This is a genomic window from Citrobacter sp. Cpo074 (assembly GCF_030332745.1).
In the GTDB taxonomy this organism is placed as follows: Bacteria; Pseudomonadota; Gammaproteobacteria; order Enterobacterales; family Enterobacteriaceae; genus Citrobacter; species Citrobacter portucalensis.
Map to the genome: position 1 here is coordinate 56,045 of NZ_JAOWHG010000011.1, position 57,671 is coordinate 113,715.

Here is a 57,671-nt window from a genome sequence, read left to right on the forward strand (position 1 = left end):
TTGATTTTAGGCGGCGGCACGATATTCAAGCTTTCAAGTATGAAAGATGTTTTCTATGTGCCAATGCAGAATGACTGGGGTTTAACTAATACGCAAATTGGGTTGAGCTTTACGGTTTATACGATTGTTCAGACAACCGGACTTTTTCTTTCTCTCTATATCGCAGATCGTTACTCCAAGAAAATATTATTACCGTTCGGTCTGATTGGCGTTGGGTTATGTGGCTTATATCTGGCAACGCTACCGTCATTTACTGGTTATCTCATTTGCTTTGCCGCGATGGCTTTCTTTGCCGATGTGGTTTATTGGCCGGTATTGCTGAAAGCCGTTCGTTTGCTGGGAACGAAAGAAGAACAAGGACGCATGTTCGGCTTTTTAGAAGCCGGACGTGGCGTGGTGGATGTTATCGTTGCATCTGGCGCTCTGTTTGTCTTCGTCCAGTTTGGTGAAGGTAAAGCGGGGATGCAGGCGGGCCTGTTGTTCTATACGGTAATTACGCTTGTGGCAGGTATTGTGACGTACTTTATTGTCGATGATGACAAAGTGAAAGGTGGCGAGAAAACCAGTGCCAACATGGAAGTGTTAAAGGGTATCAAACATGTTTTGTCCTGCCCTAATGTTTGGCTGGCTTCTTTAGGTATTTTCTTCGTTTATGCCGCGTACTGTGGACTGACTTACTTTATTCCGTTCTTAAAAGATATCTATATGCTGCCGGTAGCTCTCGTCGGTGCGTACGGCATCATCAACCAGTATGCGTTAAAAATGGTAGGTGGGCCGATTGGTGGAATGTTGGCAGATAAAGTTGCTAAATCACCGACAGTGTATCTGAAGTGGACGTTCCTGATCTCTGCTGTGGCGATGCTTGTGTTCATGCAGTTACCGCATCAAACAATGAACGTGTATATCGGTATGGCGGCGACATTAGGGTTCGGAGCGATTATCTTCTCACAGCGCGCCATTTTCTTCGCGCCGATGGATGAGATCGGTACCCCACGTGAGTATGCGGGCTCGGCAATGGCATTTGGTTGCATCATCGGTTATATGCCAGCGATGTTTGCGTACACGTTGTACGGCTATTTGCTGGATACCAATAGCGGCATCACTGGCTACAACTATGTCTTTAGCGTGATGATTGCGTTCAGCTTAATGGGCTTTATCTGCTCGACCATTCTGGTGAAGCGAATTAAAAAGCAAAAGCTAGCGGCGGCGGCTGCGGCGGCATAACGTGAATGCTTCCCCGGTAATCATGTCGTACCGGGGAAGCCTGTTAAGCGCGTTTATACAGCGGTAACCAAATCACCAGCCGTAAACCACCCAGCGGGCTGTCTTCGGCCTTCACCCAGCCACGATGCTGCTGAATTGCGGTTTCAACAATCGCCAGACCCAGACCTGTTCCACCAGACTCGCGATCGCGCGCCTCATCGGTACGATAGAACGGACGGAAAATCTGTTCTCTGTCTTCAGGGCTAACGCCTGGGCCATCGTCGTCCACGGTGATGGTAATCCCGTCGATATCCACCGCGAAGCCAACTTCAATCTTCGTATGTGAATAGCGCAGGGCATTGCGCACAATGTTTTCCAGCGCACTTTCCAACGCATTTGGGTTACCGTACAGCGGCCACGGACCCGGCGGGAAATTCACCGTGAGCGATTTACCCATCTGCTCAGCTTCGAAGGCGGCGTTATCCAGCACTTCGCCCCAAAGCTGATTAGCTTTCACTGTTTCACTGACCAGCGCGTTTTTCTGCTGATTACGTGACATCACCAGCAGGTCGTTGATCATGCTGTCCAGTCGGTGTGCTTCTGTTTCAATGCGCTCCAGCTCTTTGCTCTCACCGCTACGACGGCGCAGCAGAGCGGTGCCCAGTTGCAGACGCGTTAGCGGTGTTCTCAGCTCGTGAGAGATGTCCGACAGCAGGCGTTGCTGTGTGGTCATCATCCGTTCCAGCGCCGTAACCATCTGGTTAAAGCTCGCGCCTGCCGCCAGGAACTCCTGCGGACCGGCTTCCAGCTCAGGATGTTGACGCAGGTTACCCTGAGCTACTTCATCCGCCGCGTTTTTCAACTTACGCGCTGGTTTCGCCAGACTCCAGGCAAGCCAGAGCAATAGCGGTGAGCTGACTAACATGGTGACGATCAGCAACAGCAGCGGTCGGTCGAACAGCAGGTTGATAAAGTCAGATTGTGAGCTGCTGGCAGGTCGTATGAGATACAGCTGGTAGTTATCTTCACCGTCTCTGACGGAGAAAGGCCCGACCATCTCAACGCGACCGTATTTTTTCTTTTGCGGATGGTCGGCGTTATCGGCCTGACCAATAAAGTTACGAATGATCTGCATTTCGTTACGTTCTGCGCCGATCACGCGTCCTTCCGTCGTAACAAGTAATAACCGCTGTCCTGGCGGCGCCCACTTGTCTATCGCCCGAAACAAGCGACGCCACCACATCAAATCGTTGGGTGGATCGTTCGCCAGTTCAGCTTCAACGTGTTGCTCAATCATTAACCCCTGGCGCTGCTCGCTGTCCAGTAGCTCGGTCATCTGGCGTGAGTCGAGCTTGGGTAACATCAGTACCAACATCAACACCAGTGCCAGCGTCAACCAGAAGATGGCAAAGATGCGTGCGGTTAAGCTCCCTATCATGAAGCGGAGACCATCAGGTAGCCGCGACCACGCAGGGTTTTAAACCACGGGTGTCCGTCTTTACGCTCTGGCAGCTTACGACGCAGGTTCGAGATATGCATGTCGATCGCGCGATCGAAAGGCGTCAGGCGTTTGCCCAGCACTTCCTGGCTCAGGTGCTCACGCGAAACCACCTGACCGAGATGCTGAGCCAGCAAATAGAGCAGGGTGAATTCGGTGCCGGTTAGCTCCAGAATTTGCCCGTCAAAGCTGGCTTCCTGGCGACCCGGATTAAGGCTTAACGCATCAACTTCCAGCGTCGGCGAACCGTTATCGCTGTTCTGCTGCTGTTCGCTCCAGTGTGAGCGACGCAGAATAGCGCGGATGCGTGCGACCAGTTCACGGTCGTTAAACGGTTTAGGTAAATAGTCGTCCGCGCCCAGCTCAAGGCCAAGTACGCGATCCAATTCGCTGCCGCGAGCGGTCAGCATGATTACGGGTGTCTGGTGTGTCTGACGAAGTGCTTTCAGCGTATCAATGCCGTTTTTCTTCGGCATCATGACGTCGAGCAAAAGTAAATCGATGCTGTCATCCAGAAGCTCAAGCGCCTGTTCCCCATCATAGGCAACCAGCACATCGAAACCTTCCATTTCGAGCAACTCCTTTAACAGGGAAGTCAGCTCTCGGTCATCATCAACTAACAGGATTTTATTCATTGTTTACGTACCTCCGAGGCAGAAATTACGTCATCAGGCGTCGCTAATCTATGACTTTACGTTGTTTTACACCCCCTGACGCATGTTTGCAGCCCGAATCGTAAACTGTCTCTCGTTGAATCGCGACAGAAAAGATTTTGGGAGCAAGTGATGGGCAAAGTTACCGCTGCCGTCATGGCCTCAACGCTGGCACTCAGTACATTTAGCCATGCAGCTGAAGTCGTCACAGGCGATCACTGGCACCTGGGTGAAGGCTCATCGCAACGCAGCGTTCAGAGCCACATGTTTGACGGTATCAGTTTAACCGAACATCAACGTCAACAGATGCGAGATTTAATGCAGCAGGCAAGACACGAACAGCCTCCTGTTAATGTTAGCGAAATGGAGACAATGCATCGCCTTGTCACCGCAGAGAAATTTGATGAAAGCGCAGTGCGCGCTCAGGCAGAAAGAATGGCGCAAGAACAGGTTGCCCGCCAGGTTGAAATAGCCAGGATCCGCAACCAGATGTATCGCCTGTTAACGCCAGAGCAGCAAGCGGTTTTAAATGAGAAACATGAACAACGAATGGAGCAACTGCGCGATGTAGCGCACTGGAAAAAAAGCTCATCGTTGAATTTATTGAGTAGTAGCAACTCACGTTCCCAGTAGTAACCCTGTTTTCCTTGCCATAGACACCATCCCTGTCTTCCCCCACATGATGTGGGGGTTTTTTTTGCCCAAAATTTGTCCCTCGGTTATTGCCTGACTGTTTTACTTCATCCGTTATACTAGCGGCATATCCTGGCAGGAGTGTTTATGAATCAAACCTATGGGCGGCTAGTGAGCCGGGCGGCAATCGCGGCAACCGTGATGGCATCGCTGTTACTTTTGATCAAAATTTTTGCGTGGTGGTACACCGGATCGGTCAGTATTCTGGCTGCACTGGTGGATTCTCTGGTGGACATCGCGGCGTCGTTAACCAACCTGTTGGTGGTGCGCTATTCGCTGCAGCCCGCAGATGATGAACATACGTTCGGACACGGAAAAGCGGAATCGCTGGCGGCGCTGGCGCAAAGCATGTTTATTTCTGGTTCGGCGCTGTTTTTATTCCTGACCGGGATTCAGCATCTCATCCAACCCACGCCGATGAAAGATCCGGGCGTTGGGGTGGTTGTCACCATCATTGCGTTAGTGTGTACAATCATTCTGGTCTCGTTTCAGCGCTGGGTAGTGAAGCGTACGCAAAGTCAGGCCGTTCGGGCAGATATGCTTCATTATCAGTCTGATGTTATGATGAACGGTGCGATTCTCATTGCGCTCGGGCTGGCATGGTATGGCTGGCATCGTGCAGATGCCTTGTTTGCGCTCGGGATTGGTATCTATATTTTATATAGCGCATTACGCATGGGGTATGAGGCAGTGCAATCTTTGCTGGATCGCGCTTTACCCGATGAGGAACGTCAGGAAATTATTGATATAGTGACGTCATGGCCTGGAGTCAGCGGCGCTCACGATCTTCGCACGCGGCAGTCAGGGCCGACCCGCTTTATTCAGATTCATTTGGAAATGGAAGATAATCTGCCGCTCGTTCAGGCGCATTTAGTGGCTGAACAGGTTGAGCAGGCAATTTTACGGCGTTTCCCGGGATCGGATGTCATCATTCATCAGGATCCCTGTTCAGTCGTACCCAAGGAAGGCAAGATGTTTGAGCTTTCATAATTCGTTGTAAAAAAAGTGAACCGGGCCAGCATTTTGTGTATAAATTACCACCATTTGGCCTGACCTGAATCAATTCAGCAGGAAGTGATTGTTATACTATCTGCATATTCGTTGGATCGTTTCGATATGCGGAATCGACTTCCGGCAGCAGATTTCATTTTGCATTCCAAAGTTCAGAGGTAGTCATGATTAAGAAAATCGGTGTGTTGACAAGCGGCGGTGATGCGCCGGGCATGAACGCAGCAATCCGTGGTGTTGTACGTGCAGCGTTGACGGAAGGGCTGGAAGTCATGGGGATCCATGATGGCTACCTGGGTTTGTATGAAGACCGTATGGTCCAGCTTGACCGCTACAGCGTGTCCGACATGATCAACCGTGGCGGTACTTTCCTCGGTTCTGCTCGCTTCCCGGAATTCCGTGATGAAAACGTACGTGCGGTGGCGATCGAAAACCTGAAGAAGCGTGGCATCGACGCCCTGGTTGTTATCGGGGGTGACGGTTCTTACATGGGTGCAAAACGCCTGACCGAAATGGGCTTCCCATGCATCGGTCTGCCGGGCACTATCGATAACGATATCAAAGGTACCGACTACACCATCGGTTACTTCACCGCTCTGGGTACCGTTGTCGAAGCGATTGACCGCCTGCGTGATACATCTTCTTCTCACCAGCGCATTTCCATCGTCGAAGTGATGGGCCGCTACTGTGGTGACCTGACCCTGGCGGCTGCAATTGCCGGTGGCTGTGAGTTCGTGGTGGTTCCGGAAGTGGAATTCAGCCGTGACGATTTGGTTACTGAAATCAAAGCGGGCATCGCGAAAGGTAAAAAACACGCAATCGTAGCGATCACTGAACACATGTGTGACGTTGACGAACTGGCGCATTACATTGAGAAAGAAACGGGTCGTGAAACGCGTGCAACCGTACTGGGTCACATCCAGCGTGGTGGTTCCCCGGTTCCTTACGACCGTATCCTGGCATCCCGTATGGGCGCCTATGCCATTGAACTTCTGCTGGAAGGTCACGGCGGTCGCTGCGTAGGTATTCAGAACGAGCAGCTGGTTCACCACGACATCATCGACGCTATCGAAAACATGAAGCGTCCGTTCAAAGGTGATTGGCTGGACTGCGCGAAAAAACTGTACTAAATGCAATTGCCTGATGGCGGCTTGCACCTTATCCGGCCTACATGATGCAAATCGTAGGCCTGATAAGCGTAGCGCCATCAGGCAAAAATTCGACGCCATATATTCCCCCAAGTTATAGCAAATCTTTTTTTATTCTTTAATGTTTGGATGCCTTTCTGGCACGCTTTGCTCATCACAACACTACCTAAGAGAGCTGGGCGATGAACAAATGGGGCGTAGGGTTAACATTATTGCTGGCATCGACCAGCGTTCTGGCAAAGGATATTCAGTTACTTAACGTATCGTACGATCCAACGCGTGAACTGTACGAGCAGTACAATAAGGCCTTCAGCGCGCACTGGAAGCAGGAAACGGGCGACAACGTTGTGATCCGCCAGTCGCACGGCGGTTCGGGTAAACAGGCGACTTCCGTCATCAACGGCATTGAAGCCGATGTTGTGACGCTGGCACTGGCTTACGACGTGGATGCCATTGCTGAACGTGGCCGTATCGATAAAAACTGGATTAAACGCCTGCCGGATAACTCCGCGCCTTACACCTCCACCATCGTGTTCCTGGTCCGCAAAGGCAATCCCAAACAAATTCATGACTGGAACGATTTAATCAAACCGGGCGTGTCGGTCATTACGCCAAACCCGAAAAGCTCCGGCGGAGCTCGCTGGAACTATCTGGCGGCATGGGGCTATGCCCTGCACCACAACAACAACGATCAGGCCAAGGCACAAGACTTTGTGAAGGCCCTGTATAAAAACGTTGAGGTACTCGATTCTGGTGCACGTGGCTCAACCAATACCTTCGTTGAACGTGGTATCGGTGATGTACTGATTGCCTGGGAAAACGAAGCGCTGTTGGCAACGAACGAGCTGGGCAAAGATAAATTCGAGATAGTGACCCCGAGTGAATCTATCCTCGCGGAGCCGACCGTGTCCGTGGTTGATAAAGTGGTGGAAAAGAAAGACACCAAAGCGGTGGCGGAAGCTTACCTGAAGTATCTCTACTCTCCGGAAGGCCAGGAAATTGCGGCGAAAAACTACTATCGTCCACGTGATGCAGAAGTCGCGAAGAAATACGAAAACGCATTTCCGAAGCTGAAGCTGTTCACTATCGACGAAGAGTTTGGCGGCTGGACGAAAGCGCAGAAAGAGCACTTCTCTAACGGCGGTACGTTCGACCAAATCAGTAAACGATAAATAAGTCTCTGATTTACCGACCCGGTGGCCTAGCGCGACCGGGTTTTTTATTTGTCATGGTTTTGCGTTACTCTTGCCCTTCAATGGGATACAGGAAACGCGTAATGAAAAAAGCAGGCTATCTTTTACTGGCGGTGATTGTGGTCGCCGCCGCTGCAGGTATCGGGTACTGGAAATTCACCGGCAACCCGGACGCATTACGCCAGATCGTTCTTCAGCAATGCCTGCCGCACCAGTTGCAGCAGCAGGACCCCGCACCATGCGCTGAAGTAAAGCCGGATGCCGGATATGTGGTGTTCAAAGACCGTAACGGCCCACTGCAATATCTGTTGATGCCTACCTGGCGGATCAACGGTACGGAAAGTCCGCTGTTGTTGAAATCAGGCACACCGAACTTTTTCTGGCTGGCCTGGCAGGCACGTAGCTTTATGAGCCAAAAATACGGCCAGGAAATCCCTGACAAAGCAGTCTCTCTGACCATTAACTCTCGTAGCGGGCGTACGCAAAATCACCTGCATATTCATATCTCCTGCCTGCGAACCGATGTCAGAAAGCAGCTGGATGACAACCTGGCGAAAATCAGCACCCGCTGGCTACCATTACCGGGTGGACTGCGCGGTCATGAATATCTGGCACGTCGCGTCACGGAAAATGAACTGGCACAACGCAGCCCGTTTATAATGCTGGCGGAAGAGGTGCCGGATGCGCGTGAGCATATGGGCAGCTATGCGTTGGCGATGGTGCGCCAGAGCGACGAATCCTTTGTCCTGCTGGCTACTCAGCGCAATCTGCTGGCACTGAATCTCGCCTCCGCTGAGGAAATTCAGGATCATCAATGTGATATTCTGCGTTAACCCCACCTAATCTGGCGTTTACTCCGCATGCCTGTCCCCGTATTCTTGTTGAAAAAAACAACAGGAGACAGGCATGTCGCTCTGGCTTACACACCCTCTGTTTATCCCCTCTCTGGTGGTTGGTATCACCATTCTGCTCTGGGCTACGTCGCTGCTGCCGGAGTTTATAACGGCGCTGCTGTTCTTTGCCGTGGCGATGGTGGCCAAAATCGCGCCACCGGATGTGATTTTTGGCGGTTTTGCGTCCTCCGCGTTCTGGCTGGTGTTTAGCGGCTTTGTACTGGGTATCGCGATTCGTAAAACGGGGCTGGCGGACAGGGCGGCGAGGGCGCTGTCATCGAGGTTGACTGATTCCTGGCCGTTAATGGTGGCGAGCGTAGTGCTGCTGAGTTACGCGCTGGCATTTGTAATGCCATCCAACATGGGCCGCATTGCGCTGCTGATGCCGATCGTCGCGGCGATGGCGAAACGGGCTGGAATTAACGACGGCACGCGCGCCTGGTATGGTCTGGCACTGGCCGTCGGGTTTGGGACGTTCCAGCTTTCTGCGACGATTTTACCCGCTAACGTACCGAATCTGGTGATGAGCGGCGCGGCGGAAGGCTCTTACGGTATCCACCTCAATTATCTTCCCTATTTGCTGCTGCATACGCCGGTTCTGGGTTGGCTTAAAGGCGCGGTGCTCATTGTGCTTATCTGCTGGTTGTTCCCTGGCAAGCCGCATGCGCCGCGCGATCTCACTCCGCCGGAGCCGATGAGCCGGAATGAAAAACGTCTGGCCTGGATGTTAGCGGTGGTGCTGTTCTTGTGGGTAAGCGAAAGCTGGCACGGCATTGGCCCTGCGTGGACCGGGCTGGCTGCGGCAGTTATCACATTGCTACCACGGGTTGGCTTTATCAATGGCGACGAGTTTTCCACTGGGGTCAACATTCGTACCTGTATTTATGTGGCGGGTATTCTGGGGCTGGCGATCACCGTCACGCAAACCGGTATTGGTAGCGCTGTTGGCGAAGCGCTGTTACAGGTGATGCCGCTGGATGCGGAAAAGCCGTTTACCAGTTTCCTCGCGCTGACCGGTATTACCACAGCGCTTAATTTTATTATGACGGCGAACGGTGTTCCGGCGCTGTATACCACGTTGGCGCAAAGTTTTGCCGATGCGACGGGATTCCCGCTGCTGTCGGTGATTATGATCCAGGTGCTGGGTTATTCCACGCCACTGTTGCCGTATCAGGCTTCACCGATCGTAGTGGCGATGGCGCTCGGGAAAGTACCTGCAAGGGCGGGGATGCTGCTGTGTATCGCACTGGCGGCGGCAACGTATTTGATTCTTCTGCCGCTGGATTACGCCTGGTTTACGGTGTTAGGAAAACTGTAGATGTATCAAAATGTTAATTTTATGTTTTGTGAGTGAGTGAATTGTATTATGTGCGGCAATATCGGTTAATGCCCGAGCGCAGATTTGCGCACTGGAAATTCAAGGATTGATTCATGGACAGTTTGACCCCCATCCGCTGTTGGCCTGCCATCATCTCGCTCGTGATTACGCTGACCATCTGGTTTGTTATCCCGTGTCCTCCTGACGTAACCCCGCAAGCGTGGCACCTGCTGGCACTGTTTATTGGTACGATCGCCGCAATTATCGGTAAAGCTATGCCCATTGGCGCAATTGCGATTGTGGCGATTATGCTGGTGGCGATGACTGGCGTTACTAACCCCGGCAAACCCTCCGCGGCGTTGAACGATGCGTTGAGTGGCTTTTCTAACCAGTTAATCTGGCTGATTGGTTTATCCATTATGCTGTCGCAAAGTCTGTTAAAGACTGGCCTGGGAGCGCGTATTGGCTACGGGTTTATTGCGCTATTTGGTAAAAGAACGCTGGGTATTGCGTGGGCATTAACCCTTGCGGAAACGCTAATTGCACCCGTAACGCCAAGCAATACCGCACGTGGCGGCGGCATTATCCACCCGGTAATGCGGGCGATTGCGGAAAGCCTCGGCTCGCAGCCCGGCCATGCCGAGAATGGCTCAACGGGCCGTTATCTCGCGCTGGTGAACTACAACATTAACCCGATCAGCTCGGCAATGTTCATCACCGCGACCGCACCTAACCCGTTAATCGTCAGCTTTTTGACGAAGGGGACGGATGGAGTGCTGAACATGACCTGGGGAATGTGGGCTATTGCGGCGCTTCTTCCTGCTCTGGTATCACTGGTTGTCATGCCGATTGTAATCTGGTGGCTCTATCCGCCAGCTATCACGCGCACGCCAAATGCGCCGCAGTTCGCGCGGCAAAAACTGGATGCGCTGGGTCCACTATCACTGGCAGAAAAAATCACCCTGGCAGTGTTCATTTTGCTGCTCTGCCTGTGGGCGGGTGTTCCAGCGATGCTGATGGGCAGTGCCTGGAGCGTAAACCCCACTAGCGCCGCGTTAATTGGTTTGTCGATTCTATTGATGGCGGGCGTATTGAGCTGGGATGACATTCTTAAATGCCGCGGGGCATGGGATACGATAGTTTGGTTTGCCGCGTTGGTGATGATGGCGGATTTTCTCAGCAAACTGGGGTTGGTGGGATGGCTGGCAACCAGCGTTGGTAGCGCAATCGACCATCTTGGCGTGCACTGGAGTGTTGCAACGCTGCTGTTGATTCTGCTTTATGTCTACTCGCACTACTTTTTCGCCAGCACTACTGCGCATATTACGGCTATGTTCGCTGCGTTTTTCGCCGCAGGATTAGGCCTCGGCGCGCCGCCAGCATTGCTTGGTTTAATGCTCGGTTTCTCCTCCTCCCTGATGATGTCGCTCACGCACTATGGCACGGGTACTGCGCCGATCATCTTTGGTTCGGGCTATGTCACGCTGGCAGAGTGGTGGAAAACGGGGCTGGTGATGAGTGTGGTCAACCTGACCATTTGGGGTGTGACCGGCGCCTTCTGGTGGCACTGGTTGGGATACTGGTAGTTAATACAGCGGGAGGAGTGCTCCTCCCGCCTTAACAACTTAAGCCTGTTTAGCGGCTTCTGCTGCTTTAACGATGACGGCGAAGGCGTCTGCTTTCAGAGAAGCACCACCTACCAGCGCACCGTCGATGTCCGGCTGAGCAAACAGTTCTGCCGCGTTAGCTGCGTTTACAGAACCGCCGTACTGGATGATTACTTGCTCAGCGATTTTCGCGTCAGCTTTAGCAATGTGGTCACGAATAAATTTGTGAACAGCCTGAGCCTGAGCAGGAGTTGCAGATTTACCGGTACCGATAGCCCATACTGGTTCGTAAGCGATAACGACGCCTTCGAATGCTGCCGCGCCCTGAGTTTTCAGAACCGCGTCGATCTGACGTGCACAAACTTCTTCAGTTTTGCCCGCTTCGTTTTCTGCTTCGGTTTCACCGATGCACAGAACTGGAGTCAGACCCTGCTCTTTCAGTACGGCGAATTTTTTAGCGATCAGCTCGTCAGATTCTTTGTGGTAAGTACGACGCTCAGAGTGACCGATAATGATGTACTGCGCGCCGATGTCTTTCAGCATTTCAGCACTTGTTTCACCAGTGAATGCGCCAGACAGGTTCAGGTCAACGTTCTGCGCGCCCAGAATGATGTGGCTACCGGCAGCGGCGTGTTTCGCCAGGTCGATATACATTTCCGGCGGAGCAATCGCTACTGCACAGCCAGCAACGCCAGCCAGTTCTTTACGCAGATTAGCAACCAGTTCGTTTACCATGTGGCGGCTGCCGTTCAGTTTCCAGTTACCCATCACTAAAGGATGTCGCATTTCATTTCTCCACGCTTGTCAGCGAATTAAGGAATATGGCCGCCCGTCAGGGCAGCATGGTCTGTGAAACAGTATAGAGATTCATCCCCCGAAAGGCTTTGCTTTTTGTCATTTCCCCGTCATTCTCCACGTTGCAGGTGCGTTGGCTGTACTCTCTCCCCCCAGTCACTTACTGATGTAAGCTCCTGGGGATTCGTTGCGTCGCCGCCTTCCTGAAACGTGAATAATTTAGGGGGAATTCGACCCTTCGAGGTTTTCAGATAGAGCCAGCTTAATCGGTTCAACAGCGAAGGTCAGCCCCTTTTCACCGTTATCTGCCACGACATAGCGAATTGCGCCTTCTGTTTCGGCGTAATAGTGCTTACCTTTGCCTGCGGCGAGCAGTTTTTGCAGTTTTTTCTGGCTCTGTTCCTTCGTCAGTAGCGGTGCGACGGTGCGGATGACGGCAGTCATGTATTCCAGCGCTTTCGCTTTAGCTGCCTTTTGCTCTGGTCCCTGAATTGGTAACCAGGTTATCTGCATGCTTTTGATTTTCAGGGTGCCGCGCTCAAGGGCGGAAGACGCATACAGGTTTTCATTGATTTTACTGGCCGCGCGGGTGAGATTTGCCCGATCGCGACTGCTGTCGATGGCGCGGAACTCATTCAGGATCAGCTTCGGATTCTGTGTATTAAAGTTTTCGCGAAACTGGCTAATCGACAGGTCAAAGGTCGGCGCGCCCGCCAGTAAATAGGGGGCTGTGGTTGCCGTCGATGGCGCTTCCGCCAATGCCGCAGTGCTCGCGGTTAAGGCTGAAAACAATAATAAAAACAGTGTAAATCCGTGCTTCATCAATCGTACCTTTCATTCTCACTGCTCACGATTAAAACGGTAACCGTCGAGCTTGTCAAAAGGGTAAACTGTTCTGGAAGGTAATAATAAAGGAACTTACATGACCATACAGCAGTGGTTATTCTCATTTAAAGGGCGCATCGGGCGCCGTGATTTCTGGATTTGGATTGGCCTATGGATCGTCGGCATGCTGGTTTTGTTTTCGCTGGCGAGCAAACAATTACTCGATATTCAGACCGCGGCTTTTTGTCTGGTGTGTCTGCTATGGCCAACGGCGGCAGTGACGGTAAAACGTCTGCATGACCGGGGGCGTTCCGGAGCGTGGGCGCTGTTGATGATTCTGGCGTGGATGCTGCTGGCCGGAAATTGGGCGATGTTACCCGGCGTCTGGCAATGGGCGGTAGGCCGCTTTGTTCCAACGTTGATTCTGGTCGGTATGCTTATCGATCTGGGGGCGTTCATTGGCACCCAGGACGCAAATAAATATGGTAAGGATACGCAGGACGTAAAGTACAGAGCTGACTCGTAGGCCGGATAAGTGTAAGCGCCATCCGGCAAAATGCCCGGGTGTTTACCGGGCATTGAAACGTTCTTACCAGTAGTGCTCTGCGGTCATATGGCCCGGTCGGCGGCGCAGGTGTTTGGTCATCTGCCGGGTGTCCTTCAGCAACTGCTGGGTATCGCGCACCATCTGCGGGTTTCCGCACAGCATCACATGACAGGTTTCTTTATCCATTGGCAGCCCGACCGCTTTTTCCAGTTCACCGCTTTCAATTAGTGCCGGTACACGCCCGGTCAGCGAATCTGCCACGGTTTCACGACTGACCACCGTCTGGATGCGTAATTTACCTTCGTAGCGCTTTTCCAGGGCCTGCATCAACGGTAGATAGCTCAAATCGGCGGCATAGCGCGCGGCGTGGACCAGCACCAGATTTTTGAAGCGATCCAGGTCTTTGCCTAATTGCAGAATCGACAAATATGGGCCGATAGCCGTGCCGGTTGCCAGCATCCACAGCGTGTCGCAATCGGGGACTTCATCCAGCACGAAGAAACCAGCAGCTTCACTCACCACCTGGACTTCATCGCCAGGCTTCAGTGCTGCCAGACGAGGACTGAGTTTGCCGTCGGGAACCGTCACCAGATAAAACTCTAAATCGGGGTTATCAGGGGCATTGACGTAAGAATAAGCACGCTGGACGCGCTCGCCCTCGATCTCAAGGCCAAGCTTGGTGAATTGACCTGCAGTGAAAGGAAGAACCGGAGCTCGCACGGTCAAACTAAACAGGGCATCGGTCCAGTTCTGTACCTTCGTGACTTTGCCTGTTACCCAATCTGCCATGGTTTTCTCCTGTCTGCTTTGATTGCCTTATCTTCGTTCGTTGGACGAAAGATTTCCAGCCCATATGGGCTGGAAGGCTCTATTGATCAAATCAATTACAGGATGTGCGCCTGCACATCGGGATCTTTACGATCGAGGTAGTGAATCGACTGAATGCGACGGATTGTACGTGATTTGCCGCGGATCAGCAGCGTTTCGGTGGTCGCGATATTACCTTTGCGGCTAATCCCTTCCAGCAAATCGCCTTTGGTGATGCCGGTGGCAGAGAAAATGACGTTGTCGCTACGCGCCATTTCATCGAGACGCAGCGCTTTGCCCGCTTCAATACCCATGGCGGCGCAACGAGCGAGTTCCTGTTCGCCAATGCGACGGTTCTCTTCGCTGTCGCCTTTGACGTCATGACGCGCCAGCAAACGGCCTTGCATGTCGCCGTCCAGCGCGCGGATAACGGCGGCAGAAACGACACCTTCCGGTGCGCCGCCAATGCCGTACAGCACGTCAACTTCACTGTCTGGCATGCAGGTCAGAATGGAGGCCGCAACGTCACCGTCTGGAATAGCAAAGACACGCACGCCCAGTTTTTGCATTTCGGCGATCGTTTCATCATGGCGTGGCTTGGCCAGAATGGTGACGGTCAGTTCGCTCAGCGGCTTATTGAGTGCAGCGGCAACGTTATGCAGGTTGGCTTCCAGCGGCAGGTTCAGGTCGATAGACCCTTTTGCGCCTGGGCCGACAATCAGCTTTTCCATGTACATGTCTGGCGCGTTCAGGAAGCAACCTTTATCGCCAACAGCCAGTACGGCCAGCGCGTTTGCCTGACCCATTGCCGTCATGCGTGTGCCTTCGATAGGATCGACGGCGATGTCGACCGCATCACCAAGACCGGTCCCGACTTTCTCACCGATAAACAGCATCGGTGCTTCATCGATCTCACCCTCGCCAATCACGATGGTGCCGTCGATATTGACCTGGTTGAGCATAATACGCATGGCGTTTACCGCCGCGCTGTCAGCGGTATTTTTGTCGCCGCGGCCCAGCCATTTATAGCCAGCCAGCGCGGCCGCTTCGGTCACGCGTGAAAATTCAATGGCAAGTTCTCGTCTCATTGCAAACTCGTAGCTAAAAGGAATGGCGCGAAGTGTAGCACAGGGGAGGGGGCGAGATTATTGATGTGTGTGCGGGGTTGCCCCCGCACGAAGATATTGCCGGATAAGGCACAGTTGCCATCCGGCTATGACGTATTACTCGTCGTGATCTTCCCACGCCATGGCGCGTTTGACCGCTTTTTTCCAGCCGCTGTAACGGAAGTTACGTTCGGTGGTTTCGATGCCTGGGCGGAATTCACGCTCGATGACCGCTTTTTCCTGCAGCTCATCCAGATTCTGCCAGAAGCCTACTGCCAGACCAGCCAGGTATGCCGCACCCAATGCGGTGACTTCGCGGACTTCCGGGCGCTCAACGCGCGTGCCGAGAATGTCGGACTGGAACTGCATCAGGAAGTTGTTGGCGACCGCACCGCCATCGACGCGCAGGGCGTGCAAGCGAATACCGGAGTCAGCCTGCATTGCTTCCAGAACATCACGGGTCTGGTATGCAATAGATTCAAGCGTGGCGCGGATGATGTGGTTGGAGTTTACCCCACGGGTCAGACCAAAGATGGCGCCGCGAGCATACGGGTCCCAGTACGGTGCGCCCAGGCCAGTAAATGCCGGAACGACGTACACGCCGTTGGTGTCTTTCACTTTGGTGGCGAAATATTCGGAGTCGAACGCATCGCTGATGAGTTTCATTTCATCACGTAGCCACTGGATAGATGCGCCAGCCATAAATACCGCACCTTCCAGCGCGTAGTTCACTTCCCCGGTCGGTCCGCAGGCGATGGTGGTCAGCAGTCCGTTTTCGGACTTAACGGCTTTCTCGCCGGTGTTCATCAGCATGAAGCAGCCGGTACCGTAAGTGTTTTTCGCCATCCCTTCCTTCACGCACAGCTGGCCAAACAGCGCTGCCTGCTGGTCACCGGCGATACCGGAGATAGGAATACGAATACCGCCTTTACCACCGATGTTGGTCTGGCCGTACACTTCAGAAGAGCGACGAACTTCAGGCAGCATTGCACGCGGAATATCCAGCGCATCCAGCATCGTGTCATCCCAGTCCAGGGAGTGGATGTTGAACAGCATGGTACGTGAGGCGTTGGTGTAATCCGTGACGTGTACACGTCCCTGCGTCATTTTCCAGATAAGCCAGGTATCTACGGTACCGAACAGCAGTTCGCCGCGACGAGCGCGCTCACGCGAGCCTTCTACGTGGTCGAGGATCCACTTCACTTTGGTGCCGGAGAAGTACGGGTCAATGACCAAACCTGTATTATTACGGATGTACTCTTCCATACCGTCGCGCTTGAGCTTTTCGCAGATATCCGCGGTACGACGACACTGCCACACAATCGCGTTATAGATAGGTTTACCGGTTTCGCGTTCCCAGACAATGGTGGTTTCACGCTGGTTGGTAATACCGATCGCTGCAATTTCATCGGAACTGATATCGGCTTTCGCCAGAACTTCTACCAGCGTGGAGCTTTGGGTCGCCCAAATTTCCATCGGGTCATGTTCTACCCAACCTGCTTTCGGGTAAATTTGTTCGAATTCGCGCTGTGAAACGGCAACGATATTCGCATCGTGGTCCATTACGACCGCGCGGGAGCTGGTGGTGCCCTGGTCGAGCGCAACGATATATTTTTTTTCAGTCATAATTTTTTGTCCCGTAGTCACATTACTGCGAAGCTTTTTGTTGAGTGTTGGCCGCAACGTCTTTTTCTTCAATCGCGCAGACATCGCACGGTAAATGACGACCAATCAGTTTGCGATATGCCCATGCGCCCAAAATCGCGCCGGTAATCGGGCCAAACACCGGAACCAGGAAGTAAGGGATATCGCGACCACCCGTGAAGGCAATCTCACCCCATCCGGCCATCCAGGCGAAGAGTTTCGGTCCGAAGTCACGTGCCGGGTTCATCGCAAAACCTGTCAGCGGACCCATGGAAGCACCAATAACGGCAATCAACAAGCCGATCAGCAGTGGTGCCAGCGGACCACGAGGTACACCGTTACCATCGTCGGTCAGAGCCAGAATCAGCCCCATTAGAATAGCGGTAATGACCATTTCAACCGCGAAGGCCTGCACAAAATTGATATGCGGGTTCGGATAGGTGGAGAAAGTACCTGCCAGACCCAGGCTCTCGGTACTGCCGCGTACGATATGGTTAGTTTGTTCGAAATCGAGGAAAAGATTGTAATAAAGCCCGTAAACCAGTGCCGCTGCGCAAAAGGCGCCGGCAATTTGAGAAATAATAAAAGGAACAACTTTGCGTTTATCAAAACAGGCGAACAGCCAGAGTGCGATGGTTACCGCGGGATTTAGGTGTGCACCAGAAACGCCTGCGGTCAGATAGATAGCCATCGCTACCCCCAGACCCCAGATGACACTGATTTCCCACTGACCGAAAGTAGCCCCAGCCACTTTAAGTGCAGCGACACAGCCCACACCGAAGAAAATCAACAACCCGGTACCGAGGAATTCAGCAATGCACTGGCCTTTTAAGGTTGATGTTTGACTCATAATCGGATCCTGAAGAGAGTTTAATGTTTATTGTGTGCGAGAAGGTCACTGACATCCCCGGAGCCGGTAGGCACACTGTTAATTTATCGTTAACGCGCAAAAACGAGAAATATCGAAATTAAAATGTGTGTACTGCATCAACAAAATGAGCGTTTTCGCGCCATTGTGAGGTATTTGTTATACAAAAATAGTGTGAGCTGAATCATTTCACTGATCAACCTGTTAACACTTAAGAGTTATGACAGTAATGTCACCAGGAGAAAGACTAAAAGTGTTGCAAACCGCAATCTGCGCGGGATGCCGCTGGACAGGGATGACGCGGCTTCATACAATCGGTGTTAAGTAGAGTGCGCTCGTTTTTATTAAGGCGTCGCCGGTTATCGGGACGAGGATTTTTATCCATCAACGCCTTGCAATTCAGGAGAGGTATGACGATGTCATTAGAAGTGTTTGAGAAACTGGAAGCAAAAGTACAGCAGGCGATTGATACCATCACGCTGTTGCAGATGGAAATCGAAGAGCTGAAAGAAAAGAACAACTCACTGTCGCAGGAAGTTCAGACTGCACAGCAGCAGCGTGAAGAACTGGAGCGTGAGAACAATAGCCTGAAAGAACAGCAGAGCGGCTGGCAGGATCGTCTGCATGCCCTGCTGGGTCGTATGGAAGAAGTCTAATTACGCTTTATCTTTCGCGCCGTAGCTGCGTTGGCCGCGCTCAGTTACCCCAGTCACGTAGTTTACTACGCTCCTGGGGATACCTTCGTTTGCCGCCTTGCTACAACACGAAATCTTTCGCGTAACCGCCCCTGATTGTAGGCCGGATAAGGCGTAAGCCGCCATCCGGCAATCAGCGGCACGCATAAAAAAGGCACCTTCCGGTGCCTTTTTCGCTTACTCGATATCGAGCGGGTCTTCGGAGAGGATTATCCCGGTGTTATCGGCGTACAGGTGGTCGCCGGAGAAGAACGTTACGCCACCGAAGTTGACGCGTACATCGCTTTCTCCAATGCCTTCACCTGAGGCACCTACCGGAATAGCGGCAATCGCCTGAATGCCGATATCCAGTTCTTCCAGATCGTCTACCTGGCGTACTGAGCCGTAGATGACCAGACCTTCCCATTCATTCTGTACGGCCAGCCGCGCCAGTTCGGCATCGACCAGCGCACGACGAACAGAACCGCCGCCATCGACCAGCAGAATGCGACCACGGCCGTTTTGTTCGAGCAGATCGTACAGCAACCCGTTGTCCTCGAAACATTTTACCGTGATGATTTGTCCGCCAAACGACGACCGTCCTCCAAAGTTAGAGAACAGCGGTTCCACGACGTTGACATCTTCCTGATAGATGTCACAAAGCTCGGATGTATCGTATTTCATAGGCTTAACGTTCAGTTGCTGCGAGAATTTTTAGTATATCGCGCTATGTGTACTGTTGGCAAAATCATCAATTGTTAATTGATATTTGTCAGTTAAAGAGACCACTGACTTAAGAAAATTCCAACGACAAACAGCAGGTTAGTTAACAATGCCGCTTTTACGGTGCGTTCCAGCATCGGACGCATTGCTGCCGGGTCCATCTCGCGCATTACATAGCGAGCCTGTTTGATCAGCAGCGGAGCGGCGAGGATAAACAGCCATCCCCACAGGCTTTGCAGTGAGAACAGGTTGAACAGTGCCAGACAGACCAGCGTGCCCATCAGCAGACAGGCGTGGTAGCGGCGGGCATTGACAGCGCCTAAACGCACGACCAGCGTGTTCTTGCCATTCTCTCTGTCGCTGTTGATATCGCGCAGGTTGTTGACGTTGAGCACGGCGGTTGCCAGCAGGCCGCAGGCGGTGGCAGGCAGAATCAGCGCTGGAATCAATGTATGCGCCTGCAGATACCAACTTCCCATTACGCTGAGCCAGCCGAAGAATACCAGCACAGAAATATCGCCCAGGCCGATATATCCGTAAGGGCGATTACCCACGGTGTAGGTGATCGCGGCGATAATCGACAGGCCGCCGAGCACCAGGAAACCGACAAAGTCTGCCAGCGTGTGACAGGCTACAGCAACCAGGGCCAGCCCGGACAGACAGATCAGCACCACGGTGACGATCAGCGCGCGCTTCATCTGCTGTTGGGTGATGACCCCTTTTTGCATACCGCGCAGCGGTCCAATACGGTCGGGCTTGTCGCTGCCTTTGACGGCATCGCCATAGTCGTTAGCGAGATTGGACAGAATTTGCAGCAGTCCTGCCGTAATCAATGCCAGCAGAGCAACCAGCGGATCGAAGTATCCTTGCCACCATGCTAATGCCGTACCGACGATGATCGCCGCGAAGGCGAGCGGTAAGGTCTTAGGTCGTAAACTTTCCAGCCAGGCTTGTGAGCGGCTAATTTGTTGTTGTTCAGTCATATTTAGCGCCAATAAAAATGGGGCTTTATCAGCCCCATCAACAGTGATGAAAATGCATTGAACGCGATTATAGGATAAAACGGCTCAGATCTTCATCTGCGACCAGCGCATCCAGATGTTTGCTCACATATTCGGCATCAATTGTGATGCTTTGGCCGTTCAAATCGCTCGCATCATAGGAAATATCTTCCATCAGACGTTCCAGAACGGTATGCAGACGACGTGCACCGATGTTTTCGGTGGTTTCGTTAACCTGCCAGGCCGCTTCGGCAATGCGTTTAATACCGGATTCAGTGAAGTTGATGTCCACACCTTCAGTCGCCATCAGCGCTTTGTACTGGACGGTGATGGAGGCATTCGGTTCGGTAAGGATACGCTCAAAATCGCTGGTGGTCAGCGCCTGCAGCTCGACACGAATCGGCAGACGACCCTGCAGTTCTGGGATCAGGTCGGACGGTTTGGCTACCTGGAATGCACCAGAAGCGATAAACAGAATGTGATCTGTTTTCACCATGCCGTGCTTGGTGGAGACCGTGCAGCCTTCAACCAGCGGCAGCAGGTCGCGCTGTACGCCTTCACGGGACACGTCCGGGCCGGAGGATTCGCCGCGCTTACAGATCTTGTCGATTTCGTCGATAAACACGATCCCGTGCTGCTCAACGGCGTCGATAGCTTCTTGTTTCAGCTCTTCCGGGTTCACCAGTTTGGCCGCTTCTTCTTCAATCAGCAGCTTCATCGCGTCTTTGATTTTCAGCTTACGCGGTTTTTGCTTCTGACCGCCCAGGTTCTGGAACATGGACTGCAGCTGGCTGGTCATCTCTTCCATTCCTGGAGGCGCCATAATTTCAACGCCCATCGGTGCGGCCGCGAGATCGATTTCGATCTCTTTATCATCCAGCTGGCCTTCACGCAGTTTTTTACGGAATGCCTGACGCGCTGCAGAAGGTTCCTGCGGCTGCTCTGACTGCCCCCAGTTATTTTTAGCTGGTGGGATCAGCACGTCGAGAATGCGCTCTTCCGCCATCTCTTCGGCACGGAAGCGGTTTTTCTCGATTGCCTGCACGCGGACCATTTTGATGGCAGCATCGGTCAGATCGCGGATGATGGAATCTACTTCTTTACCAACATAGCCGACTTCGGTGAATTTTGTTGCTTCAACTTTGATGAATGGCGCGTTGGCCAGTTTTGCCAGACGACGGGCGATTTCGGTTTTACCGACGCCGGTCGGGCCAATCATCAGAATGTTTTTCGGCGTGACTTCATGACGCAACTCTTCGTTGAGCTGCATACGACGCCAGCGGTTACGCAGGGCGATCGCCACGGAACGCTTAGCGTTATCCTGGCCGATGATGTGTTTGTTCAGTTCGCTGACAATTTCGCGTGGGGTCATTTCAGACATGGGGGATCCTTACGCTTTGGAGTTCAATTCTTCGATGGTATGGAAGTGGTTGGTATAAATGCAGATATCCCCTGCAATATCCAACGCTTTCTCAGCAATCTCGCGTGCGCCAAGCTCGGTATTTTCAAGCAGAGCGCGTGCAGCAGCCTGGGCGTAGGGACCGCCGGAGCCGATGGCAATCAGATCGTTTTCTGGCTGGATGACGTCGCCGTTACCGGTGATGATGAGCGATGCAGTTTCATCTGCGACGGCCAGCAGCGCTTCGAGTTTGCGCAGCATACGGTCGGTACGCCAGTCTTTTGCCAGTTCAACGGCAGCTTTCACCAGGTGACCCTGGTGCATTTCCAGCTTGCGTTCAAACAGTTCAAACAGCGTGAATGCATCCGCAGTACCGCCCGCAAAGCCCGCGATGACTTTATCGTTGTACAGACGGCGGACTTTCTTCACGTTGCCTTTCATTACGGTGTTACCCAGTGTGGCCTGACCATCACCGGCGATTACCACATGGCCGTTACGGCGTACGCTTACTATTGTTGTCACGAGCAGACCCCTTGGTTACAAATGCAATGTACAGGCCCCGCACAGTGTACGGGGCGTAATGCAAGTATAGATGGGGGGGATTTTGGGGGTTTCAACCCCCAGTGGAGAGTCGAATGCAGTTTGTGTGACCAGCAACCTTCAGGCGGCTGATGGTGTTGTCGGCATTCTCTTTGCCTTTGACCGGACCAATGACCACACGATTCCAGCCGTTATTGGTGGTAATACGGGAGTTAAAGCCTTCAAAGGCCAGCTGCGCACGCACAGTTTCTGCCTGCTCAGCGCCTTTAAATGATCCGCACTGAACCATCCAGCGGCGTTCATCTTTTTTCTCAGCAGTCTGTTTTGGCGGCTGCGTTTCATTCGTTATCGGCGCGGCCGGCTGCGGTTTTGGCTGAGCAGCGGTGGTATGCGCTGGCGTTTGCAGCAGATCCTGATACGGCTGTTGAGCCGCCGGTTTTGGCTGCGGTTTCGGCTGCTGTACCGGCGCGGCTTGTGCTGTACGCGTTTGCTGCTGCTGATACGGCTGTTCTGTTGCCCGTGGACGCGGCTGCTGAGCCTGCTGCTGGGCATTGTTCCACTGCTGCTGTTGCACCTGACGCTGACGCTGCAGCGTTTGCTGGCGCTGTTCAGCCGTTTGCTCGTTCCACGGTACTTCGTTGAGCTGCGTCGGCTGTTGACGCATATCAGCCTGCATTTGCGCCAATAGCTGGCGCTGCTCATTGGTTAGCTGATCGGCATTCAGCACCTCGCCGCCCGCAGACGGTTCGGTAGGCGCACGTACGCCAGGCTGACGGCTTTCCAGCTCTTTGATGTATCGCCAGCGCTCTTCCGGTTTTGGCGGAATGCCATTACCGGTGACTTTCTGGTTTTGCAGCGTTTCGGACTCTTCTTTCTTGTGATGCGTAATGAAGTACAGACCACCGATAAAGGTCACGAGTACGGCTGCAGCAATAGCAACCATTGCGGGCGATACCGCAGGCGTATTGCGTTGTTTTTTCCGTGATGTGCTCTTCTTGCGCCGCGAAGGTGCCGGTTGGCCGCGACGTACATAATCTCGTTGTGCCACTATCGTTTCGCTGTATTTATTCGTTCGTCAGCCCGCCATGTTACTTAAGCGGCGGGCCTTTGACCAGACAGGGGAGTCCGAAAGCACTTTACTTTACGTCAGTGCCCGGGTAGTACCCCGAATAATAAGCTCGCAGTCCAGTAAACGTGAGCCACTGCTGACGCTCTGCCCTTGTAATTGATCGAGCAGTAACAGCATAGCTTCACGTCCGATATCGAAACGCGGCTGTGCGACGGTTGTCAGGGGTGGATCACAAAATTCCGTGAGCGAAATGTTATCAAAGCCAATAATGGATAAATCATCAGGGACTTTCAGACCCTGACGTTTGGCGTAAGAGAGTGCGCCCAGCGCCATGACGTCGCTGTGACAAAAGACAGCGGTCGGCGGCTGCGGTAGTTCAAGGAGCTGCTTCAACGCATTGGCTCCCGCTTCATAGGTAAAGTCACCGCGCGCGATGAAATGCGGATCGACCGTAATTCCGCTGCGACGTAATGCCTGAACGTAGCCTTGCAGGCGGTAATGACACAGCGGCATATCTTCGGGTCCGGCGATACAGCCAATGCGTTTATGCCCCAGTTCCAGCAGATAATTCATCGCATTAAAGGCGGCGGTGAGGTTATCAATGTGCACGGTAGGGAGTTCCAGCTCTGGCGCGAACTCGTTCGACATGACCATCGGCGGTAAATTGCGCTGTTCTTCCACGCTGGCATCAAACGGCAGGCGCGAGCTGAGCAGTACCATGCCATCGATCTGCTTGGTGATAATGAGGTTAAGAAACGTCTTTTCCTGCTGGTTCTGGTGCGCGCAGTCGCCAATAAGCACCAGGTATCCCTGTTCTGCGGCAGTCACTTCGATGCCACGAATCACTTCGCTAAAAAACGGATCGCAGATATCCGGCACAATCACCAGAATGGTACGTGACTCATTACGCTTAACGTTACGTCCCATTGATTGGGGTAGATATCCCACTTCCAGCGCTGCCTGCTCAACCTTGTTACGGGTTGACTGCGAGACTTTGTCCGGGTTCATTAATGCGCGGGATACGGTTGCCGTTGAGACTTTCGCCTTCAGAGCAACATCTTTCATCGTAGCGGCGGCAACCTGCTTATTCGGTTTCACTCTTTCTCCTCGCCAGAGAGCTGCTGGCACAGACTCGTCCCTGGATAACCTTCATCTGAAACATTTTTATCAGATAGTGAATGGAAGCGGTTACAGAATTTTCATAAAAAGTGTGATGGATCTTTAATTTTACGATCCGCCTCGCATCGTGAGGGGTTATCCCTCGATGGGATCGACATCCAGCACCCATTTAACCTTGCGTGCATCGGGTAGCGTATTGATCAGTGCCAGCGTGCCGCTGACGATATGTTGCAGACGAATTCGTGATGGATGTTGCAACAATATTTGCCAACGATAACGACCACCGCGTTTGGGCGCCAGTGCGGGAACCGGGCCGAGCACCCAGAGTTTGTCATCAGCCAACGGGCTGGCTTGAATGAGATTCCGTAGTTGCTGCAAGAACATTGGTGCATGCTGGTTGTTATGATCTTCTGCCCGCACGATCACATGGCTGGTCCACGGTGGAAGCTGGAGCGTTTGTCGCTCGGCCAGCGCCTGTTCGGCAAACGCGTCATAGCCTTTATACAGCAAGGTTTGCAGCAGCGGATGTTCAGGATGGTGCGTTTGCAGCACCACTTCGCCTTGCTTCCCGGCGCGTCCGGCACGGCCAGAGACCTGCGTATAGAGCTGGGCGAAGCGTTCTGCTGACCGGAAATCTGCGGAGAATAGCGCGCCGTCAACGTCCAGCAGCGCCACCAGAGTGACGTCCGGGAAGTGGTGGCCTTTGGCCAGCATTTGCGTGCCTATAAGAATTCGTGCGCCGCCGCGATGCACTTCCGCCAGATGCTGCTCCAGCGACCCTTTACGGCTGGTGGTGTCGCGGTCTATACGTGAAATTGGCACACCGGGGAAAAAAGGTGCCAGAGCCTGCTCAAGCTGTTCGGTGCCGAGTCCTACCGGAACCATATGCGTTGAACCACAGGAAGGGCACTGACGCGGTATTGGGCGCTGGCTGTCGCAGTGGTGGCAACGCAGGTGGTGCTGCGCCTGATGTAGCGTGTAGTAATGATCGCAACGCGGACATTCGGCAATCCAACCACAGTCGTGGCACAGCAGCGCAGGCGCAAAACCACGACGGTTCAAAAACAGGATCACCTGGTTATCCGCCTGCAGGTGCTGACGCATACGGGCGATTAGCGCAGGGGCGAGTCCGGCCTGCACCTGCTGACCTTTGAGATCCAGCACGTGCTGAGTGGCTGGGCGCGCATTTCCGGCGCGGCGCGTCAGGCGCAGCATGCGGTATTTGTTCTGCCGCACGTTACACAGCGTTTCCAGTGCCGGAGTGGCTGAGCCGAGAATAATCGGGATCTGCTCACTATGGGCGCGGTAAACCGCGAGGTCGCGCGCATGATAGCGCCAGCCTTCCTGCTGTTTATAAGAGCTGTCGTGTTCTTCGTCGATGACAATCACGCCGAGATTTTTAAACGGCGTAAACAGCGAAGAACGCGTGCCGATAACAATCGCCGCCTCGCCATTTTTTGCTTTCAGCCAGGCTGAAAGACGTTCACTGTCGTTTAAACCGGAGTGCAGGACTTCGACCGGCGCATTAAAACGTTCGCGAAAACGGGCAATAGTTTGCGGCGTCAGGCCAATCTCCGGCACCATCACCAGAGCCTGCTTGCCCTGGGCAAGGACGTTTTCCAGAACGCTAAGATAGACCTCTGTTTTGCCTGATCCCGTTACGCCCGCTAATAGCCAGGCGCTAAAACTGTCTGAGGCGCTGTGAATCGCCCCGACGGCGGTGGCCTGCTCGGTGTTCAGCCGCAGACGCTCACCGGAAACCGCGTAGTGCGTACGCCAGTCGCTAAAGCCTGGTGTTTCGTTCGCCAGATCGCACAGCCCTTTTTTCCGCAGTGCCTGTAATGCGGCATCATTAAATTCCAGTTCAGCCACCTGGTCGCGCCAGATTTTCCCCTGGCGTAGCGCAGCCAGCGCCTGTTGCTGCTTGGGAGAACGCTTCAGGCTGTTGAGGTCAATTACCTGGCCTTCTTCAGTGGCAAACCAGTACCACATGGGCGCGTTTGTCGCCGGGCGTCCCTGGCGCAGTAAAATTGGCAGAGCGTGAAACAGTACGTCACCGATGGGATGATGATAATAATCAGCCGCCCACAACAGCAGACGCCAGACAGAGGTCGAGTAGACCGGTTCGCTGTCCAGCACTTCGAGAACGGCTTTCAATTCGCTCCGCGGCAGTTCACTGTGCTCGCTGACGGAAAGGACGATACCCACGCGCTCCTGCTGCTTGCCAAAGGGCACGCGTACACGACACCCGGCTTTGGCACTCAAGCCTTCCGGCAGGAGGTAGTCAAAGGTGCGAGGTAGCGGAACAGGTAAGGCAACGTGCGCAACGGGCATTGAATCATCCTGACTTGAAATCTGGCGGGTTAGTATACACATTAGTGGAGGGTAGAATGCGGATCAGTTTGCATGAGCAGGTTAATTTCTGTATGATTCGCCGCCTTTGATGCAAATTGATTGCTTCAAACAATGACCATTACCCGAGAGTTTCAGGCTGTTGATGCAGCGTGAAAGGTGACGGGGAATAATTAACATCGCGTGGTGTCTGGCGTTAGGGCTGGAAGAGCGACGCGGCCTTAAACCGAGGTTTTCCCATGAAAAAAGATATTCACCCGAAATACGAAGAAATTACTGCAAACTGCTCTTGCGGTAACGTCATGAAAATCCGCTCTACCGTCGGTCACGATCTGAACCTGGACGTGTGCGGTCAGTGCCACCCGTTCTATACTGGCAAGCAGCGTGATGTTGCTACCGGTGGCCGTGTTGATCGCTTCAACAAGCGTTTCAGCATCCCAGGCAGCAAGTAAGTTTCAGCTGTCAGAAAAAAGCGCCTTACGGCGCTTTTTTTGTTTCTGCGCTTCAGAACTGAAATATATATTGATGTATTGAATAATCTATTTTATTAAATAAATAAAACGGTGTTTTATTTTTTAGATAAAATATTGCAACTGGTGATCTGCGTCCTTTTTATCTTCTGTCTTTTGCCACTTTTACCAGCTCCTGGCAAAATACCAAAGGTTTCTGCTTTCTTTCTAAAATACACTTTCGTGGAAATATAAAATTAATCTAAAAGCCTTTTTGTTTTCCCATTTTATGGACAAAACGAGATGGATTATTTCCGTTGTTGAGTGTGAAGAGGGATTGTCATGAAATTTAAATCTGCGTTATTACTGATTCCATTATTCTCTGCGGCCGCACAGGCGGGTTATGTTGATTACCGACATGAATATTATGACGATGGACGTAATTACGATCGTGTGTATATGTCTCACCGTTTTGCCACGGGTTTTGGTGTGGCAGTAGAAGCCATTTCTCGTTCCGAAAACACGCAGTCAAATGATGCGTGGAATAATATGGAAAGTAACGGCAACGAGTATACCGCAAGCTATCAGTTCACCTGGCAGGGTCTTGTCTGGCAGCCCGGCATTGCAATCGAAACGGGCGATAATATCGCGATTTATAAGCCTTATATCCGCGTACAGTACAACATCAACGACAACTGGTGGACCGCGTTCCGCTATCGTCAGGAGTACATGCGCAGAAACACTGACGGCAAAGATGACCGCATGGTCTATCGTCCGGAAGCCTGGCTTGGTTATAACGTCAATGACTGGATGTTTGAGCTAAATGGTATTTATAAAATTGCCGATAGCGAAGATTTATATAACAACCGGAAAGATGATTATGAATATAACTTCCGCGTGGCGTACAAATTAGGCTCCTGGGTTCCATTTGTTGAGGTTGGCAACGTTTCCTCGGGTTATAACACAACAACGACAGACGATCGTCAGACCCGTTATCGTGTCGGTCTTGGTTATAACTTTTAATCGGTAATAGTTTTCGTATCGGCTGATTACGTCGATAAGCATAGTTTGTGTGAATAATATGTCTAAGGAGTTGACATCATGTCTAATGATGGAACTATTATCGGAAATAATGAAACCACTACCGTCAGGCCTTTCGGAATTAGAGATAAAATTGGTTATTTATGTGGTGACCTCGGAACCTGTTTTATTCTTGGCTTAGTTAATAGTTTTTTAATGATTTATTACACTAACGTCCTCGGTATTTCCGGCGTTATTGTTGGCTCACTCTATTTTGTGACCAAACTCTTTGATGCGTTCGTTGATGTTGGTGTAGGGCGCTTATGCGATACCTCTAAACTGACGGTACATGGACGTTTCAACCCGTGGGTGCGTCGCATGAAGTATCCATTTTGCATCATTGCGGTTGTCCTGTTCCTGCCGTTTGTGAATGATTTTTCTTATACGGCGAAAATCATCTACATCTGCTGCTCCTATTTCATTTACGGTTCGCTGTTATCTACCGTGAGTATTCCGTACGGTGCTATGTCTGCGGCGATTAGCTCGAATCCTGAAGATCGTGTATCGCTTTCAACCTGGCGTAGCGTTGGGTCAGCAATTGGCGGTGGGGCAACTGGCTTTTTCATTCCAATCCTGATGTACACCACCCTGGTGGATGGAAGCCAGGTGATTTCCGGGCAACACTTCTTCTGGATTTCCATTGGTTGCGCAGTGCTGGGCTTGATCTTTTTATCCTTGACCTGTCATTTAACGACGGAGCGCGTGCGCGTGGAGAGAAAAGAGAGCATGCCCGTTTCGGTGTTGCTGAAGGGACTGGCACGCAATAAGGCGCTGATTGTTTTAGTGGTTGTGGATTTGCTGATTGTAATTAATCAGGGGTTGTCCGGTACCAACATGACTTACCTGTTTAATGACTATTTCCACAATAAAGAGGCGATGTCAGTCGCGTTGCTGTTTACCTTTGGTTCCCTGGTTTTGCTGGCGCCATCGGCATCCTGGCTCACGAAGCGGTTTGGTAAAAAAGAAGCCAGCGTAGGCGCGTTGCTTTTTGCCGTGGTCATGTATGTGATTATGTACTTTGTCCACATTACGGATGCAAAGGTCTATCTGGTTTTCTTGTTCCTGGCGACGCTGGGTGCAGGGTTATTCAACCTGATGATTTGGGCGTTTATGACTGATGTTTGTGACTACCATCAGTATGTCACTGGCGATCGCGAGGATGGCACGGTTTATGGTGTGAACTTCTTTGCGCGCAAGGTTGGTCAGGCATGCGCAGGGGCGATTGGTGGCTTTATGTTGGCTATCATTGGCTATCAATCATCGTCAACAGGTGGTGCAGTGCAAACCAGCATTGTGCAGGAAAATATTTATACGATGGCGAATCTCTTGCCGGCGCTATGCCTGTTTTTGGCGGCGGTCATTCTGATTTATTTCTATCCATTGAACCGTACGGAAACGCTCAAAATGGAAGAAACATTGAATAAACTCAATGGTATTAGTAAGTAACACTGTGAGAAAAGGCGGGAGCATTCCCGCCTCTACACGCCCATTGCTGTTCTAACTATCAGTATTCCCACGTTTCCGGGTTGATACCCAGTTCACGCATGATTACCTTTGCTTCTTCCGGGATTTCATCACTGCGTTCTTTACGCAGGTCGTCATCGTTGGGTAAGGGTTGCCCAGTAAAAGCATGCAGAAACGCTTCACACAGCAGTTCGCTGTTGGTGGCGTGGCGCAGGTTGTTCACCTGACGACGCGTGCGTTCATCGGTAAGGATTTTTAACACCTTCAGAGGAATGGAAACCGTAATTTTTTTGACTTGCTCACTCTTCTTACCGTGCTCAGCGTATGGGCTGATATATTCGCCGCTCCATTCAGCCATGAGATACCTAATCCTCTTCGTCATTAATATTGAGGCCAGAACCTGAGCCCGGACCATAATTGCGCGTAGTTTATCGTAGTGGCGTGGCCCTGACACGAAGTAAGCCGACGCAGATGTACGCTAATGCATATAATTTTAACGGCTATTTCCAGTTTGCTCAATCTATACGCAAAGAAGTTTAGATGTCCAGATGTATTGACGGCTATCGTAACTATGATTACTCTGGTGTCTGACTTTTCACCGACTCAGCCAGGATCTCCTCAATATGACGCGTAAACAGGCCACCATCGCAGTGCGTAGCGGGTTAAATGACGACGAACAGTACGGTTGCGTTGTCCCGCCGATTCACCTCTCCAGCACCTATAACTTTACCGGATTTAATGAACCTCGCGCCCATGACTATTCGCGTCGCGGCAACCCAACGCGCGATGTTGTTCAGCGTGCGCTGGCGGAACTGGAAGGCGGTGCTGGTGCTGTGCTGACCAATACTGGCATGTCGGCGATTCATTTGGTGACCACGGTCTTCCTCAAGCCTGGCGATCTGCTGGTTGCACCGCATGACTGCTACGGCGGGAGCTACCGACTGTTTGACAGTCTGGCAAAGCGTGGCTGTTACCGCGTCCTGTTTGTCGATCAAGGTGATGAGCAGGCATTACAAGCCGCATTGGCAGAAAAACCGAAACTGGTGCTGGTAGAAAGCCCAAGCAACCCGCTGCTGCGCGTGGTGGATATTGCGAAAATCTGCCAGCTGGCGCGTGAAGCTGGCGCGGTCAGCGTGGTCGACAACACTTTTTTAAGCCCGGCACTGCAAAATCCACTGGCATTGGGCGCCGATCTGGTGTTGCATTCATGCACGAAATATTTAAACGGTCACTCAGACGTGGTGGCTGGTGTTGTGATAGCGAAAGATCCGGAAACGGTCACTGAACTGGCATGGTGGGCGAATAATATTGGTGTGACCGGCGGCGCGTTTGATAGTTATCTGCTGTTGCGCGGCCTGCGTACTCTGTCTCCTCGAATGGAGGTGGCGCAACGTAATGCTCAGGCGATAGTCGATTATCTGCAAACTCAGCCGCTGGTGAAAAAATTGTATCACCCGTCATTGCCGGATAATCAGGGCCATGAGATTGCCGCGCGTCAGCAAAAAGGCTTTGGCGCGATGTTAAGTTTTGAACTGGATGGTGATGAGCAAACGCTGCGCCGCTTCCTTGGCGGGTTGTCATTGTTTACGCTGGCGGAATCGTTAGGGGGCGTTGAAAGTCTGATCTCCCACGCCGCAACCATGACACACGCGGGCATGGCGCCAGAAGCGCGTGCTGCTGCCGGAATTTCCGAAACGCTGCTGCGTATCTCCACCGGTATTGAAGATGGCGAAGATTTAATTGCCGACCTGGAAAATGGCTTCCGGGCTGCAAACAAGGGGTAAACATGAGTGTGATTGCGCAGGCAGGGGCGAAGGGTCGTCAACTGCACAAATTTGGTGGTAGTAGTCTGGCTGATGTGAAATGTTATCTGCGTGTCGCAGGCATTATGGCGGAGTACTCGCAGCCTGATGACATGATGGTTGTTTCAGCCGCAGGCAGTACCACTAACCAGTTGATTAGCTGGCTGAAATTAAGCCAGACCGATCGCCTTTCTGCGCATCAGGTTCAACAGGCGTTACGTCGCTATCAGAGCGAGCTTATCAGCGGTTTGTTACCGCCTGAGATAGCGGATGGACTAATTGGCGCGTTTATTCACGATCTGGAGCGTCTGGCTGGATTACTCGACAGTGGCGTGAACGATGCCGTCTATGCTGAGGTTGTTGGGCATGGTGAGGTATGGTCCGCGCGTTTGATGTCTGCGGTCCTTAACCAACAGGGGCTGGAGTCAGCCTGGCTGGATGCGCGCGATTTTTTACGTGCTGAACGCGGTGCCCAGCCGCAGGTAGATGAAGGTCTTTCTTACCCGCTGCTACAGCAACTGCTGGCGCAGCATCCGGGTAAACGGCTGGTGGTTACCGGCTTTATTAGCCGCAGCAATGCCGGTGAAACGGTCCTGCTGGGGCGTAACGGCTCCGACTACTCGGCGACGCAGGTTGGCGCGCTGGCGGGCGTTTCTCGCGTAACTATCTGGAGCGATGTCGCCGGGGTTTACAGCGCGGACCCGCGTAAAGTAAAAGACGCCTGTTTGCTGCCGCTGCTGCGTCTGGATGAAGCCAGCGAACTGGCGCGTCTGGCGGCACCGGTTCTCCATGCCCGTACCTTACAGCCGGTTTCCGGTAGCGATATCGATCTCCAACTGCGTTGTAGCTATACGCCGGAGCAGGGTTCAACGCGCATTGAACGCGTACTGGCCTCCGGTACCGGGGCGCGTATTGTGACCAGTCATGATGACGTCTGCCTGATTGAGTTTTTGGTTCCGACTGGCCAGGACTTTAAGCTGGCTTATAAAGAGATTGATCAGGTTTTAAAACGTACCCAGGTGCGTCCGCTGGCAGTGGGTGTGCATCCTGACCGCCAACTGCTGCAATTTTGCTATACCTCCGAAGTCGCTGACGGCGCACTGAAAATTCTGGATGAAGCTGGTCTGCCAGGCGAGCTGCGTTTGCGCCAGGGGCTGGCGCTGGTGGCGATGGTCGGGGCGGGCGTCACCCGTAATCCGCTGCATTGCCACCGTTTTTGGCAACAGTTGAAAGGTCAGCCGGTTGAATTCACCTGGCAATCGGAAGAGGGTATCAGCCTGGTCGCGGTACTGCGTACTGGGCCAACAGAGAGCCTGATTCAGGGTCTGCATCAGTCAATTTTCCGCGCGGAAAAACGCATTGGTCTGGTGTTGTTCGGCAAAGGCAACATCGGCTCACGCTGGCTGGAGCTGTTCGCTCGCGAGCAGAGCACGCTCTCGGCGCGCACCGGATTAGAGTTTGTGCTGGCGGGTGTGGTTGATAGCCGTCGTAGCCTGCTGAATTACGAAGGGCTGGATGCCAGCCGCGCGTTAGCTTTCTTTGATGACGAGGCAGTAGAGCAGGATGAAGAGTCTCTATTCCTGTGGATGCGTGCTCACCCGTATGATGATTTAGTGGTGCTGGACGTTACTGCCAGCGAGCAACTTGCGGATCAGTATCTGGATTTTGCCAGCCATGGTTTCCACGTTATCAGCGCCAACAAACTGGCGGGGGCGAGCAGCAGTCATAATTATCGCCAAATTCATGACGCTTTTGAAAAAACCGGTCGCCACTGGCTGTATAACGCTACCGTAGGCGCAGGTTTGCCGATCAATCATACCGTGCGCGATCTGATTGATAGCGGAGATACCATTCTGTCGATCAGCGGGATCTTCTCCGGTACGTTGTCGTGGTTGTTCCTGCAATTTGATGGCACGGTCCCGTTCACCGATCTGGTGGATCAGGCGTGGCAACAGGGGCTGACTGAACCCGATCCGCGCGTAGATCTTTCCGGCAAAGATGTGATGCGTAAGCTGGTGATTCTGGCGCGTGAAGCAGGTTACGACATCGAACCGGACCAGGTTCGCGTGGAATCGCTGGTGCCTGCGCATTGTGAAGAAGGCTCTATTGACCATTTCTTTGAGAATGGTGATGAGCTGAACGAGCAGATGGTGCAGCGTCTGGAAGCGGCGCGTGAAATGGGGCTGGTGCTACGCTATGTGGCGCGTTTTGATGCTAACGGTAAAGCGCGCGTTGGTGTTGAGGCGGTTCGTCCTGAACACCCTCTGGCGGCGCTGTTGCCGTGCGATAACGTATTCGCCATTGAAAGCCGCTGGTATCGCGATAACCCGCTGGTGATCCGTGGACCGGGCGCAGGTCGTGACGTCACCGCCGGCGCTATTCAGTCAGACATCAACCGTCTGGCGCAGCTGCTGTAGTTTGCGTTGCCTGATGGCGCTGCCGCTTATCCGGCCTACATATTTCATGAATCGTAGGCCCGGTAAGCGGCAGCGCCACCGGGCAAATCGTGCTGGGTGATCAGGGCGTTGTATTGATCTACCAGCGTCCTTATCGTCTGAAATACCGAATGGGCGGAGTAGCGGGGGCTTTGCTGAAATTCCGTCTGCTGCCGCAACCAGGCGAGAAAATGATGGCTTGCCGCCAGAGTTTTTGACGCGCCTTCTTCAACACGCCCCTGCGTTAACAAACACACCATTTTACGCGTATCGCCTCGTTGCCAGATTTGCCACTCATTTTGCCACCATCCCTGATAGGTTTTACCCAGCAATTGCCAGGGTAGCGTGTGCTTATCGTTATTCATTTCTTCATCAATAAACCACAGCGAGGCGCGATGATGGCGAAACTGTTCCGACCATGCGGTAATCGCTGCGCCGCGCAGGAAGCATTCGTGGGCAATAATATGGTTTTTTACCTCTGGCCACAGATGGCTCAGCAGGCGGAAATGCCCATGGGCAGTAATGACCGGGCGTAAAATCGCGCCGCTGGCGTTCCGTTTGGATATGGCGCTGCCGTACTGAATTTCGTCAAACTGGCTGCGGCGTAAAAACTGTGTTTCCCGCTGGCTGACTCGCTCAACGATATCGTCGTGAATGACTGTTGGCTCAGCGCTGCCGCGCCAGCGGTAAAGCAATGATGCGCCGGCAGTGTGCGGCGTGTAGTTGCTGGAAATATGCAGGACATTGCCGCGAATAGCGTCAAAAGAGAGTAATACATAGAGTTGCTGGCCTGCACTCACGCCCTGAAAAGGGACGGTCAGGGGGACTGTCGCTATTTGTTCTGGCGGAAGGGGGGAAGTGGGCTGCGGGTGCTTTGGTGTCCAGACCTTTTTGCAGCTCCGGCACTGAACGCGTTGGCTGCCCTGGGGATTATGTCCATAGCGGATGGTTTCCTGCTGATAACAACGTGGGCAAAAATGACCGCTTTGGGCTGCAAAATCCGTTAAATATGCCGACAACCAGCTACGGAACTGTTCCTCATTAAACAGCGGGGGATAGCTGCCGCATGCCCGACAATGCAGTGCGGCATAACCCAGCCGATATTCTGGCCAGCTGTAATCTGCTGAGCTCGCCAGCCCCAGATTTTGGCAGCCATAGGACTTGCAGCAATTGATGGTGAACAGTGAGGTCATTGTATTACCAACGATTTTTAATAGTCGTTGATTTTGGCCCGCAACTATCACCGATGGATGTGAGTCTTCTCACATAAAAAAACCTTTCAGAACGTAACGTAGCGATTCTTTATATAACTGAAAGGGATTGATTATGAAGTTAAAAATGCTTGCTGTCGGTGTTCTGGTATCTTTGCCGCTCTGGGCGAGTGCCAAAGACGTTACGATTATCTATACCAACGATCTCCATGCCCATGTCGAACCTTATAAAGTCCCATGGATTGCTAATGGCTCACGTGACATTGGCGGTTGGGCTAATATCACGACGATGGTGAAGCAGGAGAAAGCGAAAAATAGCGCCACCTGGTTTTTTGATGCCGGTGATTATTTTACCGGGCCGTATATCAGCAGCCTGACCAAGGGTAAGGCGATTATCGATATCATGAACACCATGAATTTTGATGCTGTCACCATGGGTAATCATGAGTTCGACCACGGCTGGGATAACACGCTGCTCCAGTTAAGCCAGGCGAATTTCCCCATTGTGCAGGGCAACATCTTTTATCAGAACAGCAGCAAAATGTTCTGGGATAAGCCTTACACCATTATTGAAAAAGAGGGTGTGAAGATTGGCGTGATTGGTCTGCACGGTGTGTTTGCTTTTGATGATACGGTTTCCGCTGCGACGCGCATTGGCATTGAGGCGCGGGATGAAGTGAAGTGGTTGCAACGCTATATCGATGAGCTTAAAGGCAAAGTTGATCTCACCGTGGCACTCATCCACGAAGGCACGCCAGCACGTCAGTCCAGTCTGGGGGGCACCGATGTGCGCCGTGCGCTGGATAAAGATATCCAGACCGCAGGCCAGGTGCAGGGGCTGGATATCCTGATCACCGGCCATGCGCATGTGGGCACGCCGGAGCCGATTAAAGTCGGTAATACCTTAATTCTCTCCACCGACAGCGGCGGTATTGATGTGGGTAAACTGGTGCTGGATTACCAGCAAAAACCGCATCAATTTACCGTTAAGAACTTCGAACTGAAGACCATTTTTGCTGATGAGTGGCAGCCAGACCCGCAAACGAAACAGGTCATTGATGGCTGGAATAAAAAGCTCGATAAAGTGGTACAACAAACGGTAGCCAACTCTCCGGTTGAGCTGACGCGTGCTTACGGTGAATCTTCTTCCCTGGGAAATCTGGCGGCAGATGCATTGCTGGCTGCGGCGGGTAAAGATACCCAGTTAGCACTCACTAACTCGGGCGGCATCCGGAATGAAATCCCGGCGGGTGCTATCACGATGGGTGCCGTCATTAGCACCTTCCCGTTCCCGAACGAGCTGGCAACCATGGATCTCACCGGGAAGCAGTTACGTAGCCTGATGGAGCACGGCGCGGGTTTAAGCAACGGCGTATTGCAGGTGTCCAAAGGACTGGAGATGAAGTATGACAGCAGCAAACCGGTTGGCCAGCGGGTCACCGTATTGACGCTTAACGGTAAGCCAATTGAGGACGCTGTGGTTTATCACATTGCCACCAATAGCTTCCTGGCAGACGGCGGTGATGGTTTTACGGCATTCACCGAAGGTAAAGCGCGTAACACATCCGGTGGTTACTATGTCTCTAATGCTGTCGTTGATTATTTCAAAGCGGGAAATACGCTGACGGATGAGCAACTCAAAGGCATGCGTGTGGAAGATGTGAAACCGTAGTGAGGTCAGGCCAGCAGATATTCCGCTGGCCTGTTTTTTTAGCCTTTGTGGGAGGCAAACACCTCTTTTGCGGCGAACAAGCCGTTGAGTGCCGCGGGGAAGCCAGCATATACGGCCATCTGCATAATCACTTCAATGATCTCATCCTGCGTTAAACCCACGTGTAATGCCGCGCCAATATGCACTTTCAACTGCGGTGCGGCGTTACCCAGCGCAGTTAATGCCGCGACGGTAGCGATTTCTCTACTGCGTAAATCCAGCTCCGGCCTTGAATAGATGTCGCCAAAAGGAAATTCAATCAGGTATTGGGCGAAGTCTGGCGCAATATCCTGCAGACTTTCGACGACCGCATCGCCCCCTTTACCATCCACTTTTTGCAACATCTCCTGACCGGTAATAAAGCGTTCTGAAGGCATCATTCCTTCCTCTTTCGTGTGGTTTGTAGTGTGAGGATAGGGCGTGCGGAATGATTGGGATAATACCGTTTCCGTGATACCTTTTCGGTATGACAACATCGTCTTTGCACTCTCTGGACATTCGCCTGCTGCGTTACTTTTCCGTAGTAGCGGAAGAGAACAATATGAGCCGGGCGGCGCAGCGCTTGTTTATGTCGCAGCCGCCGCTGAGTCGCCACATTCGCCAGCTTGAAGAACGCCTGGGAGTGACGCTTTTTGTCCGTCATACCCGTGGTTTGACGCTGACGGAAGATGGTCTGCGCGTACTTGAAATCGTACGCCCGCTATTGGCGCTACAGGATAAAACCTGGGCGGCGCTGGGTCAGTTAGCGAAAACGGGGGAGCAATCTCTGCGCTTAGGGCTAAGTACGGCGTTTGAGCAGGGTATCTTTACGGCGCTTGAGTCCCGGCTTAATATGCGCGTACAGAAGCTACATATTGTCCGGCATGGTTCGCCTGAGCTGGTGCGGCAGGTTCGTCGGGGAAAACTGGATGCCGCTCTGGTGGCACTACCGCTTGAAACTTCGGGGCTTAGCGTCACGCCGCTTGGGTGGCAAGAATCGATGATTGCCGCCTTACCCGCGCAGTGGGCAGAAGCGACGCTGCTGTCACTCTCATTAACAGCGCTGAGCCACCGGCCACTGTTCTGGTTTAAACGCGAACGGAACCCTGCCTTTTTTGATTACACTCGACACATTTTTCGTCGTGCGGGTTACTCGCCTGCCTGTATTGAAGAGCCGCTGGAACATGACGTGCTGCTGGCGCGGATCGCGCAGGGTGACGGCCTGAGCCTGATTCCGGCCTCCTTTTCCGCGATCCAACGTCAGGGCGTGATATTCCTTCCTCTTACCGATACCGAATTGCGTATTAGCATGGGGTTGCTGATGCTGCCTGAGAACGTAACAAAATTAGCGTGGCTGCAGACGGTCGTGACGCAATCCCTCATCATTTCAGGCTGATGTGAATTTTTTTCACGTTGGCTGAGTATTCCTCACCTTTAACGATGATTTTTGTGTTGACGCCAGCGTGCTTTTCCGTCATTTTTACATCTAGACGTCTAAACGTATAGCAGTTCACAACACAACATATAACGACAAAAGATTGATGAGGTAAGGTATGAGCTTTTTTCACGCCAACCAGCGGGAAGCCCTGAATCAGAGCCTGGCGGAAGTACAGGGTCAGATTAACGTTTCGTTTGAGTTTTTCCCGCCGCGCACCAGTGAAATGGAGCAAACCCTGTGGAACTCCATCGATCGCCTGAGCAGCCTGAAGCCGAAGTTTGTTTCAGTCACCTACGGTGCAAACTCTGGTGAGCGCGACCGTACGCACAGCATTATTAAAGGCATTAAGGATCGCACTGGTCTTGAAGCAGCTCCGCACCTGACCTGTATTGATGCTACCCGCGATGAGCTGCGCACCATTGCTCAGGACTACTGGAATAACGGTATTCGTCATATTGTTGCTCTGCGCGGTGACTTGCCGCCGGGAAGCGGTAAACCGGATATGTATGCCTCTGACCTGGTGACTCTGCTGAAAGACGTTGCGGACTTTGATATCTCCGTTGCGGCTTATCCGGAAGTACACCCAGAAGCGAAGAGCGCTCAGGCCGATTTGCTGAACCTGAAGCGTAAGGTTGATGCTGGTGCAAACCGCGCCATTACTCAGTTTTTCTTCGATGTGGAAAGCTATCTGCGCTTTCGCGATCGCTGCGTGTCTGCGGGAATCGATGTGGAAATTATTCCGGGTATCCTGCCAGTCTCCAACTTTAAACAGGCGAAAAAATTTGCCGATATGACCAATGTTCGTATCCCCTCCTGGATGTCGACCATGTTTGATGGTCTGGATGACGATGCGGAAACCCGCAAGCTGGTAGGTGCAAACATCGCCATGGACATGGTGAAAATCCTCAGTCGCGAAGGGGTGAAAGATTTTCACTTCTATACCCTAAATCGCGCCGAGATGAGCTACGCAATTTGTCACACGCTGGGAGTAAGACCAGCATAATTAGTGCCTCAGCCCTCTTCGGAGGGTTTTTTATTGATCATTTTGATCTACATCTCTGTAACTTTAAATATAAAAGGAATGAGCTATCGAATCTGTGGGTTTTTTCGACTATATCTTATCTCTGGTGGTGTATATCGTAGTCAGAACACTGTAAAGGGAGCATATAGATGAGCATGTCCGACGATAGCCAAAACGCATCAACTGCCGGTAAGTGTCCTTTTCATCAGGGCGGGCCGGATCACAGCGCGGGAGCAGGAACGAACAACCGCGACTGGTGGCCCAATCAACTCCGTGTAGATCTTTTAAACCAACATTCCAACCGTTCTAACCCGCTGGGTGAGGACTTCGACTACCGCAAAGAATTTAGCAAACTTGACTACTCTGCCCTGAAAGGGGATCTCAGAGCCCTTCTGTCCGAATCTCAACCGTGGTGGCCCGCTGACTGGGGAACCTATGCCGGATTATTTATCCGCATGGCATGGCACGGTGCAGGGACCTATCGCTCCATCGATGGACGCGGTGGCGCGGGTCGCGGACAGCAGCGTTTTGCACCACTGAACTCCTGGCCGGACAACGTCAGCCTGGATAAAGCGCGTCGTCTGCTTTGGCCAATCAAGCAGAAATATGGCCAGAAAATTTCCTGGGCCGACCTGTTTATCCTTGCGGGTAACGTGGCGCTGGAAAACTCAGGCTTCCGTACCTTCGGCTTTGGTGCCGGTCGTGAAGACGTCTGGGAACCGGATCTCGACGTAAACTGGGGTGATGAAAAAGCCTGGCTGACCCACCGTCATCCGGAAGAACTGGCAAAAGCGCCGCTGGGCGCAACCGAAATGGGCCTTATCTATGTGAACCCGGAAGGGCCGGACCATAGCGGCGAACCGCTCTCTGCGGCCGCGGCTATTCGTGCGACCTTCGGTAACATGGGTATGAACGACGAAGAAACCGTAGCGCTGATTGGCGGCGGTCATACGTTGGGTAAAACCCATGGTGCAGCACCGGCTTCGCACGTAGGCGCCGATCCAGAATCCGCACCAATTGAAGCGCAGGGCCTGGGCTGGGCCAGCAGCTACGGCAGCGGCGCGGGTGCAGACGCAATTACTTCCGGTCTGGAAGTGGTCTGGACGCAGACGCCGACCCAATGGAGCAACTATTTCTTCGAGAACCTGTTCAAATATGAATGGGTACAAACCCGCAGTCCGGCAGGCGCGATTCAATTTGAAGCGGTTGATGCGCCAGAAATTATCCCCGATCCGTTCGATCCGTCGAAAAAACGTAAGCCAACAATGTTGGTTACCGACCTGACGCTGCGTTTCGATCCGGAGTTCGAGAAGATTTCCCGCCGTTTCCTGAACGATCCGCAGGCCTTCAACGAAGCGTTTGCCCGCGCATGGTTTAAGCTGACGCACCGTGATATGGGGCCAAAAGCGCGTTACATCGGACCGGAAGTGCCAAAAGAAGATCTGATTTGGCAAGACCCGCTGCCGCATGCGTTCTTTAACCCAAGCGAAGAAGATATCCTGAAACTGAAGGCGACCATTGCTGCTTCCGGGTTGTCCGTGGGCGAGCTGGTGTCAGTGGCGTGGGCTTCTGCATCAACGTTCCGCGGTGGGGATAAACGTGGCGGCGCTAACGGTGCGCGTCTGGCGCTGGACCCACAGCGTGGCTGGGATGTGAATGCTACCGCGGCACGCGTACTGCCTGTGCTGGAAGGCATTTATAAGTCAGCCCATACCGCTTCGTTAGCCGATATTATCGTGCTGGCCGGTGTTGTTGGTATAGAGCAGGCGGCTAGCGCTGCGGGTGTCAGCATTAAAGTACCTTTTGCGCCGGGCCGCGTGGATGCGCGTCAGGACCAAACGGATATTGAGATGTTTGAACTGCTTGAGCCGATCGCCGATGGCTTCCGTAACTACCGCTCCCGTCCTGACGTATCGACCACCGAGTCGCTGCTGATTGATAAAGCGCAGCAGCTGACGCTGACCGCACCGGAAATGACCGTGCTGGTGGGCGGTATGCGCGTACTGGGCACCAACTTCGACGGCAGCCAGCATGGCGTCTTTACCGATCGTCCTGGCGTGCTCAGCACTGACTTCTTCGTCAATCTGCTGGATATGCGCCATGAGTGGAAGGCGGTTGATGAGTCAAAAGAGCTGTTCGAAGGTCGTGACCGTCTGAGCGGTGAAGTGAAATACACGGCAACCCGCGCCGATCTGGTGTTCGGTTCTAACTCCGTACTGCGCGCAGTGGCTGAAGTTTATGCCTGCAGCGATGCTCACGAGAAGTTCGTGAGAGATTTCGTTGCCGCATGGGTGAAAGTGATGAACCTGGATCGTTTCGATCTGCTGTAACAGATAATGCCGGATGTCGCTTGTGCGTATCCGGCATAGTATGAATAAAAAAATCCCCGCGATTGCGGGGATTTTTTATTGGCAGGTTATTCCCACTCTTGCAGGTAACGTTGACCGTACTGGTCAGCCACCAGCAGGGCGGCATACACCTGGTCCGGAGTTGCGCCGCCAGGCATGTTGTGGATGGTTTCGCCTTCTGCACAGGCTGCCTCAGCCACAATGCGCATTTTCGCCGGGATATCCTGTTTGATGTCCAGTTGCGCCAGGGTAATCGGCAGGCCAACGGAATGACACAGCGCGGCAACGGTTTCAATTTCATCAACTGGCGCGTTTTCCAGCACCAGCTGCGTCAGCGTACCGAAAGCCACTTTCTCGCCGTGGTAGTAGTGATGCGCATCCGGGATTGCGGTCAGACCGTTATGAATGGCGTGAGCAGCTGCCAGACCACCGCTTTCAAAACCGACACCGCTCAGATAGGTGTTGGCTTCAATAACGCGCTCCAGTGCTGGTGTAACCACGTGCTGCTCTGCTGCCAGCATCGCTTTTTCACCTTCTTCGATCAGCGTATTAAAGCACAGCTCAGCGAGCGCCAGCGCCGCCTGAGTACACTGACCACCCGCCATGGTGGTTGCGCCGCTGCGTGAACAGGCACGCGCTTCGAACCAGGTTGCCAGCGCATCGCCAATACCCGCAGCTAACAGACGCGCCGGTGCACCCGCAACAATTTTGGTATCCACAATGACCCTGTCCGGGTTATTGGGCAGCAGCAGATAGCGATCGAATTCACCCGCATCGGTGTAAATGACGGACAGCGCGCTGCACGGCGCATCGGTAGAGGCGATGGTTGGGGCAATGGCGACAGGCACGGCCATAAAGTGCGCCAGCGCTTTGGCAGTATCCAGCGTTTTCCCGCCGCCAATACCGAGTACCGCGCCACACTGCGCTTTTTCCGCTACGCCGCGCAGACGGTCGATTTCGTTTTGTGAACATTCGCCGCCAAACGGTGCAATTTCCAGCGCCAGTCCGGCATCCTGAAAGCTTTTTTCCAGTGCGTCCTGGGCAAAGCCTAAGACAAACTTGTCCCCAACGACCAGCCAGCGTTCTGCCAGTGGTTTGAGGTAGCTGCCAAGACGGGTAATAACATCGGCACCCTGGATGTACTTACCAGGTGATTGAATAATGCGATCCATACTTTATTTCCCTCACAGGTTGATGTGACCAAATGCGTTGTTCCAGTCCTGCTCAAACTTCTCTATTGCTGACTCTACCGCAGGGGTATTGAGCATTTGTTGCGCTACGTCTAATGGCAGGGTGATAGCTTCACATCCTGCCAGTAAGCAATCCAGCGCCTGACGCGGGGTTTTAAAGCTGGCTGCCAGTACCATGCTGTTTGGCGCATGCAGCTCCAGTAACGTTTGCAGTTCCTGTACTGTGCGAATCCCGTCGCCGCCCTGTGCGTCGATACGGTTAACGTAAGGCGCGATATATTTAGCTCCTGCCAGCGCAGCCAGTAGCCCCTGAGATGCACTGTATACGGCGGTTCCCAGCGTGGTGATACCCTCTTTTTTCAGCATCTTAATCGCGGCCAGACCTTCGGATGTCACCGGGATTTTCACTACCAGACCAGGCACCGCGTTGCTCAGGCGTTTGGCTTCTTCCACCATGCCCTGTGCGTCTCGGCCCATGGTTTGGGCAAACAAAATACCCTTTTCGCCGATGGCGTTTTGCAGGCGTGGCAGTACATCCCAGATAGATTCTTTGCTTGCCGCCACAATGCTTGGGTTGGTGGTGACTCCCGCGATAGGGAAGATGCGTGCCAGACGTTCAACTTCCGCGACGTTGGCGGTATCAAGGTAAAGTTCCATACAAAAACATCCTCTTTAAAGTTCAAGTTCATGTTGCAACAGGCTGGCGATAGCGTCGGCTGAGGCGGCGCTAACCAGCGCGTTACGGAATTCTTCATGCATAATGCGGCGCGCCAGACGCGAGAAAATACGCATATGCTGATCGCCAGCGGCATGTTTGTTGAGCGTCAGCATAATAATGAACTGTGCATCATCATCACCCCAACGTACCGGCGCTTGCAGGCGCGCTACGCTGATGGTGGACTGCTCAATATGTTCGGATTTGCTGTGTGGAATGGCGAAGCTAAAACCTAATCCGGTAGAGAAGACGGCTTCGCGTGCCCACAGGTCTGCTTCCAGTTTACGTGGATAGCGGCAACGGCCTGCCAGCAGGAGGTTATCGGTCATCCCTTTGATGACCTCTTCTTTACTGCGCCAGTCGCTGTCCAGTGTGATGCATTCGGCGGTAACCAGAGGTGTATCCTGTTGGGTCATGCGGAACTGAGCCAGCAGATGTTCGACCTCCAGCGAGGTTCGACAAGCCATCGCTTGATTCAGCAATTGACGGCAGGCACGGCTGTCGAGTTGCGCCATCCGCGCTTTGGCGGCGGGAATGGAGGGAGCGCTCATACTGATCTCGTCCAGACCCAGTCCCACCAGCAATGGCAGCACCGAACCTTTGGCACCCAGTTCGCCGCACAGGCCAATCCATTTCCCCTGCCGATGTACTGCCTGTACGGCGTAATCCAGCGCGCGCAGGAAAGCCGGATTCAGGCTGTTGTAGTGGCGGGTAACTTTGGCGTTGTCGCGGTCGACCGCCAGCAGGTATTGCGTCAGGTCATTGCTACCAATACTAAAGAAATCAATCTCTTCACAGCATTGGTCAATGATGAACATCACAGACGGAACCTCCAGCATAATACCGAGCTGGATCTTCTCATCAAACGGAATGTGTTCACTTCGCAGTTGCTGCTTGGCTTCTGCCAGTTTCTCTTTGACCCACAGGATCTCTTCCATCGAGGAGATCATTGGGATCATGATTTTCAGGCTACCGTGCGCTGAGGCGCGCAGGATCGATCGCAGTTGCGTAGTAAACAACGTGGCATATTCTTCATAAATACGCACCGCGCGATAACCGAGAAATGGGTTGGTCTCAGCAGGAATATTCAGATAATCAACGGGTTTATCACCGCCGATATCCATGGTGCGTACAATAATGCTGCGTCCCTTTGCGGGTTCCAGCGCCTGGCAGAAAATGTTGTATAGTTCGTTCTCATCCGGGGCGCAGGTACGGTCCATATACAGCATTTCCGTACGGAACAGGCCAACCGCTTCCGCACCGTTACTAAAGGCTGCTTGTGCTTCCACGGAGTGGGCGATGTTGGCGGCGACTTCCATACGGATGCCATCAGCCGTGCGTGCCTCCTGGGTCAGCCAGATACGTTGCTGTTCCCGAATGGCATCCTGGATACGGGCTTCTTGCTGATAATAACGTACGATGGATTCATCAGGGGCAACGACGACTGCTCCTGCGTTGCCATCGATATAAACCGTTTGCTGTAGCCATGGCATCAAAGATTCAATATCTACGCCAACCAGCGTAGGGATGTTGAATGACCGGGCGAGAATCACCGTGTGTGACGTAGTACCACCGCTTTTTAACAGCAAGCCTTTCAGCAATGTTGTGTCCAGTTCGAGGAACTGGCTCGGTGTTAGCTCATCCGCCATGCAAACCGTAGGCTGGGTCAGTTTTCCCGGTGCAGGGAAGCGCTGTTCCCCATAAATTTGCTGCAGAAGCTGGAAGCAAACATCGCGTACATCCAGTGCACGCTCCTGTAAATAACTGCTGCTTGAACGGGCGAATTCATCACAAAAATGTCCGGCACTTTCGACAACCGCCTGGGCGCAGCTTAACCCGCGTGATACGCCGGCGAGCAGGTGCTGGCGCAGTGAGAGGTCGCTTGCCAGCGAGCGGTGTGCTTCCAGAATCGCACTGGTAGCGCCGTCGCTGTCGAGTAATCGAAACTCAATATTTTTCATCAACAGCGTTAAACCGTTATCCAGTGCCGCTTGCTCGGTTTCAATATCTTGAGCGGATGGAAGGTTACTGAGCGCGTTAAGATCCAGCGAAGAAAGCAGACTCAGAACGCCCCCTGCGCTGCCGCTGCAGACGGTGCGAGCGCGGAAAAGCTGTGGATTTAAATGGGTGAGCGATGCCGGAAGTGGCTCCAGCTCGTTGTTTTTGGCTTCCGCTAGCGGTGCATCGCAGTGCGGAAATTCATTTCGTAACCATTGGCTCAGATGCTGGTGGGCTGCCTGTTCATCTGTACCGGAAATCAGCAACTGGCAGCTATCACCCGCCAGAGTATCGGTGCCAATCAGCGATAGTGCGCTCTTAGCGTTGCCCTTACGTTCGGTACGCAGGTTGTGCCACTCAATGTGTGAGGTAAAGGTGTTGCACTGCGTTTCTATGTGGCTTGCCGGGCGTGCATGTACGCCATTGGGTAGCTCACAGGTAAATTCCACAATCAGGGCCATAGCCTCATCTCCCATAACGATTTCTCGCTACAGGATAAAAGGGCAACGCCTGAGCCTGCCATGTGACAAATCTGCCAAAAACTGGATAAATGTAATGTAACTATCAAAGTGAGACATCCCTCACAAGTCAGCGTATCCACTATAAATTCCGAGAAACTGCAAGTTATGAGGCGGATCGCATTTTTGTACTGATATTACAAAAGTCCAGCAAATGGCCTTTTTATCCACTGTTTGCGTCGCGTCAGATTGCCTATTGTTTTCCGCAACAAGTTTATGGATATGGGCTTTAGGCAGCCCGGGAGCGACTTATGAAAGAGTTGGTACAAATCCTGAAAAATACTCGTCAGCACCTGATGACCGGTGTTTCGCATATGATCCCCTTCGTCGTAGCGGGCGGTATTTTGCTGGCTGTCTCCGTCATGCTGTATGGCAAAGGCGCGGTACCGGATGCTGCGACCGATCCTAATCTTAAAAAGCTGTTTGATATTGGCGTCGCCGGGTTGACTTTGATGGTGCCATTTCTTGCTGCTTATATCGGCTATTCCATCGCTGAACGTTCTGCTCTGGCCCCTTGTGCGATTGGCGCATGGGTGGGAAACAGCTTCGGTGCAGGTTTCTTTGGCGCATTAATTGCTGGGATTATTGGCGGTATCGTTGTCCATTATCTGAAGAAGATCCCCGTACATAAGGTGTTGCGTTCGGTAATGCCTATCTTCGTTATTCCCATCGTCGGCACTTTTATCACCGCAGGTATCATGATGTGGGGGCTGGGGGAGCCTGTTGGCGCGTTAACTACTAGCCTGACCGAGTGGCTGCAGGGTATGCAGCAGGGCAGCATTGTGCTGCTGGCGGTAATTATGGGACTGATGTTGGCCTTCGATATGGGAGGGCCAATTAACAAAGTTGCCTACGCCTTCATGCTGATTTGCGTGGCGCAGGGGGTTTATACCGTCGTGGCAATCGCCGCAGTAGGGATCTGCGTGCCGCCGCTGGGTTTAGGTTTAGCGACGCTGATTGGTCGTAAGAATTTCTCTTCTGAAGAACGCGAAGCCGGTAAAGCTGCGCTGGTAATGGGCTGCGTTGGCGTAACGGAAGGCGCGATTCCGTTTGCAGCAGCCGATCCGCTGCGTGTCATTCCATCGATTATGGTGGGTTCCGCCTGTGGCACGGTAACCGCCGCCCTGTTTGGTGCGCAGTGTTATGCCGGCTGGGGCGGGCTGATTGTTCTGCCTGTAGTGGAAGGAAAACTGGGTTATATCGCGGCGGTTGCCATTGGTGCTGTAGTGACCGCCGTGTGCGTTAACGTACTGAAAAGTCTGGCGCGGAAAAAAGTGTCTCAGGTCGATCAGAAAGAAGATGACCTGGATTTAGATTTTGAAATGAATTAAGTGAGGAATGAGTCATGACCAAGATTATCGCAGTAACCGCATGTCCTTCTGGCGTTGCCCACACCTATATGGCAGCCGAAGCGCTGGAAAGCGCCGCTAAAGCCAAAGGTTGGCAAGTAAAGGTTGAGACTCAGGGGTCGATCGGTCTGGAAAACGAACTGACCGCGGCGGATGTGGCGGAAGCCGACATGGTCATTCTGACCAAGGATATTGGTATCAAGTTTGAAGAGCGCTTTGCGGGCAAAACTATCGTTCGCGTCAACATCAGCGATGCAGTGAAACGTGCCGACGCCATCATGAACAAGATTGGCGCGCATCTGGCGCAAACCGCTTAACCGTTTATTTGCCGGATGGCGGCTTCGCCTTATCCGGCCTACAGATGCGTAGGCCTGATAAGCGTAGCGCCATCAGGCAACTATTCCCGCAGGAGTTCCTCATGACGAACCGTATCCAACGTTTAAAAAACGCTCTGTTTCAGAACAACCGTGAAATTTCGCTTGAACGTGCGCTGTTATATACCGCCAGCCACCAGCAGACGGAGGGAGAGCCGGTTATTCTACGTCGGGCGAAAGCCACCGCATATATTCTTGAGCACGTTGAGATTTCGATTCGTGATGAGGAACTGATTGCCGGAAACCGTACTGTTAAACCGCGTGCGGGCATTATGTCACCGGAAATGGATCCTTACTGGCTGCTTAAAGAGCTGGAGCAGTTTCCAACCCGTCCGCAGGACCGTTTTGACATCAGCGAAGAGGATAAACATCTCTATCGCGATGTGCTGTATCCGTACTGGGAAAAGCGGTCGATGAAAGATTTCATCAACGGTCAGATGACCGATGAGGTTAAAGCCGCCGTCAGTACCCAGATTTTTAGCATTAACCAGACTGACAAAGGTCAGGGACATATCATTATTGATTATCCACGCCTGTTGAATCATGGGCTTGGCGAACTGGTAGCGCAGATGCGAGCGCATTGTCTGCAGCAGCCGGAGAATCACTTTTATCAGGCTGCGCTGCTACTGCTTGAGGCTTCGCAAAAACATATTCTGCGTTACGCTATGTTGGCAGAGAAGATGGCGGAAAGCTGCCCGGATGCGCAGCGACGCCAGGAATTACTGACGATTGCTGAAAACTCTCGGCATAACGCCCAAAGCAAGCCGCAAACTTTCTGGCAGGCATGTCAGCTGTTCTGGTACATGAACATTATTTTGCAATATGAATCCAACGCCAGTTCTCTTTCACTCGGACGCTTCGACCAGTATATGCTGCCGTTTTATCAGGCCTCGCTGACGCAGGGGGAAGACCCGGCATTCTTACAAGAGATCCTCGAATCCCTGTGGGTGAAATGTAATGACATCGTACTGCTGCGATCCACCAGTAGTGCGCGCTATTTCGCTGGCTTCCCAACAGGCTACACCGCGCTACTGGGGGGATTGACGGAGAATGGTCGTAGTGCGGTAAATGTATTGTCTTTCCTCTGTCTTGATGCGTATCAGAACGTACAGCTACCACAACCAAACCTCGGTGTGCGCACGAATGCGTTGATCGATACACCGTTCCTGATGAAAACAGCACAGACCATTCGTCTTGGTACCGGCATCCCGCAAATCTTTAACGATGAAGTGGTGGTGCCCGCGTTTCTTAATCGCGGTGTTTCGCTGGAAGATGCGCGGGATTACGCGGTAGTAGGCTGTGTCGAGCTGTCTATTCCAGGCAGAACATACGGTTTGCACGATATCGCTATGTTTAATCTGCTGAAAGTGATGGAAATTTGTCTGCATGAGAACGAAGGCAACCGCACTCTGACGTACGACGATCTCCTGGCGCATATTCGTGCCAAAATCAGCCACTACATCACGTTGATGGTGGAGGGCAGTAATATCTGCGATATCGGTCACCGCGACTGGGCGCCGGTGCCGCTGCTCTCCTCGTTTATTAGCGACTGTCTGGATAAAGGGTGCGATATTACCGACGGCGGTGCGCGTTATAACTTCTCCGGCGTACAGGGGATCGGTATTGCAAACCTGAGCGATTCGCTGCATGCGCTCAATGGGCTGGTATTCGAACAACAGCGCTTATCTTTTGATGAACTTTTGTCGGTGCTAAAAGATAACTTTGCTACCCCGGAAGGCGAGAAAGTTCGCGCCAGGCTGATCAATCGCTTCGAAAAATACGGCAACGATATCGATGATGTAGATAACATCAGCGCCGAACTGCTACGTCATTACTGCAAAGAGGTAGAGAAATACCAGAATCCACGCGGCGGGCAATTTACGCCGGGTTCGTATACCGTCTCTGCGCACGTGCCGCTGGGTTCGGTCGTTGGGGCAACACCGGATGGCCGCTTCGCCGGGGAGCAACTGGCAGATGGGGGGCTGTCGCCGATGCTGGGACAGGATATGCAAGGACCGACGGCGGTATTGAAGTCGGTCAGCAAGCTGGATAACACACTGCTTTCCAATGGGACGTTGCTGAACGTGAAGTTTACGCCAGCCACACTGGAAGGTGAGGCCGGTTTACGCAAGCTGGCGGATTTTCTGCGGGCATTTACCCAGCTCAAACTCCAGCATATCCAGTTTAACGTGGTGAATGCCGACACATTGCGCGAAGCGCAGCAGCGCCCGCAGGATTTCACCGGGCTGGTGGTGCGTGTGGCGGGTTACAGCGCCTTCTTTGTCGAGTTGTCGAAGGAGATCCAGGATGACATCATTCGCCGCACCGCGCATCAACTGTGAGGTAATTGACCCACGAGGCGAGGAAGTCGCGCGTATATTCAACATTCAGCGTTACTCACTGAATGATGGGCAGGGTATTCGTACGGTCGTCTTTTTTAAAGGCTGTCCGCATACCTGCCCTTGGTGTGCTAACCCGGAATCACTCTCACCACGTATTGAAACGGTACGGCGGGAGAGTAAATGTCTGCACTGTACACCCTGTCTGCGTGATGCCGACGAGTGTCCCTCTGGGGCGTTTGAACGTATTGGTCGTGATATCACGTTGGACGAGCTGGAACGTGAAGTGATGAAAGATGATATTTTCTTTCGCTCTTCTGGTGGGGGGGTAACGCTTTCCGGCGGTGAAGTGCTGATGCAAGCGCCCTTTGCCACACGGTTCCTGCAACGTCTGCGGCGCTGGGATGTGCGCTGTGCAATTGAAACGGCTGGCGATGCGCCGGCCGGTCGCTTGTTATCGCTGGCAAAAGAGTGTGATGAGGTGTTGTTCGATCTCAAAATAATGGATGGAGATCTGGCTCGTGAGGTCATCAACATGAACCTACCGCGTGTATTGGCGAATTTACGGCTATTGGTGGAGGAAGGGGTTAATGTCATACCTCGCCTGCCGCTGATTCCGGGCTTTACGATGACTTCAGATAACACGCAGCATGTGTTGACGATGTTGTCATCGCTAGGCATAAAACAGGTACACCTGCTACCGTTTCATCAATATGGCGAGCCCAAATACAGCCTGCTCGGTTTGCCCTGGTTGATGAAAGAAGTGCCCGTACCGACTGCGCAAGAGGTGGACATTATACGTAAGATGGCAGAATGCGCCGGATTTCAGGTAACAGTAGGAGGATAGTATGACCATCGCACCTGTACGATATCTGGTTGCTGTCACCGCGTGCGTAAGCGGCGTAGCCCATACCTATATGGCAGCTGAGCGGCTGGAGAAACTCTGCCAGCAGGAAAAATGGAGCATCAAGATCGAAACTCAAGGGGCATTGGGAACTGAAAATCGCCTGACGGAAGAGGATATTAACCGCGCTGATGTGGTGTTGCTCATTACTGATATTGAACTGGCAGGAGCAGAGCGTTTTACGCAGAGCCGATACGTTCAGTCGGGCATTAGCGCATTTCTGCGTGAGCCGCAGCGGGTGATGAGCGCCGTGCGAAAGCTGCTTTCAGCGCCACAGCACACACATCTTACTCTGGATTAGCTTCTTTCTCCGTCAATTGGCTGTGGTATTGCCGACGGTATTCTGATGGTGAACGTTCTGTATTTTTGCGAAACAGGCGGCAGAAGTAGTTGCTGTCAACAAACCCACAAATGTGCGCCACCTCTTTAATCTTCAATTCGTAACCCTTCAACAGCGTTTTTGCGTGTTCCAGTCGCGTGTGGTTCAGGTATTCGTTAAAACCGATAGCGCCCGTTTTTTGAAAAAGGTGGGAAAGATAATTGGGTGAGATGTAGAACGCCTGCGCGACGGATTCTCGGGTGAGCGGTGAAGCGTAGCGTTCGTCAATATAGTTGCGAATGGCTTCGAAAAGCGCCTGGCTGCGTGATGCGGTTTGGATCTGGCTGCCGAGCAGATCGCGGCAGTGGCTCAGTAAGCTTGCAACGATTAGCCTGGCGGTTTGCTGCTCCTGCGGCTGCATCTGCATTTCATTGAGCGTTTGCAGCAGGAATGAGCCAATACGCGGTCCACGCCGCGCGACGTGCTGGCGGGTAAGGTTTTGATATTGCTTACCGTCCCACTGAACGATGCTAAAACCCAGTTGCTGTTTGCCAAATAAGATACTGAGTGTGGTCACCGGTGTGAGCCACTGTGGAAAGTTCCAGCCACCAGCCGGAACGAACAAGGCATCGCAAGGCTGTAACGTCGCGGATGCACCAGCAACACCGTTATCGGTGAATTCACCTTCCAGCACAATCTCCAGTCGGGGAAAATCGACCTGATACGCCAGTTCCGGCGTTGAGCTACTGGTGCTGGCAAAGTAAATCTGCCGCAGCGGTGTGGGGCCGTTGATCAGGCGAGAGAGCAGGTGGCTGATGTCGTGATACATGTTAATCCCTTGCAGGCAGCAGACAGGGAAACAGTAACGTTGAAAACAATCGCCCTCAAGTGATTATTGCCGGATGGCGGCTAATGCCTTATCCGGCCTACAAGTCTTTGCGAGCTGTAGGCCGGATAAGCGTAGCGCATCCGGCAGACTGTTACTGATTACCGATTTGATCGCCGTAAGGCAGGGTATCGTAATCAATCAGGGCATTCTTTTTGTACGGGTTGCCAATCCAGCGGGTCGTCTCTTTGAACTGTGGGCTGGTAATGGCACGAGTTGGATCGAAACCATCATAGGTGAAGCCCGCTAAATCAGACCAGGTGTGGATAAGCTCTGAGCTGCTGTATTTACGATTCACATCCTGTGAGAAGTCACGCGGGTGTGCAGCCTGCCATTTTTCCGAGGTCCACAGCAGGAACGGCACCGTATACATATGACGCGTTGGATTGTCTTCATTACGACCCTGCGTTTTATGCGGCGGCGTATCGTATACCTCTTCCCCATGATCGGAGAAGTACAGCAGGAAGCCGTTCGGATCGGTCGCTTTATAGTCTTTGATCAGACTGGCAATGATATGGTCATTGTAGACATTCGCGCTGTCGTAATCGTTGTAAGCTTCCAGCTCATCGTTACTCAGGCCAGCGGGCACATTGTCGATATTATTGTCGAACTTACCCTGACCATCCGGGTAACGGAATTTGTACTTAATATGCGTACCCAGCAGGTGAACGATGATGAACTTTTTCGGTGCAGGGTCAGCCAGTACTTCTTTAAATGGCGCCAGCACGTTGCTGTCATATTCGCGCGCACTTTGGGTACGCTGCTGGTTCATATAGAACTGTTTATCCGTCTGCTTAGAGAACACCGTCAGCATGGTGTTGCGGGCGGTCATCGTCTGCTGATTGGTGATCCAGAAGGTTTTATAACCTGCCTGTTTCATCATGTTCATCAGGGACGGCTGAGTCAGATACAGATCCGGGTTCTTCTCGTTGGCAAAGGTCAGCGCCTGCTGCAGGATTTCAATGGTGTACGGACGGGAGGTCACGACATTATTGAACACGGTGAAGTTAGGATCGGATTTATGCAGCGCATCCAGTTCAGGCGTTGTTTCGCGTGGGTAACCGTACAGGCTCATGCGGCCACGTTGCGTTGATTCGCCAATCACCAGTACCAGCGTACGCGGTGCATCACCTGAGCTGTCTTTAAAGTTGGCCAACGGCGGTAGGGCATTGTTCTCATTCAGCAGGCTGTTCAGTGCGGTCAACTGCTGACGATACTGATAATAACCGGAGATGAACTGCCACGGTGCGGCAGGCTCCATGCGTGAGGCGAGACCATCCAACGTTTTTTCAAACGGCTTATGTTTGATAAACGTGTTCACTGTCATCGGATGCAGAATCAATCCGTATAACAGTGCAAACGACACCAGATAGCGCCAGGGTGATGGAATATGCACAGGACGCAGACGTGTCCATAGCAGAATTGCCACAGCTGTATAGGCCAGCGCAATTAAGACAATCTTCAGGCTGAAATATTGGCTCAGATATTCGCTGGCTTCGTTCGCATTGGTTTCAAACATTACGTACAGAACGCTTTGCGAGAACTCTTGCCCGTAGATGACGTAATAGCTCAGAGCAGCCAGCGAGGCCGCCCATAACACCACGCCTATCACGGCAGCAATAATGCGGATACGGTTTGGAAATAAGAATACCGGAATCAACCACAGCGAACTAAACAGCAAGGAGTCGCGTAAACCGGTAGATCCGCTGTAGCCGCTAAAATAGATAACGGCCTGCAGTAACGAAGAAAAGAACCAAAAATAGAGGAGCGCCCAACCCAGGGCTTTCCAGCTAAATACGGGTTTAGACTGGAGTTGTAAGGATTGCATAGTATGAGCCTGTCTTTAATTGTAGCGCCAAGATTAGCACCTAAACATTAAGAGGAACTGAAGCATCACGATCTTAGGATCGTGTTTTGCCGTTGTTATATTCACGTGGTGAATATGTTCGAGGGGAAATATATTGAAAATGAAGTGGTTGTAACAGTGGTTTTTGCTGTCGCCTTCGTACAATAGCACGAAGGCGACGGGGGGAGGGACGTTAGCCAGTATTACGCATACCAGCGGCGACACCAGCGATTGTGACCATCAATGCTTGTTCCACGCGTGGGTCCGGTGCATTGCCCTGTTCTTCTGCCTGGCGTGAGCGGTGTAACAGCTCTGCCTGTAAGACGTTCAGTGGGTCAGTATAAACATTCCTTAACTGAATGGACTCGGCAATCCACGGCAGGTCGGCCATCAAATGCGAGTCGTTGGCAATCGCCAGTACGACATCGATATCTGCTGCCAGGCGTTGGCGTAGCTCTGCACCCAGCGGCCACAGATCTTTTTTGACCAGGCGCTGATCGTAATACTCTGCCAGCCACAGGTCTGCTTTCGCGAAAACCATTTCCAGCATGCCAAGGCGTGTGGAGAAGAATGGCCAGTCGCGGCACATGGCTTCAAGTTCGCTTTGCTTGCCGTCTTCAACCACTTTTTGCAGCGCGGTACCTGCACCCAACCAGGCCGGGAGCATCAGGCGGTTCTGCGTCCAGGCGAAGATCCACGGAATGGCGCGCAGAGACTCTACCCCGCCGGTCGGACGGCGTTTTGCCGGACGTGAACCGAGCGGGAGTTTACCCAGTTCCTGCTCCGGTGTCGCTGAGCGGAAATAAGGGACGAAGTCTTTGTTTTCACGCACATATCCACGATAGAGCTCGCAGGAAATATCGGAAAGCTCATCCATGATATGACGCCAGCTATCTTTCGGTTCTGGCGGTGGTAACAGGTTGGCCTCCAGAATTGCTCCGGTATACAGCGACAGGCTGCTGATGGTCACTTCCGGCAGGCCGTACTTAAAGCGGATCATCTCCCCTTGTTCTGTCACGCGCAGACCGCCTTTCAGGCTGCCCGGCGGTTGAGAGAGTAGCGCCGCATGTGCAGGCGCGCCGCCGCGACCAATGGAACCACCGCGACCGTGGAAAAGCGTCAGTTCGATACCGGCTTTTTCGCAGGTTTTGATTAGCGCGTCCTGAGCCTGGTATTGCGCCCAGGAGGCCGCCATCACGCCCGCGTCTTTTGCGGAATCAGAATAGCCAATCATGACCATCTGTTTGCCCTGAATAAAGCCGCGGTACCAGTCGATATTTAAAAGTTGAGACATGACGTCATCGGCATTGTTGAGGTCGTCCAGCGTTTCAAATAGCGGAGCGACCGGCATAGCAAAACCAATTCCGGCTTCTTTCAGCAGCAGATGCACGGCCAGCACATCCGACGGAGTTTTCGCCATCGAGATAACATAGGCGGCAATGGAGCCATATGGGGCTTCGGCAATGACCCGACAGGTGTCGAGCACTTCACGGGTGTCGTTGCTCGGTTCCCAGTTACGCGGCAGGAGCGGACGCTTGGAATTCAGTTCGCGGATCAGGAAAGCCTGTTTATCCGCTTCCGACCAGTTTTCGTAGTCGCCAATGCCCAGATAACGGGTCAGTTCGCCCAGGGCTTCAGTATGACGGGTGCTTTCCTGACGAATATCAATACGCACCAGCGGTACACCGAAACACTTCACGCGCCTAAGGGTGTCGAGCAATTCGCCATTGGCGATAATACCCATGCCACAGGCCTGCAGAGACTGGTAGCACGCGTATAGCGGGTCCCAAAGCTGTTCGTTTTGGGTGAGAAGTCCCGCTGGTTTCGGCAATTTCTCGCCTTTCAGACGGGCTTCAAGCCAGGCCTGGGTTGCCATCAGACGAGAACGCAGGGTTTTCATCAGATAGCGATAAGGTTCAGCTGCACCTTCTTCGCCTACCAGCGCCATCAGCTCCGGCGTGGCATCCACCATCGACAGCTCAGAAATCAGAAACTGGATGTCTTTCAGGAACAGGTCTGTCGCTTTCCAGCGGCTGAGCAGCAGCACGTGACGGGTGATATCTGCCGTTACGTTCGGGTTACCATCACGGTCACCGCCCATCCAGGAAGTAAATCGAACCGGAACAAAATCAACCGGCAGCTTATAACCCAGATGCTCTTCCAGTTGTTCATTCAGCTCACGCAGGTAGTTCGGTACACCTTCCCACAGGCTGTTTTCAACTACCGCGAAACCCCATTTGGCTTCATCAACCGGGCTTGGGCGCAGCTTGCGGATCTCATCCGTATGCCAGGACTGGGCAATGAGCTGACGCAGACGGCGCATCAGTTGGTTGCGTTCATAATCGACGAGGTCTTTGTTATCAAGCTGCTTGAGGCAGGCGTTCACTTCACCCATTTTATGGATCAGCGTACGACGAGTGATCTCGGTCGGGTGGGCGGTGAGTACCAGCTCCAGAGAGAGTGATTCTACGGCTTTCTTGATGGTGGCGTCATTGAGGTTGGGCTGCTCTTTCAGTTTACGCAGAGTGCGAGCAATCACTTCCGGGTTGCTGGCTGCTTCGCCTTTTGGCGAAATGCTGTGGTATTGCTCGGCGGTGTTGGCCAGGTTCAGGAACTGGCTAAATGCGCGGGCAACCGGCAGCAGCTCGTCGTTAGACAGATTTTGCAGTGTGGTGAGCAATTCCTGGCGATTAACTTCATTGCCAGCGCGAGATGATTTGGACAGCTTACGAATTGTTTCTACGCGATCAAGAATGTTCTCTCCCAGCGCATCCTTGATGGTCTCTCCCAGCACTTTGCCGAGCATACTGACATTACTACGCAACGCGGAATATTGTTCGTTCATATTAACCCAGACACCCCATCTATTTTGAATATGTCCTGTATCTTTCACGCCTGACTATCACGCGAAATCTTGCGGACTTAACTTTTTAGCCGTCTTTTATAAAGCCACGTAAAACACGTGACGTCAATTGCTGCGAAATCGGTTCAGCAAACGAATAAATGCCGTGAATTTACGTTATTTAATTCACATCCAATCAAATAAGCGTTGCTTATGGAAATGTTAAAAAATCACCCCGCTTACCACTAAAGGATTAGCGGGGTGACAAGCAGTTAATGCCAGCAGAAATGATGCACAACCTGGGTGATTAATTCGCGAGTTGGCTTAATAAAGCGCGTTTCCAGATATTCATCCGGCTGATGCGCCTGATTAATAGAACCTGGACCCAATACCAGCGTCGGGCAAAGCGTCTGGATAAATGGCGCTTCGGTGCAGTAGTTCACCACTTCAGTCTGTGCGCCCAGCAGTTTCTCAACCACCTCTACCAGTTGATGGTCAGGTGGACACTCATAGCCTGGAATCGGTGGATGCAGTTCCGATATGGTCAGGCGACCCGGCCAGCGTTCGCTGACAGGGGCCAGCGCTTCGTTAAGTAACCCATTGAGATCGTTTAGCGTCATACCCGGTAGCGGGCGAATATCCATATGCAGTTCGCAGCAGGCGCAGATTCGGTTGGCGGCGTCGCCGCCGTGGATGTGGCCCAAATTTAACGTTGGATACGGGACGGTAAAGGCATCATGGTGATAGCGCGCTTTCAGATCATCGCGCAG

49 protein-coding genes (2 of these 49 running past the window's edge) are annotated in these 57,671 nt (G+C 52.7%); 24 read left to right on the forward strand and 25 right to left on the reverse strand.

Annotated features, from left to right (window positions below; all coding sequences use genetic code 11):
* A protein-coding gene (locus tag OGX83_RS00335) for an MFS transporter (RefSeq protein WP_095533158.1) crosses the window boundary here: on the forward strand, positions 1-1,224 show its 3' portion. 27 nt of this gene lie to the left of the window's left edge; the window shows 1,224 of its 1,251 coding nt (coding positions 28-1,251); its start codon lies off the left edge, out of view; its stop codon occupies positions 1,222-1,224.
* 43 nt (positions 1,225-1,267) lie between these two features.
* On the opposite strand, the gene cpxA is transcribed toward OGX83_RS00335, so the two are convergent.
* Entirely contained in the window at positions 1,268-2,641 is a 1,374-nt protein-coding gene (cpxA, locus tag OGX83_RS00340; RefSeq protein ID WP_003028758.1) for an envelope stress sensor histidine kinase CpxA, read from the reverse strand.
* Positions 2,638-3,336 (reverse strand): envelope stress response regulator transcription factor CpxR, encoded by a 699-nt coding sequence (gene cpxR / locus OGX83_RS00345; protein WP_003028763.1) that lies wholly within the window; start codon positions 3,334-3,336, stop codon positions 2,638-2,640. Before cpxR ends, cpxA begins: the two co-directional genes overlap by 4 nt.
* A gap of 150 nt (positions 3,337-3,486) precedes the next feature.
* Here cpxR and cpxP point away from each other — a divergent pair, with 150 nt between their 5' ends.
* The 7 genes from cpxP (at position 3,487) to OGX83_RS00380 (ending at position 11,193) form a co-directional block, all read left to right on the forward strand.
* The gene (cpxP, locus tag OGX83_RS00350) at positions 3,487-3,987 is read left to right on the forward strand and encodes a cell-envelope stress modulator CpxP (protein ID WP_008787022.1); all 501 of its coding nucleotides are present in this window, start codon (positions 3,487-3,489) and stop codon (positions 3,985-3,987) included.
* Between the two features lie 147 nt (positions 3,988-4,134).
* Complete coding sequence (gene fieF / locus OGX83_RS00355; protein ID WP_003825216.1) at positions 4,135-5,037, forward strand: CDF family cation-efflux transporter FieF; 903 nt, start codon at positions 4,135-4,137, stop codon at positions 5,035-5,037.
* Between the two features lie 185 nt (positions 5,038-5,222).
* Complete coding sequence (gene pfkA / locus OGX83_RS00360) at positions 5,223-6,185, forward strand: 6-phosphofructokinase (protein ID WP_003825214.1); 963 nt, start codon at positions 5,223-5,225, stop codon at positions 6,183-6,185.
* A 200-nt stretch (positions 6,186-6,385) separates the two neighbouring features.
* Positions 6,386-7,375: a sulfate/thiosulfate ABC transporter substrate-binding protein Sbp gene (gene sbp / locus OGX83_RS00365; protein WP_008787024.1), complete on the forward strand. Its 990-nt coding sequence runs from the start codon at positions 6,386-6,388 to the stop codon at positions 7,373-7,375.
* Positions 7,376-7,479: 104 nt separating this feature from the next.
* Positions 7,480-8,229 (forward strand): CDP-diacylglycerol diphosphatase, encoded by a 750-nt coding sequence (locus OGX83_RS00370; RefSeq protein ID WP_174770855.1) that lies wholly within the window; start codon positions 7,480-7,482, stop codon positions 8,227-8,229.
* Positions 8,230-8,302: 73 nt separating this feature from the next.
* Complete coding sequence (locus tag OGX83_RS00375; RefSeq protein ID WP_234096752.1) at positions 8,303-9,607, forward strand: SLC13 family permease; 1,305 nt, start codon at positions 8,303-8,305, stop codon at positions 9,605-9,607.
* A 113-nt stretch (positions 9,608-9,720) separates the two neighbouring features.
* On the forward strand, positions 9,721-11,193 hold the full coding sequence (locus tag OGX83_RS00380; RefSeq protein WP_003825206.1) for a DASS family sodium-coupled anion symporter: 1,473 nt from the start codon (positions 9,721-9,723) through the stop codon (positions 11,191-11,193).
* Between the two features lie 39 nt (positions 11,194-11,232).
* Here the strand turns inward: OGX83_RS00380 and tpiA are convergent, their stop codons facing one another.
* Positions 11,233-12,000, reverse strand: coding sequence for a triose-phosphate isomerase (gene tpiA / locus OGX83_RS00385; RefSeq protein WP_003028783.1), 768 nt, complete (start codon positions 11,998-12,000; stop codon positions 11,233-11,235).
* Positions 12,001-12,228: 228 nt separating this feature from the next.
* Entirely contained in the window at positions 12,229-12,831 is a 603-nt protein-coding gene (locus OGX83_RS00390) for a YiiQ family protein (RefSeq protein WP_048237080.1), read from the reverse strand.
* 100 nt (positions 12,832-12,931) lie between these two features.
* Here OGX83_RS00390 and OGX83_RS00395 point away from each other — a divergent pair, with 100 nt between their 5' ends.
* On the forward strand, positions 12,932-13,360 hold the full coding sequence (locus OGX83_RS00395) for a DUF805 domain-containing protein (protein WP_008787028.1): 429 nt from the start codon (positions 12,932-12,934) through the stop codon (positions 13,358-13,360).
* A gap of 63 nt (positions 13,361-13,423) precedes the next feature.
* Here OGX83_RS00395 and fpr read toward each other — a convergent pair whose 3' ends face one another.
* From fpr to OGX83_RS00415, 4 genes are all read right to left on the reverse strand, one after another.
* On the reverse strand, positions 13,424-14,170 hold the full coding sequence (gene fpr / locus OGX83_RS00400) for a ferredoxin--NADP(+) reductase (RefSeq protein WP_048215185.1): 747 nt from the start codon (positions 14,168-14,170) through the stop codon (positions 13,424-13,426).
* Positions 14,171-14,265: 95 nt separating this feature from the next.
* Entirely contained in the window at positions 14,266-15,276 is a 1,011-nt protein-coding gene (glpX, locus tag OGX83_RS00405; protein ID WP_286587213.1) for a class II fructose-bisphosphatase, read from the reverse strand.
* A 135-nt stretch (positions 15,277-15,411) separates the two neighbouring features.
* On the reverse strand, positions 15,412-16,920 hold the full coding sequence (gene glpK / locus OGX83_RS00410; protein WP_003028792.1) for a glycerol kinase GlpK: 1,509 nt from the start codon (positions 16,918-16,920) through the stop codon (positions 15,412-15,414).
* Between the two features lie 22 nt (positions 16,921-16,942).
* Positions 16,943-17,788, reverse strand: a complete 846-nt coding sequence (locus OGX83_RS00415; protein ID WP_008787032.1) for an MIP/aquaporin family protein — start codon at positions 17,786-17,788, stop codon at positions 16,943-16,945.
* Between the two features lie 428 nt (positions 17,789-18,216).
* Between OGX83_RS00415 and zapB the strand changes: the two genes are divergently transcribed.
* Positions 18,217-18,462 (forward strand): septal ring assembly protein ZapB, encoded by a 246-nt coding sequence (gene zapB, locus OGX83_RS00420; protein WP_095533156.1) that lies wholly within the window; start codon positions 18,217-18,219, stop codon positions 18,460-18,462.
* 216 nt (positions 18,463-18,678) lie between these two features.
* Here the strand turns inward: zapB and rraA are convergent, their stop codons facing one another.
* The 7 genes from rraA to priA form a co-directional block, all read right to left on the reverse strand.
* The gene (rraA, locus tag OGX83_RS00425; protein ID WP_008787034.1) at positions 18,679-19,164 is read right to left on the reverse strand and encodes a ribonuclease E activity regulator RraA; all 486 of its coding nucleotides are present in this window, start codon (positions 19,162-19,164) and stop codon (positions 18,679-18,681) included.
* Positions 19,165-19,256: 92 nt separating this feature from the next.
* The gene (gene menA / locus OGX83_RS00430; RefSeq protein ID WP_003825185.1) at positions 19,257-20,186 is read right to left on the reverse strand and encodes a 1,4-dihydroxy-2-naphthoate polyprenyltransferase; all 930 of its coding nucleotides are present in this window, start codon (positions 20,184-20,186) and stop codon (positions 19,257-19,259) included.
* A gap of 67 nt (positions 20,187-20,253) precedes the next feature.
* Positions 20,254-21,585, reverse strand: coding sequence for an ATP-dependent protease ATPase subunit HslU (hslU, locus tag OGX83_RS00435; RefSeq protein ID WP_003028803.1), 1,332 nt, complete (start codon positions 21,583-21,585; stop codon positions 20,254-20,256).
* Positions 21,586-21,594: 9 nt separating this feature from the next.
* Entirely contained in the window at positions 21,595-22,125 is a 531-nt protein-coding gene (hslV, locus tag OGX83_RS00440) for an ATP-dependent protease subunit HslV (RefSeq protein ID WP_003028805.1), read from the reverse strand.
* Positions 22,126-22,216: 91 nt separating this feature from the next.
* Entirely contained in the window at positions 22,217-23,191 is a 975-nt protein-coding gene (ftsN, locus tag OGX83_RS00445) for a cell division protein FtsN (protein ID WP_286587214.1), read from the reverse strand.
* A 93-nt stretch (positions 23,192-23,284) separates the two neighbouring features.
* On the reverse strand, positions 23,285-24,310 hold the full coding sequence (gene cytR / locus OGX83_RS00450; RefSeq protein ID WP_003825179.1) for a DNA-binding transcriptional regulator CytR: 1,026 nt from the start codon (positions 24,308-24,310) through the stop codon (positions 23,285-23,287).
* A gap of 156 nt (positions 24,311-24,466) precedes the next feature.
* Positions 24,467-26,665 (reverse strand): primosomal protein N', encoded by a 2,199-nt coding sequence (gene priA, locus OGX83_RS00455; protein WP_103285924.1) that lies wholly within the window; start codon positions 26,663-26,665, stop codon positions 24,467-24,469.
* 257 nt (positions 26,666-26,922) lie between these two features.
* Here priA and rpmE point away from each other — a divergent pair, with 257 nt between their 5' ends.
* The 3 genes from rpmE to OGX83_RS00470 all read left to right on the forward strand — a co-directional run bounded on the left by rpmE (position 26,923) and on the right by OGX83_RS00470 (position 29,658).
* Positions 26,923-27,135 carry a 50S ribosomal protein L31 gene (rpmE, locus tag OGX83_RS00460; protein WP_008787040.1) on the forward strand — a complete coding sequence of 71 codons (213 nt, stop codon included), beginning with the start codon at positions 26,923-26,925 and terminating at the stop codon, positions 27,133-27,135.
* A 339-nt stretch (positions 27,136-27,474) separates the two neighbouring features.
* A complete protein-coding gene (locus OGX83_RS00465; protein WP_003825173.1) occupies positions 27,475-28,155 on the forward strand; it encodes an oligogalacturonate-specific porin KdgM family protein in 681 nt (226 codons plus the stop codon).
* Positions 28,156-28,233: 78 nt separating this feature from the next.
* The gene (locus tag OGX83_RS00470) at positions 28,234-29,658 is read left to right on the forward strand and encodes an MFS transporter (RefSeq protein WP_286587215.1); all 1,425 of its coding nucleotides are present in this window, start codon (positions 28,234-28,236) and stop codon (positions 29,656-29,658) included.
* A 58-nt stretch (positions 29,659-29,716) separates the two neighbouring features.
* On the opposite strand, the gene metJ is transcribed toward OGX83_RS00470, so the two are convergent.
* Complete coding sequence (gene metJ / locus OGX83_RS00475; protein WP_003825168.1) at positions 29,717-30,034, reverse strand: met regulon transcriptional regulator MetJ; 318 nt, start codon at positions 30,032-30,034, stop codon at positions 29,717-29,719.
* 265 nt (positions 30,035-30,299) lie between these two features.
* Between metJ and metB the strand changes: the two genes are divergently transcribed.
* Both metB and metL read left to right on the forward strand, forming a co-directional pair.
* A complete protein-coding gene (metB, locus tag OGX83_RS00480; protein WP_003028818.1) occupies positions 30,300-31,460 on the forward strand; it encodes a cystathionine gamma-synthase in 1,161 nt (386 codons plus the stop codon).
* A gap of 2 nt (positions 31,461-31,462) precedes the next feature.
* Entirely contained in the window at positions 31,463-33,895 is a 2,433-nt protein-coding gene (gene metL / locus OGX83_RS00485; RefSeq protein WP_008787044.1) for a bifunctional aspartate kinase/homoserine dehydrogenase II, read from the forward strand.
* Positions 33,896-33,939: 44 nt separating this feature from the next.
* On the opposite strand, the gene OGX83_RS00490 is transcribed toward metL, so the two are convergent.
* Complete coding sequence (locus OGX83_RS00490; RefSeq protein ID WP_286587216.1) at positions 33,940-35,106, reverse strand: cytoplasmic protein; 1,167 nt, start codon at positions 35,104-35,106, stop codon at positions 33,940-33,942.
* Between the two features lie 133 nt (positions 35,107-35,239).
* Here OGX83_RS00490 and OGX83_RS00495 point away from each other — a divergent pair, with 133 nt between their 5' ends.
* Positions 35,240-36,796 carry a bifunctional metallophosphatase/5'-nucleotidase gene (locus tag OGX83_RS00495; protein ID WP_286587217.1) on the forward strand — a complete coding sequence of 519 codons (1,557 nt, stop codon included), beginning with the start codon at positions 35,240-35,242 and terminating at the stop codon, positions 36,794-36,796.
* A 38-nt stretch (positions 36,797-36,834) separates the two neighbouring features.
* Here the strand turns inward: OGX83_RS00495 and OGX83_RS00500 are convergent, their stop codons facing one another.
* The gene (locus OGX83_RS00500; protein ID WP_071444517.1) at positions 36,835-37,212 is read right to left on the reverse strand and encodes a carboxymuconolactone decarboxylase family protein; all 378 of its coding nucleotides are present in this window, start codon (positions 37,210-37,212) and stop codon (positions 36,835-36,837) included.
* An 89-nt stretch (positions 37,213-37,301) separates the two neighbouring features.
* On the opposite strand from OGX83_RS00500, the gene OGX83_RS00505 reads away from it, so the two are divergent.
* The 3 genes from OGX83_RS00505 to katG all read left to right on the forward strand — a co-directional run bounded on the left by OGX83_RS00505 (position 37,302) and on the right by katG (position 41,603).
* Complete coding sequence (locus OGX83_RS00505) at positions 37,302-38,210, forward strand: LysR family transcriptional regulator (RefSeq protein ID WP_267457297.1); 909 nt, start codon at positions 37,302-37,304, stop codon at positions 38,208-38,210.
* 157 nt (positions 38,211-38,367) lie between these two features.
* Entirely contained in the window at positions 38,368-39,255 is an 888-nt protein-coding gene (gene metF, locus OGX83_RS00510) for a methylenetetrahydrofolate reductase (RefSeq protein ID WP_008787045.1), read from the forward strand.
* 167 nt (positions 39,256-39,422) lie between these two features.
* The gene (gene katG / locus OGX83_RS00515; protein ID WP_032945632.1) at positions 39,423-41,603 is read left to right on the forward strand and encodes a catalase/peroxidase HPI; all 2,181 of its coding nucleotides are present in this window, start codon (positions 39,423-39,425) and stop codon (positions 41,601-41,603) included.
* Between the two features lie 86 nt (positions 41,604-41,689).
* On the opposite strand, the gene gldA is transcribed toward katG, so the two are convergent.
* From gldA to ptsP, 3 genes are read right to left on the reverse strand one after another with little or no spacing between them, the layout of a single operon-like run.
* Entirely contained in the window at positions 41,690-42,793 is a 1,104-nt protein-coding gene (gene gldA, locus OGX83_RS00520; RefSeq protein ID WP_149607389.1) for a bifunctional L-1,2-propanediol dehydrogenase/glycerol dehydrogenase, read from the reverse strand.
* A gap of 12 nt (positions 42,794-42,805) precedes the next feature.
* Positions 42,806-43,468, reverse strand: coding sequence for a fructose-6-phosphate aldolase (fsa, locus tag OGX83_RS00525; protein WP_270562644.1), 663 nt, complete (start codon positions 43,466-43,468; stop codon positions 42,806-42,808).
* Positions 43,469-43,483: 15 nt separating this feature from the next.
* Positions 43,484-45,985 carry a phosphoenolpyruvate--protein phosphotransferase gene (ptsP, locus tag OGX83_RS00530; RefSeq protein ID WP_267456530.1) on the reverse strand — a complete coding sequence of 834 codons (2,502 nt, stop codon included), beginning with the start codon at positions 45,983-45,985 and terminating at the stop codon, positions 43,484-43,486.
* Positions 45,986-46,293: 308 nt separating this feature from the next.
* On the opposite strand from ptsP, the gene OGX83_RS00535 reads away from it, so the two are divergent.
* The 5 genes from OGX83_RS00535 to OGX83_RS00555 all read left to right on the forward strand — a co-directional run bounded on the left by OGX83_RS00535 (position 46,294) and on the right by OGX83_RS00555 (position 51,309).
* Positions 46,294-47,373 carry a PTS fructose transporter subunit EIIC gene (locus OGX83_RS00535; protein ID WP_032945636.1) on the forward strand — a complete coding sequence of 360 codons (1,080 nt, stop codon included), beginning with the start codon at positions 46,294-46,296 and terminating at the stop codon, positions 47,371-47,373.
* Positions 47,374-47,387: 14 nt separating this feature from the next.
* Complete coding sequence (locus OGX83_RS00540; protein WP_003825151.1) at positions 47,388-47,708, forward strand: PTS fructose-like transporter subunit IIB; 321 nt, start codon at positions 47,388-47,390, stop codon at positions 47,706-47,708.
* Positions 47,709-47,809: 101 nt separating this feature from the next.
* Positions 47,810-50,107 carry a formate C-acetyltransferase gene (locus tag OGX83_RS00545; RefSeq protein ID WP_286587218.1) on the forward strand — a complete coding sequence of 766 codons (2,298 nt, stop codon included), beginning with the start codon at positions 47,810-47,812 and terminating at the stop codon, positions 50,105-50,107.
* Positions 50,073-50,951 carry a [formate-C-acetyltransferase]-activating enzyme gene (locus OGX83_RS00550; RefSeq protein WP_286587219.1) on the forward strand — a complete coding sequence of 293 codons (879 nt, stop codon included), beginning with the start codon at positions 50,073-50,075 and terminating at the stop codon, positions 50,949-50,951. The genes OGX83_RS00545 and OGX83_RS00550 overlap by 35 nt, the downstream gene beginning before the upstream one ends.
* A 1-nt stretch (position 50,952) precedes the next feature.
* Complete coding sequence (locus tag OGX83_RS00555) at positions 50,953-51,309, forward strand: PTS fructose-like transporter subunit IIB (RefSeq protein ID WP_008787052.1); 357 nt, start codon at positions 50,953-50,955, stop codon at positions 51,307-51,309.
* Here the strand turns inward: OGX83_RS00555 and OGX83_RS00560 are convergent.
* The 4 genes from OGX83_RS00560 to argE all read right to left on the reverse strand — a co-directional run.
* Positions 51,296-52,156 carry a helix-turn-helix transcriptional regulator gene (locus tag OGX83_RS00560; RefSeq protein ID WP_008787053.1) on the reverse strand — a complete coding sequence of 287 codons (861 nt, stop codon included), beginning with the start codon at positions 52,154-52,156 and terminating at the stop codon, positions 51,296-51,298. The two genes, OGX83_RS00555 and OGX83_RS00560, sit on opposite strands and share 14 nt — an antisense overlap.
* A 151-nt stretch (positions 52,157-52,307) precedes the next feature.
* Complete coding sequence (locus OGX83_RS00565; protein WP_048237073.1) at positions 52,308-54,041, reverse strand: phosphoethanolamine transferase CptA; 1,734 nt, start codon at positions 54,039-54,041, stop codon at positions 52,308-52,310.
* Positions 54,042-54,252: 211 nt separating this feature from the next.
* Positions 54,253-56,904, reverse strand: coding sequence for a phosphoenolpyruvate carboxylase (gene ppc / locus OGX83_RS00570; protein WP_048237072.1), 2,652 nt, complete (start codon positions 56,902-56,904; stop codon positions 54,253-54,255).
* A 269-nt stretch (positions 56,905-57,173) separates the two neighbouring features.
* Positions 57,174-57,671 carry the end of an acetylornithine deacetylase gene (gene argE, locus OGX83_RS00575; RefSeq protein WP_048215168.1) on the reverse strand. Its footprint extends 654 nt past the window's final position, so 498 of the gene's 1,152 nt are visible here — the last part of the coding sequence; its start codon lies beyond the right edge, outside the window; it ends in the stop codon at positions 57,174-57,176.

What these genes read in the sequence shown, in the direction of transcription:
- cpxA (WP_003028758.1), bottom strand. Translation starts at nt 2,641, where the DNA reads ATGATAGGGAGCTTAACCGCACGCATCTTTGCCATCTTCTGGTTGACG.
- cpxR (WP_003028763.1), bottom strand. Translation starts at nt 3,336, where the DNA reads ATGAATAAAATCCTGTTAGTTGATGATGACCGAGAGCTGACTTCCCTG.
- cpxP (WP_008787022.1), top strand. Translation starts at nt 3,487, where the DNA reads ATGGGCAAAGTTACCGCTGCCGTCATGGCCTCAACGCTGGCACTCAGT.
- fieF (WP_003825216.1), top strand. Translation starts at nt 4,135, where the DNA reads ATGAATCAAACCTATGGGCGGCTAGTGAGCCGGGCGGCAATCGCGGCA.
- pfkA (WP_003825214.1), top strand. Translation starts at nt 5,223, where the DNA reads ATGATTAAGAAAATCGGTGTGTTGACAAGCGGCGGTGATGCGCCGGGC.
- sbp (WP_008787024.1), top strand. Translation starts at nt 6,386, where the DNA reads ATGAACAAATGGGGCGTAGGGTTAACATTATTGCTGGCATCGACCAGC.
- OGX83_RS00370 (WP_174770855.1), top strand. Translation starts at nt 7,480, where the DNA reads ATGAAAAAAGCAGGCTATCTTTTACTGGCGGTGATTGTGGTCGCCGCC.
- OGX83_RS00375 (WP_234096752.1), top strand. Translation starts at nt 8,303, where the DNA reads ATGTCGCTCTGGCTTACACACCCTCTGTTTATCCCCTCTCTGGTGGTT.
- OGX83_RS00380 (WP_003825206.1), top strand. Translation starts at nt 9,721, where the DNA reads ATGGACAGTTTGACCCCCATCCGCTGTTGGCCTGCCATCATCTCGCTC.
- tpiA (WP_003028783.1), bottom strand. Translation starts at nt 12,000, where the DNA reads ATGCGACATCCTTTAGTGATGGGTAACTGGAAACTGAACGGCAGCCGC.
- OGX83_RS00390 (WP_048237080.1), bottom strand. Translation starts at nt 12,831, where the DNA reads ATGAAGCACGGATTTACACTGTTTTTATTATTGTTTTCAGCCTTAACC.
- OGX83_RS00395 (WP_008787028.1), top strand. Translation starts at nt 12,932, where the DNA reads ATGACCATACAGCAGTGGTTATTCTCATTTAAAGGGCGCATCGGGCGC.
- fpr (WP_048215185.1), bottom strand. Translation starts at nt 14,170, where the DNA reads ATGGCAGATTGGGTAACAGGCAAAGTCACGAAGGTACAGAACTGGACC.
- glpX (WP_286587213.1), bottom strand. Translation starts at nt 15,276, where the DNA reads ATGAGACGAGAACTTGCCATTGAATTTTCACGCGTGACCGAAGCGGCC.
- glpK (WP_003028792.1), bottom strand. Translation starts at nt 16,920, where the DNA reads ATGACTGAAAAAAAATATATCGTTGCGCTCGACCAGGGCACCACCAGC.
- OGX83_RS00415 (WP_008787032.1), bottom strand. Translation starts at nt 17,788, where the DNA reads ATGAGTCAAACATCAACCTTAAAAGGCCAGTGCATTGCTGAATTCCTC.
- zapB (WP_095533156.1), top strand. Translation starts at nt 18,217, where the DNA reads ATGACGATGTCATTAGAAGTGTTTGAGAAACTGGAAGCAAAAGTACAG.
- rraA (WP_008787034.1), bottom strand. Translation starts at nt 19,164, where the DNA reads ATGAAATACGATACATCCGAGCTTTGTGACATCTATCAGGAAGATGTC.
- menA (WP_003825185.1), bottom strand. Translation starts at nt 20,186, where the DNA reads ATGACTGAACAACAACAAATTAGCCGCTCACAAGCCTGGCTGGAAAGT.
- hslU (WP_003028803.1), bottom strand. Translation starts at nt 21,585, where the DNA reads ATGTCTGAAATGACCCCACGCGAAATTGTCAGCGAACTGAACAAACAC.
- priA (WP_103285924.1), bottom strand. Translation starts at nt 26,665, where the DNA reads ATGCCCGTTGCGCACGTTGCCTTACCTGTTCCGCTACCTCGCACCTTT.
- rpmE (WP_008787040.1), top strand. Translation starts at nt 26,923, where the DNA reads ATGAAAAAAGATATTCACCCGAAATACGAAGAAATTACTGCAAACTGC.
- OGX83_RS00465 (WP_003825173.1), top strand. Translation starts at nt 27,475, where the DNA reads ATGAAATTTAAATCTGCGTTATTACTGATTCCATTATTCTCTGCGGCC.
- OGX83_RS00470 (WP_286587215.1), top strand. Translation starts at nt 28,234, where the DNA reads ATGTCTAATGATGGAACTATTATCGGAAATAATGAAACCACTACCGTC.
- metJ (WP_003825168.1), bottom strand. Translation starts at nt 30,034, where the DNA reads ATGGCTGAATGGAGCGGCGAATATATCAGCCCATACGCTGAGCACGGT.
- metB (WP_003028818.1), top strand. Translation starts at nt 30,300, where the DNA reads ATGACGCGTAAACAGGCCACCATCGCAGTGCGTAGCGGGTTAAATGAC.
- metL (WP_008787044.1), top strand. Translation starts at nt 31,463, where the DNA reads ATGAGTGTGATTGCGCAGGCAGGGGCGAAGGGTCGTCAACTGCACAAA.
- OGX83_RS00490 (WP_286587216.1), bottom strand. Translation starts at nt 35,106, where the DNA reads ATGACCTCACTGTTCACCATCAATTGCTGCAAGTCCTATGGCTGCCAA.
- OGX83_RS00495 (WP_286587217.1), top strand. Translation starts at nt 35,240, where the DNA reads ATGAAGTTAAAAATGCTTGCTGTCGGTGTTCTGGTATCTTTGCCGCTC.
- OGX83_RS00500 (WP_071444517.1), bottom strand. Translation starts at nt 37,212, where the DNA reads ATGCCTTCAGAACGCTTTATTACCGGTCAGGAGATGTTGCAAAAAGTG.
- OGX83_RS00505 (WP_267457297.1), top strand. Translation starts at nt 37,302, where the DNA reads ATGACAACATCGTCTTTGCACTCTCTGGACATTCGCCTGCTGCGTTAC.
- metF (WP_008787045.1), top strand. Translation starts at nt 38,368, where the DNA reads ATGAGCTTTTTTCACGCCAACCAGCGGGAAGCCCTGAATCAGAGCCTG.
- katG (WP_032945632.1), top strand. Translation starts at nt 39,423, where the DNA reads ATGAGCATGTCCGACGATAGCCAAAACGCATCAACTGCCGGTAAGTGT.
- gldA (WP_149607389.1), bottom strand. Translation starts at nt 42,793, where the DNA reads ATGGATCGCATTATTCAATCACCTGGTAAGTACATCCAGGGTGCCGAT.
- fsa (WP_270562644.1), bottom strand. Translation starts at nt 43,468, where the DNA reads ATGGAACTTTACCTTGATACCGCCAACGTCGCGGAAGTTGAACGTCTG.
- ptsP (WP_267456530.1), bottom strand. Translation starts at nt 45,985, where the DNA reads ATGGCCCTGATTGTGGAATTTACCTGTGAGCTACCCAATGGCGTACAT.
- OGX83_RS00535 (WP_032945636.1), top strand. Translation starts at nt 46,294, where the DNA reads ATGAAAGAGTTGGTACAAATCCTGAAAAATACTCGTCAGCACCTGATG.
- OGX83_RS00540 (WP_003825151.1), top strand. Translation starts at nt 47,388, where the DNA reads ATGACCAAGATTATCGCAGTAACCGCATGTCCTTCTGGCGTTGCCCAC.
- OGX83_RS00545 (WP_286587218.1), top strand. Translation starts at nt 47,810, where the DNA reads ATGACGAACCGTATCCAACGTTTAAAAAACGCTCTGTTTCAGAACAAC.
- OGX83_RS00550 (WP_286587219.1), top strand. Translation starts at nt 50,073, where the DNA reads ATGACATCATTCGCCGCACCGCGCATCAACTGTGAGGTAATTGACCCA.
- OGX83_RS00555 (WP_008787052.1), top strand. Translation starts at nt 50,953, where the DNA reads ATGACCATCGCACCTGTACGATATCTGGTTGCTGTCACCGCGTGCGTA.
- OGX83_RS00560 (WP_008787053.1), bottom strand. Translation starts at nt 52,156, where the DNA reads ATGTATCACGACATCAGCCACCTGCTCTCTCGCCTGATCAACGGCCCC.
- OGX83_RS00565 (WP_048237073.1), bottom strand. Translation starts at nt 54,041, where the DNA reads ATGCAATCCTTACAACTCCAGTCTAAACCCGTATTTAGCTGGAAAGCC.
- ppc (WP_048237072.1), bottom strand. Translation starts at nt 56,904, where the DNA reads ATGAACGAACAATATTCCGCGTTGCGTAGTAATGTCAGTATGCTCGGC.